This window comes from Sedimentitalea sediminis (genome assembly GCF_042687825.1).
Lineage (GTDB): Bacteria > Pseudomonadota > Alphaproteobacteria > Rhodobacterales > Rhodobacteraceae > Sedimentitalea.
The window spans coordinates 1-55,973 of sequence record NZ_JBHUQE010000006.1; the positions used below are offsets into that span (position 1 = coordinate 1).

At 64.9% G+C, this 55,973-nt stretch carries 53 protein-coding genes and 1 riboswitch (1 of these 54 running past the window's edge); of the genes, 21 read left to right on the forward strand and 32 right to left on the reverse strand.

Annotated elements, in window-relative coordinates; genetic code table 11:
* Positions 1-111: 111 nt before the first annotated feature.
* From ACFMPD_RS06720 to ACFMPD_RS06730, 3 genes are read left to right on the forward strand one after another with little or no spacing between them, the layout of a single operon-like run.
* Positions 112-894, forward strand: coding sequence for a (Fe-S)-binding protein (locus ACFMPD_RS06720; protein WP_380993026.1), 783 nt, complete (start codon positions 112-114; stop codon positions 892-894).
* Positions 891-2,300 carry a LutB/LldF family L-lactate oxidation iron-sulfur protein gene (locus ACFMPD_RS06725; RefSeq protein WP_380993027.1) on the forward strand — a complete coding sequence of 470 codons (1,410 nt, stop codon included), beginning with the start codon at positions 891-893 and terminating at the stop codon, positions 2,298-2,300. The genes ACFMPD_RS06720 and ACFMPD_RS06725 overlap by 4 nt, the downstream gene beginning before the upstream one ends.
* Positions 2,297-2,947 carry a LutC/YkgG family protein gene (locus ACFMPD_RS06730; protein WP_380993028.1) on the forward strand — a complete coding sequence of 217 codons (651 nt, stop codon included), beginning with the start codon at positions 2,297-2,299 and terminating at the stop codon, positions 2,945-2,947. The genes ACFMPD_RS06725 and ACFMPD_RS06730 overlap by 4 nt, the downstream gene beginning before the upstream one ends.
* Positions 2,948-2,985: 38 nt before the next feature.
* On the opposite strand, the gene thiD is transcribed toward ACFMPD_RS06730, so the two are convergent.
* The 8 genes from thiD to ACFMPD_RS06770 all read right to left on the reverse strand — a co-directional run bounded on the left by thiD (position 2,986) and on the right by ACFMPD_RS06770 (position 11,342).
* A complete protein-coding gene (thiD, locus tag ACFMPD_RS06735) occupies positions 2,986-3,741 on the reverse strand; it encodes a bifunctional hydroxymethylpyrimidine kinase/phosphomethylpyrimidine kinase (RefSeq protein WP_380993029.1) in 756 nt (251 codons plus the stop codon).
* Entirely contained in the window at positions 3,738-4,712 is a 975-nt protein-coding gene (locus tag ACFMPD_RS06740) for a HesA/MoeB/ThiF family protein (protein ID WP_380993030.1), read from the reverse strand. Before ACFMPD_RS06740 ends, thiD begins: the two co-directional genes overlap by 4 nt.
* Positions 4,709-5,302 carry a thiamine phosphate synthase gene (locus ACFMPD_RS06745; RefSeq protein WP_380993031.1) on the reverse strand — a complete coding sequence of 198 codons (594 nt, stop codon included), beginning with the start codon at positions 5,300-5,302 and terminating at the stop codon, positions 4,709-4,711. The genes ACFMPD_RS06740 and ACFMPD_RS06745 overlap by 4 nt, the downstream gene beginning before the upstream one ends.
* Positions 5,302-6,069 (reverse strand): thiazole synthase, encoded by a 768-nt coding sequence (locus tag ACFMPD_RS06750; RefSeq protein WP_380993032.1) that lies wholly within the window; start codon positions 6,067-6,069, stop codon positions 5,302-5,304. Before ACFMPD_RS06750 ends, ACFMPD_RS06745 begins: the two co-directional genes overlap by 1 nt.
* 1 nt (position 6,070) lies before the next feature.
* Positions 6,071-6,268, reverse strand: a complete 198-nt coding sequence (gene thiS, locus ACFMPD_RS06755) for a sulfur carrier protein ThiS (protein WP_380993033.1) — start codon at positions 6,266-6,268, stop codon at positions 6,071-6,073.
* Positions 6,237-7,205, reverse strand: a complete 969-nt coding sequence (locus ACFMPD_RS06760; RefSeq protein ID WP_380993034.1) for an FAD-dependent oxidoreductase — start codon at positions 7,203-7,205, stop codon at positions 6,237-6,239. Before ACFMPD_RS06760 ends, thiS begins: the two co-directional genes overlap by 32 nt.
* Entirely contained in the window at positions 7,202-8,998 is a 1,797-nt protein-coding gene (thiC, locus tag ACFMPD_RS06765; protein ID WP_380993035.1) for a phosphomethylpyrimidine synthase ThiC, read from the reverse strand. The genes ACFMPD_RS06760 and thiC overlap by 4 nt, the downstream gene beginning before the upstream one ends.
* Positions 8,999-9,104: 106 nt before the next feature.
* Positions 9,105-9,225, reverse strand: a riboswitch (TPP riboswitch).
* 65 nt (positions 9,226-9,290) lie between these two features.
* The gene (locus tag ACFMPD_RS06770) at positions 9,291-11,342 is read right to left on the reverse strand and encodes a di-heme-cytochrome C peroxidase (RefSeq protein ID WP_380993036.1); all 2,052 of its coding nucleotides are present in this window, start codon (positions 11,340-11,342) and stop codon (positions 9,291-9,293) included.
* Between the two features lie 338 nt (positions 11,343-11,680).
* On the opposite strand from ACFMPD_RS06770, the gene ACFMPD_RS06775 reads away from it, so the two are divergent.
* The 10 genes from ACFMPD_RS06775 (at position 11,681) to ACFMPD_RS06820 (ending at position 22,007) form a co-directional block, all read left to right on the forward strand.
* Positions 11,681-11,968 carry a DeoR family transcriptional regulator gene (locus ACFMPD_RS06775; RefSeq protein WP_380993037.1) on the forward strand — a complete coding sequence of 96 codons (288 nt, stop codon included), beginning with the start codon at positions 11,681-11,683 and terminating at the stop codon, positions 11,966-11,968.
* Complete coding sequence (glpD, locus tag ACFMPD_RS06780) at positions 11,961-13,538, forward strand: glycerol-3-phosphate dehydrogenase (protein WP_380993038.1); 1,578 nt, start codon at positions 11,961-11,963, stop codon at positions 13,536-13,538. The genes ACFMPD_RS06775 and glpD overlap by 8 nt, the downstream gene beginning before the upstream one ends.
* A gap of 74 nt (positions 13,539-13,612) precedes the next feature.
* Positions 13,613-14,320, forward strand: a complete 708-nt coding sequence (locus ACFMPD_RS06785; protein ID WP_380993039.1) for an ABC transporter ATP-binding protein — start codon at positions 13,613-13,615, stop codon at positions 14,318-14,320.
* Between the two features lie 7 nt (positions 14,321-14,327).
* Positions 14,328-16,691: an ABC transporter permease gene (locus ACFMPD_RS06790; RefSeq protein WP_380993040.1), complete on the forward strand. Its 2,364-nt coding sequence runs from the start codon at positions 14,328-14,330 to the stop codon at positions 16,689-16,691.
* Between the two features lie 4 nt (positions 16,692-16,695).
* Positions 16,696-17,931 carry an efflux RND transporter periplasmic adaptor subunit gene (locus ACFMPD_RS06795; RefSeq protein ID WP_380993041.1) on the forward strand — a complete coding sequence of 412 codons (1,236 nt, stop codon included), beginning with the start codon at positions 16,696-16,698 and terminating at the stop codon, positions 17,929-17,931.
* 85 nt (positions 17,932-18,016) lie between these two features.
* Positions 18,017-18,892 carry a TIGR01459 family HAD-type hydrolase gene (locus ACFMPD_RS06800; protein ID WP_380993042.1) on the forward strand — a complete coding sequence of 292 codons (876 nt, stop codon included), beginning with the start codon at positions 18,017-18,019 and terminating at the stop codon, positions 18,890-18,892.
* Positions 18,893-18,994: 102 nt separating this feature from the next.
* Positions 18,995-19,438 (forward strand): MaoC family dehydratase, encoded by a 444-nt coding sequence (locus ACFMPD_RS06805; RefSeq protein ID WP_380993189.1) that lies wholly within the window; start codon positions 18,995-18,997, stop codon positions 19,436-19,438.
* Positions 19,439-19,561: 123 nt separating this feature from the next.
* On the forward strand, positions 19,562-20,494 hold the full coding sequence (locus ACFMPD_RS06810; protein WP_380993043.1) for a bifunctional riboflavin kinase/FAD synthetase: 933 nt from the start codon (positions 19,562-19,564) through the stop codon (positions 20,492-20,494).
* Positions 20,494-20,964 (forward strand): YcgN family cysteine cluster protein, encoded by a 471-nt coding sequence (locus ACFMPD_RS06815; protein ID WP_380993044.1) that lies wholly within the window; start codon positions 20,494-20,496, stop codon positions 20,962-20,964. The genes ACFMPD_RS06810 and ACFMPD_RS06815 overlap by 1 nt, the downstream gene beginning before the upstream one ends.
* Positions 20,964-22,007, forward strand: a complete 1,044-nt coding sequence (locus tag ACFMPD_RS06820) for a threonine aldolase family protein (RefSeq protein WP_380993045.1) — start codon at positions 20,964-20,966, stop codon at positions 22,005-22,007. Before ACFMPD_RS06815 ends, ACFMPD_RS06820 begins: the two co-directional genes overlap by 1 nt.
* A 3-nt stretch (positions 22,008-22,010) precedes the next feature.
* On the opposite strand, the gene ACFMPD_RS06825 is transcribed toward ACFMPD_RS06820, so the two are convergent.
* The gene (locus ACFMPD_RS06825; protein WP_380993046.1) at positions 22,011-22,817 is read right to left on the reverse strand and encodes an alpha/beta fold hydrolase; all 807 of its coding nucleotides are present in this window, start codon (positions 22,815-22,817) and stop codon (positions 22,011-22,013) included.
* A gap of 5 nt (positions 22,818-22,822) precedes the next feature.
* Entirely contained in the window at positions 22,823-23,425 is a 603-nt protein-coding gene (locus tag ACFMPD_RS06830; RefSeq protein WP_380993047.1) for a 2-hydroxychromene-2-carboxylate isomerase, read from the reverse strand.
* A gap of 105 nt (positions 23,426-23,530) precedes the next feature.
* Between ACFMPD_RS06830 and ACFMPD_RS06835 the strand changes: the two genes are divergently transcribed.
* Entirely contained in the window at positions 23,531-24,550 is a 1,020-nt protein-coding gene (locus tag ACFMPD_RS06835; protein WP_380993048.1) for a ribose-phosphate pyrophosphokinase, read from the forward strand.
* Between the two features lie 104 nt (positions 24,551-24,654).
* On the opposite strand, the gene ACFMPD_RS06840 is transcribed toward ACFMPD_RS06835, so the two are convergent.
* From ACFMPD_RS06840 to ACFMPD_RS06885, 10 genes are all read right to left on the reverse strand, one after another.
* Entirely contained in the window at positions 24,655-24,921 is a 267-nt protein-coding gene (locus ACFMPD_RS06840) for an H-type lectin domain-containing protein (RefSeq protein ID WP_380993049.1), read from the reverse strand.
* An 85-nt stretch (positions 24,922-25,006) separates the two neighbouring features.
* Complete coding sequence (locus ACFMPD_RS06845; protein ID WP_380993050.1) at positions 25,007-25,291, reverse strand: helix-turn-helix transcriptional regulator; 285 nt, start codon at positions 25,289-25,291, stop codon at positions 25,007-25,009.
* Positions 25,292-25,444: 153 nt separating this feature from the next.
* Positions 25,445-26,146 carry a hypothetical protein gene (locus tag ACFMPD_RS06850; protein ID WP_380993051.1) on the reverse strand — a complete coding sequence of 234 codons (702 nt, stop codon included), beginning with the start codon at positions 26,144-26,146 and terminating at the stop codon, positions 25,445-25,447.
* A 131-nt stretch (positions 26,147-26,277) separates the two neighbouring features.
* Positions 26,278-26,901 carry a hypothetical protein gene (locus ACFMPD_RS06855; protein WP_380993052.1) on the reverse strand — a complete coding sequence of 208 codons (624 nt, stop codon included), beginning with the start codon at positions 26,899-26,901 and terminating at the stop codon, positions 26,278-26,280.
* A 163-nt stretch (positions 26,902-27,064) separates the two neighbouring features.
* Entirely contained in the window at positions 27,065-27,481 is a 417-nt protein-coding gene (locus tag ACFMPD_RS06860; protein ID WP_380993053.1) for a F0F1 ATP synthase subunit epsilon, read from the reverse strand.
* 11 nt (positions 27,482-27,492) lie between these two features.
* Positions 27,493-28,917: a F0F1 ATP synthase subunit beta gene (gene atpD, locus ACFMPD_RS06865; protein ID WP_380993054.1), complete on the reverse strand. Its 1,425-nt coding sequence runs from the start codon at positions 28,915-28,917 to the stop codon at positions 27,493-27,495.
* An 18-nt stretch (positions 28,918-28,935) separates the two neighbouring features.
* Positions 28,936-29,811 (reverse strand): F0F1 ATP synthase subunit gamma, encoded by an 876-nt coding sequence (locus ACFMPD_RS06870; RefSeq protein WP_380993055.1) that lies wholly within the window; start codon positions 29,809-29,811, stop codon positions 28,936-28,938.
* A gap of 12 nt (positions 29,812-29,823) precedes the next feature.
* A complete protein-coding gene (gene atpA, locus ACFMPD_RS06875) occupies positions 29,824-31,359 on the reverse strand; it encodes a F0F1 ATP synthase subunit alpha (RefSeq protein WP_380993056.1) in 1,536 nt (511 codons plus the stop codon).
* Complete coding sequence (locus ACFMPD_RS06880; protein ID WP_380993190.1) at positions 31,360-31,920, reverse strand: F0F1 ATP synthase subunit delta; 561 nt, start codon at positions 31,918-31,920, stop codon at positions 31,360-31,362.
* Between the two features lie 306 nt (positions 31,921-32,226).
* Complete coding sequence (locus ACFMPD_RS06885; RefSeq protein WP_380993057.1) at positions 32,227-32,991, reverse strand: class I SAM-dependent methyltransferase; 765 nt, start codon at positions 32,989-32,991, stop codon at positions 32,227-32,229.
* A 61-nt stretch (positions 32,992-33,052) separates the two neighbouring features.
* On the opposite strand from ACFMPD_RS06885, the gene gloB reads away from it, so the two are divergent.
* The 3 genes from gloB (at position 33,053) to ACFMPD_RS06900 (ending at position 37,286) form a co-directional block, all read left to right on the forward strand.
* Entirely contained in the window at positions 33,053-33,820 is a 768-nt protein-coding gene (gene gloB / locus ACFMPD_RS06890) for a hydroxyacylglutathione hydrolase (protein WP_380993058.1), read from the forward strand.
* Positions 33,821-33,993: 173 nt separating this feature from the next.
* Positions 33,994-36,315, forward strand: coding sequence for an ATP-dependent Clp protease ATP-binding subunit ClpA (gene clpA / locus ACFMPD_RS06895; protein WP_380993059.1), 2,322 nt, complete (start codon positions 33,994-33,996; stop codon positions 36,313-36,315).
* On the forward strand, positions 36,315-37,286 hold the full coding sequence (locus ACFMPD_RS06900; protein ID WP_380993060.1) for a M23 family metallopeptidase: 972 nt from the start codon (positions 36,315-36,317) through the stop codon (positions 37,284-37,286). Before clpA ends, ACFMPD_RS06900 begins: the two co-directional genes overlap by 1 nt.
* Before the next feature lie 6 nt (positions 37,287-37,292).
* Here ACFMPD_RS06900 and ACFMPD_RS06905 read toward each other — a convergent pair whose 3' ends face one another.
* The 3 genes from ACFMPD_RS06905 to ACFMPD_RS06915 all read right to left on the reverse strand — a co-directional run bounded on the left by ACFMPD_RS06905 (position 37,293) and on the right by ACFMPD_RS06915 (position 41,093).
* On the reverse strand, positions 37,293-39,272 hold the full coding sequence (locus tag ACFMPD_RS06905; protein ID WP_380993061.1) for a peptidoglycan -binding protein: 1,980 nt from the start codon (positions 39,270-39,272) through the stop codon (positions 37,293-37,295).
* A 3-nt stretch (positions 39,273-39,275) separates the two neighbouring features.
* Positions 39,276-40,493, reverse strand: coding sequence for a biopolymer transporter ExbB (locus ACFMPD_RS06910; protein ID WP_380993062.1), 1,218 nt, complete (start codon positions 40,491-40,493; stop codon positions 39,276-39,278).
* Positions 40,494-40,562: 69 nt separating this feature from the next.
* Positions 40,563-41,093, reverse strand: a complete 531-nt coding sequence (locus ACFMPD_RS06915; protein WP_380993063.1) for a gamma-glutamylcyclotransferase — start codon at positions 41,091-41,093, stop codon at positions 40,563-40,565.
* Positions 41,094-41,159: 66 nt separating this feature from the next.
* Between ACFMPD_RS06915 and ACFMPD_RS06920 the strand changes: the two genes are divergently transcribed.
* A complete protein-coding gene (locus ACFMPD_RS06920) occupies positions 41,160-42,161 on the forward strand; it encodes a DUF2125 domain-containing protein (protein WP_380993064.1) in 1,002 nt (333 codons plus the stop codon).
* On the opposite strand, the gene ACFMPD_RS06925 is transcribed toward ACFMPD_RS06920, so the two are convergent.
* From ACFMPD_RS06925 to ACFMPD_RS06940, 4 genes are all read right to left on the reverse strand, one after another.
* Complete coding sequence (locus ACFMPD_RS06925) at positions 42,158-42,823, reverse strand: extensin-like domain-containing protein (protein ID WP_380993065.1); 666 nt, start codon at positions 42,821-42,823, stop codon at positions 42,158-42,160. The genes ACFMPD_RS06920 and ACFMPD_RS06925 overlap by 4 nt on opposite strands.
* Positions 42,824-42,978: 155 nt before the next feature.
* Complete coding sequence (locus ACFMPD_RS06930) at positions 42,979-43,902, reverse strand: prephenate/arogenate dehydrogenase family protein (protein WP_380993066.1); 924 nt, start codon at positions 43,900-43,902, stop codon at positions 42,979-42,981.
* Positions 43,899-44,984, reverse strand: coding sequence for a histidinol-phosphate transaminase (hisC, locus tag ACFMPD_RS06935; RefSeq protein ID WP_380993067.1), 1,086 nt, complete (start codon positions 44,982-44,984; stop codon positions 43,899-43,901). Before hisC ends, ACFMPD_RS06930 begins: the two co-directional genes overlap by 4 nt.
* Before the next feature lie 63 nt (positions 44,985-45,047).
* A complete protein-coding gene (locus ACFMPD_RS06940) occupies positions 45,048-46,478 on the reverse strand; it encodes an aminotransferase class V-fold PLP-dependent enzyme (RefSeq protein WP_380993068.1) in 1,431 nt (476 codons plus the stop codon).
* 102 nt (positions 46,479-46,580) lie between these two features.
* Here ACFMPD_RS06940 and ACFMPD_RS06945 point away from each other — a divergent pair, with 102 nt between their 5' ends.
* A complete protein-coding gene (locus tag ACFMPD_RS06945; protein ID WP_380993069.1) occupies positions 46,581-47,042 on the forward strand; it encodes an Lrp/AsnC family transcriptional regulator in 462 nt (153 codons plus the stop codon).
* A gap of 72 nt (positions 47,043-47,114) precedes the next feature.
* Here the strand turns inward: ACFMPD_RS06945 and ACFMPD_RS06950 are convergent, their stop codons facing one another.
* Both ACFMPD_RS06950 and rpsD read right to left on the reverse strand, forming a co-directional pair.
* Positions 47,115-48,536, reverse strand: a complete 1,422-nt coding sequence (locus ACFMPD_RS06950) for a homospermidine synthase (protein ID WP_380993070.1) — start codon at positions 48,534-48,536, stop codon at positions 47,115-47,117.
* Between the two features lie 175 nt (positions 48,537-48,711).
* Positions 48,712-49,332: a 30S ribosomal protein S4 gene (gene rpsD / locus ACFMPD_RS06955; protein ID WP_380993071.1), complete on the reverse strand. Its 621-nt coding sequence runs from the start codon at positions 49,330-49,332 to the stop codon at positions 48,712-48,714.
* Between the two features lie 216 nt (positions 49,333-49,548).
* Here rpsD and ACFMPD_RS06960 point away from each other — a divergent pair, with 216 nt between their 5' ends.
* Positions 49,549-50,475 (forward strand): ribokinase, encoded by a 927-nt coding sequence (locus tag ACFMPD_RS06960; protein ID WP_380993072.1) that lies wholly within the window; start codon positions 49,549-49,551, stop codon positions 50,473-50,475.
* A 16-nt stretch (positions 50,476-50,491) separates the two neighbouring features.
* Here ACFMPD_RS06960 and ACFMPD_RS06965 read toward each other — a convergent pair whose 3' ends face one another.
* The 3 genes from ACFMPD_RS06965 to ACFMPD_RS06975 form a co-directional block, all read right to left on the reverse strand.
* Positions 50,492-52,234, reverse strand: a complete 1,743-nt coding sequence (locus ACFMPD_RS06965) for a hydantoinase B/oxoprolinase family protein (protein ID WP_380993073.1) — start codon at positions 52,232-52,234, stop codon at positions 50,492-50,494.
* Positions 52,231-54,291 (reverse strand): hydantoinase/oxoprolinase family protein, encoded by a 2,061-nt coding sequence (locus tag ACFMPD_RS06970; RefSeq protein ID WP_380993074.1) that lies wholly within the window; start codon positions 54,289-54,291, stop codon positions 52,231-52,233. The genes ACFMPD_RS06965 and ACFMPD_RS06970 overlap by 4 nt, the downstream gene beginning before the upstream one ends.
* A gap of 84 nt (positions 54,292-54,375) precedes the next feature.
* Positions 54,376-55,158 carry a copper chaperone PCu(A)C gene (locus tag ACFMPD_RS06975; RefSeq protein ID WP_380993075.1) on the reverse strand — a complete coding sequence of 261 codons (783 nt, stop codon included), beginning with the start codon at positions 55,156-55,158 and terminating at the stop codon, positions 54,376-54,378.
* Positions 55,159-55,188: 30 nt separating this feature from the next.
* Between ACFMPD_RS06975 and ACFMPD_RS06980 the strand changes: the two genes are divergently transcribed.
* A protein-coding gene (locus ACFMPD_RS06980) for a hypothetical protein (RefSeq protein ID WP_380993076.1) crosses the window boundary here: on the forward strand, positions 55,189-55,973 show its 5' portion. It continues 646 nt past the right edge of the window; 785 of the gene's 1,431 nt are visible here — the first part of the coding sequence; it begins with the start codon at positions 55,189-55,191; its stop codon lies off the right edge, out of view.

Genomic DNA, 55,973 nt, shown 5'->3' on the forward strand with positions numbered 1-55,973 from the left:
TAGACAAACTCATACCCATGATCACCTAAACCGGGTCCCATCCCCCCGGCGGCCCCGGCGGCCGGGGGGCGCCCGGCGCGGTTCCGCCGCGGGGCAACACAGGAGGAATTCATGACCGATGATCTGAAACCCAAGCCACGGGTCGGGTTCTTTGTAACCTGCATCGTCGATGCGATGCGCCCGAATATCGGCTTTGCCAGTCTGACGGTGCTGGAACGCGCCGGCTGCGAGGTCACGGTGCCGCGCGCCCAGACCTGCTGTGGCCAGCCGGCCTATAACAGCGGTGACGACGAGACCACGCGGACCCTGGCGAAACAGGTGATCGCGGCGTTCGAGCCGTTCGACTATGTCGTGGTGCCGTCGGGATCCTGTGCCAGCATGATCCGCAGCCACTATGCCGAACTCTTTGCCGATGATGATGCATGGGCGGTGCGGCAGCGGGCGCTGTCGGCCAAAACATGGGAGATCCTGAGCTTTCTGAGCGACGTCATGCATTATCGCCCCGAGGGCATCCGCTATGACGGGCTGGCCACCTATCACGACAGTTGTTCCGGTCTGCGCGATCTGGGGGTGCATGATCAGCCCCGCGCGCTGTTGGCCGATGTCGACGGGCTGCGCCTGACGCCTTTGCAGGGCAATGACGAATGCTGCGGCTTTGGCGGGACCTTTTGCGTGAAATACCCGGATGTCAGCAACGCCATCGTCGGCGACAAGGCCGACAAGATCGCTGCTACCGGGGCGGACACGCTGTTGGGCGGCGACATGGGCTGTCTGATGAACATGGCCGGCAAGCTCAGCCGCCGCGGCTCGGACGTCCGGGCCTATCACACGATCGAGGTGCTGGCCGGCATGGCCGAGGGGCCGGCCATCTGCAAGCCGGAGGACCGGGGATGAGGCAGGAATCGCATCTGTTCCGCCAGAATGCCAAGGCGGCCCTGGCCGATCCGACCCTGAAGATTGCGCTGACCCGCACCACCGGCCTGTTACAGCGCCGCCGGGCGCAGGTGATCGACGAGTTCGCGGAATACGACGCCGCGCGTACTGCGGCCGAACGGATCAAGCAGCACACGCTGGACAACCTGGCGCATTATCTCGAACAGTTTGAAACGAACGCCAAGGCGGCCGGCGCGACGGTGCATTGGGCGCGCACGCCCCGGGAAGCGACCGGGATCGTTACCCGCCTCTGCCAAGAGGCGGGCGCCAAGAGCGTTACCCGGGTCAAGTCGATGCTGGGCGAAGAGATCGGATTGCCCGATGCGCTGGCGGCAGCGGGGATCGAACGGGTCGAGACCGATCTGGCCGAACATATCATCCAACTGGCCGAGGATCCGCCCAGCCATATCGTGATGCCGGCGATGCACAAGACCCACGAACAGGTGGCCGACCTGTTTCGCGAGAAACATGCCGAACCCTCGGACAGCGACGAGGTGGCCGCGCTGGTGGAAAGCGCCCGGCGCGAGTTGCGACAAAAGTTTCTGGATGCTGATATCGGCATTTCGGGGGCGAATTTCCTGATCGCCGATACCGGCTCGGTCGTCACCGTCACCAACGAGGGCAATGCCGAATTGACGGTGACGCCACCCAGGACCCATATCGTGACGGCGGGGATCGAAAAGATCGTGCCCAGCATGCAGCATGGCGCGGTGTTCCTGCGCCTGCTGTCGCGGGCCGCCATTGGCGCCGAGATCACCCAGTACACGACGTTTTACAACGGCCCGAAACGGGCAGGCGATGCCGATGGTCCGGAAAACCTGCATATCGTGCTGGTCGACAATCACCGCACCGAAATGCTGGGCAGTTTTCTGCGCCCGATGCTGCAATGCATCCGCTGCGGTGCCTGCATGAACCACTGTCCGGTCTATGCGGCGGTGGGCGGGCATGCCTATGGCGCGGTCTATCCCGGCCCGATGGGGTCGGTGCTGACGCCGGCGATGTCGGGTCTGAAAAATACCAAGGACCTGCCCAATGCCTGCACGCTGAACGGGCGCTGCAAAGAGGTCTGCCCGGTCAATATTCCGTTGCCGGACATGCTGCGCAGCCTGCGGGCGCGGCAATTCGAAGAAGACCTGACCCCCGCCGTCACCCGCACGGCGCTGGGGGTGTGGGGCTGGCTGGCGCGGCGGCCGCGCCTCTATCACCTGGCCACGGGGGTGGCGGTGTTCGGTCTCAGGCTCTGGTCGTGGAACCGGGGCCGCATCCGGCGTTTTCCGATGGCGGGTAACTGGACCCGGGACCGCGATCTGCCGCAACCCGAACTGGGCACTTTCATGCAGCAATACAGCCGGAGGGCCAGCCGATGAGCGAAGCCAGAGACGCCATTTTCCAGGCCATTCGCGGCGCCAACGGACCGCTTGCGGCAGCCGACCGGATCGCCGCCGAGGCCAAGGCGCTGATCGGTGAACCGGCGGCGCTGCGTCCCGGTTTTACCGGCCAGAACAATCTGGACCGGTTCATCGAAAAAGCCACCTCGGAGCGCGTGACCGCCACGGTGTCGCAGGTGGCCGCGCTGGCGGATGTTCCGGCCGAGGTCGCGGCCTATCTCGACCGGGTCGCGCTGCCCGGGATGATCGCGTTGCAACCGCGCGCGGAACTGACCGGGTTGGATTGGGGCGACATCCGCTGCCACAACGAACCGGCGGCGAACGAACCGGTGGCGGTGACGATCGCCGACCTGGCGGTGGCCGAGACCGGGTCGGTGGTGTTCGGTTCGGCCAGGGATGCGCCGACGCTGATGAACTTTCTGCCGCTGCATCACGTGGTCGTGGTGCGCCAGTCGCTAATCCGCCGTCATCTCGAGGACGTGTTCGATTTTGTTGGTCCGGGCCAGCGCAACCAGCCGCGCAATCTGACCATCGTCACCGGCACCAGCGGCACGGCCGATATCGAGGCCAAGAACATTCGCGGTGCGCATGGTCCGCGTTTCATGCACCTGATCATCGTGCAATAGGCGCGGGCCGGCGGGGCGCGGTCGCGCCCGCCGAGCGATCAGCAAAGGCCGCGCGGCGGGTGCGAACGGTCCGGGCCATCGCCGGCCAGCCAGTCCTGCACATGGCGCCGCGCCAGCCGGCAGGCATGCTCCAGTGTCCGGCCCTGGGCCAGGTAACAGGCGATGGCGGTGGCCAGCGTGCAGCCAGTGCCGCGCCGCGTCTGCGGCAAGCGCGGCGCGCTGATGGCGGTTTGACCCGTGGACCGAAACAGGTGATCGGTACAGGTGGTGCCGGTTCCGTGACCGCCCTTGATCAGAACCGCGCTTGCACCGCTGGCACGCAATCGGGCGGCCTGGTGACGGATCTCGGATGTGGTATCGGCAAAAGACCGGCCGGTCAGCGTGGCGGACTCGTCCAGATTGGGGGTCAGCAGGCTGACAAGCGGGAACAGCGGCTGCAGACCCTCATCGGCCAGCAGGACGCCGCCGGAACTGGATCTCAGAACCGGGTCCAGCACCCCCGGCAACGGGTGATCGGTCAGCATGTCGGCCACCGCGTCAACGATGTCAGCAGAGGCCAACATGCCGATCTTGACGGCGTCGGGTGGCCGGTCCCGGAACGCGGCGGTGAACTGGGCCTGTACCGCCGCGACCGGAACCGGGTGGCAGTGATGCAGCGCACCGTTGCTCTGTGCGGTCACGGCGGTGACCACCGGCTTGACCTGCAGACCCAGCGTGGTCGCGGTCGCGGTGTCCCGGGTCAGTCCGGCGCCACCGCTGCTGTCGGTGCCGGCAATGATCAACAGTGTCTTCATTCGCCCGCGCGGCCCGTTGCGCAGAGCGCCAGATTGTCATGGCCTTGTGCAGCCAGGGCCGCGGCGGCGCGCCAGGCGCGCAAGCCGCTGCTGCAGCACAGGACGGTGCGCATCGCCGGATCGGGCGGCCCGATCTCGGGTGGCTTTGCCCCCGTCAGACGAATTGCATGGGCGTGGACCGGATCGGGGGCTTCGTCTGCGGTGCGCAATTCGATGATGCGGTCGTGGTGGGTCAGCTGGACCGGGGCCAGAAACGGAAAGGCGATGTCCGGTTCCGGGGCATCGAGAAAGGAAAACCCCGAGAAATGAAGGCTCTGCGCATCGACCGAGACCATCCGGCCCAAGGGGGATGGCGTGTGGCCCAGCAGAATTTGCAGGGCCATCTGTGCCTGCAGCGCGCCGATCATGCCGACCACCGGCCCCATCACCCCGGCGTTGGCGCAGGTCGCACCGCCGGTGGGCAGGTCCGGAAACACCGCCCGCAGCGACGGCGCGGTGCCGCAGAAACCGCCGACATAGCCGGACTGGCCAAGAACGCTGGCCGACACCAGTGGCGTCCCCAGTGACAGGCACAGATCCGACAGGGTATAGGACACCGCATAACTGTCGGCCGCGTCGATCACCAGATCGGCCTGCGCCGCCAGTGCCGGTGCATTTGCCGGGTCCAGCGCGGTGACATGGGCGCTGACGCGGATATCGGGGTTGGCGGCGCACAATCGGTCGCGGGCGGCCAGCGCCTTGGCCTGGCCGACATCGGACATGGCAAATAGCGGCTGACGATGCAGATTGCTTTCCTCGACCCGGTCCGGATCGACCAGCGCGATATGTCCGACGCCGGCTCCGGCCAGGTATTGCAGCACCGGGCTGCCCAGACCGCCGGCGCCGACAACCAGCACATCGGCGCTCGCCAGCCGGTCCTGCCCCGCGGCGCCGATCTCGGGCAGCGTCATTTGGCGTTCGTATCGGCTCATGGCTGACAGGCCCTTATCCATTCCAGCGTGCGGGCCGAGGGATCGGCGGCCTGCTGGATATCGGTGACGACGGCGGCGCTGTCCGCACCGGCAGCAAAGACTTCGGGCAGGCGCTCGGGGGTCAGCCCGCCGATGGCCACCAGCGGCGTTGCGCCGACCCGGCGTTTCCACTTTGCCAACCGTTCCAGCCCCTGGGGCGCCCATTTCATCTGTTTCAGCAGGGTCGGATAGACCGGTCCCAGCGCGACATAGGCCGGATCCTGCGACAGAGCGCGGTCCAGTTCGGCCCGGTCATGGGTCGACAGACCGACCCGCATCCCGGCTTTGCGCAATGCGGCGAAATCCGCGCTGTCCATGTCCTCTTGCCCCAGATGTACAAAGTCACAGCCCAGATCCAGCGCTGCCTCCCAATGGTCGTTGACCACCAGCTGCGCCCCATGCGCCGCACAGATGTCGCGGGCGCGGGCGATGTCCCGGCGCAATTGCTGAGCGGGGGCGTCTTTGATCCGCAGTTGCACCAGCCTGACCCCCAGCGGCACCAGACGCGCCAGCAGATCGACATCGCCGGCGATCAGATAGAAACGTTGCATCATATCAGTTCTGCCCGGCCCAGGATCGGGGTCGAGGGCACCGCCATGTCGCGGCGCGGCATAGGGTCGGCACCGTGGCCCAGCTGTCCGGCCTGAACCGCCAACGCCATGGCGCGGGCCATGGCCACCGGGTCGCCGGCGCGGGCGACGGCAGTGTTCATCAGAACCGCGTCCATGCCCAGCTCCATCGCCTGTGCGGCATCCGACGGGCGGCCTATACCGGCATCCACGATCAGCGGCACATCCGGAAAATGCGCCCGCATCGCGCGCAGCGCGTCGGGATTGCGCAACCCCTGGCCCGATCCGATCGGCGCCCCCCAGGGCATCAGCACCCGGCATCCCGCCTCGATCAGCTTTTCGCCGACCACCAGATCGTCGGTGGTGTAGGGAAACACCTGAAAGCTGTCGTCGGCCAGGATTCGCGCCGCCTCGACCAGCCCAAAGACATCCGGCTGCAGATTATCGGAATGCCCGATCACTTCCAGCTTTATCCAGTCTGTTTGAAACAGGTCGCGCGCCATGCGCGCCGTGGTCACCGCCTCCTGCACCGAATGACAGCCGGCGGTGTTGGGCAGGATGCGGCAGCCGGTGTCGCGCAGCAGATCCCAAAAGCCGCTGCCGCTGCCGCCGGCGGATTCGCGGCGCAGGCTGACGGTGACGACATCGGTGCCGCTGGCCGCGATGGCAGCTTTCAGGATGGCCGGCGACGGGTATTGCGCGGTGCCCAAAAACAGGGGCGAGGCGATCTCGGTATCGTAGAACTGCATCTTATCCCCCTTGCATCGGGGCCAGCACCTCGAGCCGGTCGCCATCCTGCAAGCGGGTGGTGGCACGGGCATTGCGGGCCACGAAGGCGCCGTTCAGCGCGGTCGCGATGGCCGGGCTGGTAAAGCCCAGTTCCGCAAGCGCCTCGCCGAGGCTGGCACAGGTGATCCTATGCGGTTCTGAATTCACGAGGATATTCATCAGAGGTCTCCGGGAAAAGTCGTTCGGCCACCTGTCGCGCCATCGCGGGCGCAAGCAGAAAACCATGGCGGTACAGCCCGTTCAGGAACAGGGTGCCATCCTGCTCGATGAGACGGGGCAGGTTGTCGTCAAAGGCCGGGCGCAGGCCGGCGCCGGTCTCGATCGCTGCGGCCTCGGCAAAGGCCGGATGCAGCGTATAGGCCGCGCTCAAAAGCTCGATCAGCGCCCGCACCGTGGGCGGGCGCGAACTGTCGCTTTCCACCATCGTCGCACCCAGCATGTATTGGCTGTCTCCGCGGGGCACCAGATAGATCGGCACCCGCGGATGCAACAGGCGCAACGTGCGGGTCAGCGTCACCTCGGGGCAGTGCAACAGGGCCATTTCGCCGCGTACCGCGCGCAGGCCGGGCAGGGCGGCGGCGATGCCGGTGCAATCCAGATCGACCCCGGCCGGTGCCGCGGTGCCCACCCGGATCTCGCCGCCCAATGCGGTGACCTTGGCGGCGAGATCCGTCAAGGCCCGTCGCGGGTCAAGATGCGCTTCTCGGGTGAAATGCAGCCCATTCGCGAACCGGTCCGACAGGGCCGGTTCCAGGGCTGCGATCTCGGTCTGTGACACCTGGTCATAGCCGCTGGTGCGGCGCGCAAAACGGGTCAGCTCGGCGTGGTCCCGGGCCGGCGCCACCACCAGCGTGCCCCGGCGGGTGACCGGGGTCACCGCCGACCACCAGTCCGCCGCGGCAGCGCCCAGGGTCACCACCTCGGCTTCGGCGCTTTCGCGTTCGCACCAGGGCGCCAGCATGCCGCCGGCCAGCCGCGCGACACTGTCCTGCCCGACCTGCTGGCCACGTTCATACAGGATGACCCGCGCCCCTCGCCGCAGCAATTCCAGCGCACAGGCGAGGCCGGCAAGGCCGGCCCCCGCGATACGGATCATTCGCCCGGTTCCTTGACCGGCACATACAGCTCTCCGCCTTCGCGGAACTTGGCGGCCATGGCCGCCATACCCTCCTTCTGGGCCTCGGCGCGGATGTCGTGGGAAATCCGCATCGAGCAGAATTTCGGGCCGCACATCGAGCAGAAATGCGCCACCTTGTGCGCCTCTTTAGGCAGGGTCTGGTCGTGGAATTCCCGCGCCGTGTCCGGGTCCAGAGACAGGTTGAACTGGTCTTCCCAACGGAACTCGAACCGCGCGCGGGACAGGGCATCGTCGCGCCGCTGTGCCCCCGGCAGACCCTTGGCCAGATCGGCGGCGTGGGCGGCGATCTTGTAGGTGATCACCCCGGTTTTCACGTCGTCGCGGTCCGGCAGGCCCAGATGTTCCTTGGGGGTGACGTAGCACAGCATGGCACAGCCGAACCAGCCAATCATCGCCGCCCCGATGCCGCTGGTGATGTGGTCATAGCCCGGCGCGATGTCGGTGGTCAGCGGTCCCAGCGTGTAAAAGGGCGCCTCGTGGCAGCATTCCAGCTGCTTGTCCATGTTCTCCTTGATCTTGTGCATGGCGACATGGCCCGGCCCCTCGATCATCACCTGACAATCCTTGGCCCAGGCGATCTTGGTCAGTTCGCCCAGGGTCTCCAGCTCGGCGAACTGTGCGGCGTCATTGGCATCGGCGATCGAACCCGGACGCAGCCCGTCGCCCAGGCTGAAACTGACGTCATAGGCGCGGCAGATGTCGCAGATCTCGTCGAAATGCTCGTAGAGAAAGCTCTCTTTGTGGTGGTGCAGGCACCATTTCGCCATGATCGAGCCGCCGCGGCTGACGATGCCGGTCACCCGTTCGGCGGTCATCGGCACCATGTGCAGGCGCACGCCGGCGTGGATGGTGAAATAGTCGACCCCCTGTTCGGCCTGTTCGATCAGCGTGTCGCGGAACACCTCCCAGGTCAGGTCCTCGGCAATGCCGTTGACCTTTTCCAGCGCCTGATAGATCGGCACCGTGCCGATCGGCACCGGGCTGTTGCGGATGATCCATTCGCGGGTGTTGTGGATGTTGCGCCCGGTCGACAGGTCCATCACCGTGTCAGCACCCCAGCGGATCGCCCAGACCAGCTTGTCGACCTCTTCCTCCATCGAGGAAGTGACCGCCGAGGTGCCCATGTTGGCGTTGATCTTGACCAGGAAATTGCGCCCGATGATCATCGGTTCCAGTTCCGGGTGGTTGATGTTGGCGGGAATGATCGCGCGGCCGGCGGCGACCTCGTCGCGCACGAATTCCGGGGTCACGAAATCCGGGATGTTGGCGCCGAAATCCTGCCCGTCGCGGGGGGCGACGGTCTCGCGCAGCTGGTTCTCGCGAATGGCGATGAATTCCATCTCGGGGGTGACGATGCCGGCGCGGGCATAGGCCAGCTGGGTCACGGCCCGGCCATCCGTGGCACGCAGCGGCGACGGCCGGACCGGAAATTCCGGGGTCAGCCGGTCGCCTTCGACGAAACCGTTATCGGCAGAGGTCACCCCACGCCCCGCATAGGTCTGAACATCGCCGCGCGCCAGGATCCAGTCGCGGCGCAGCGCGGGCAGACCCTGGCGGATGTCGGTCAGGATGTCGGGGTCGGTATAGGGGCCGGAACTGTCATAGACTGGCAGCGGCGGCTCACCTGCCGTCGGGTGGGTGGCGATTTCGCGCATCGGGACGCGCACATCCGGGTGCAGCGTGCCATCGACGTAAATCTTGCGCGAAGCGGGCAAAGCACCCGTTGTGATCTTGGGGTTCGGGACGTTCATATCGGTGCTCCTCAAGCTTCCACTCAAAAAGACACAGATGAGTTTGGCTGGGAGGCAGAGACCGGTTGGTCCCCTTGTCGGCTGTGACGGCCCATATTCCGGTCCGCCAAATGCGCGCCTAGCTTCCTACGCCAGTGTCAACTGGGTCAGGTTCAAAGGGTCGCGTCGCCGGGCAAATGCCCCGTCAGCCTCTCAGTCCCCTCGGTGGGACCCCCCTGCGTGATTCCCGCATACAGCGCCCTTGCCCCTGAGGGCAAGAACCAATTTCACATGACGTGGACTCTGCTGCGATTCAGAGCGTTTTCAGATATTCGATCAGGGCGCGGCGCTGATCGTCGCTGAGGGCGGGGCCGATCACCCCGGTGCGGTCGCCAGTGGCGCTTGCTCCAAAGGCATGGCCGATGTTGCGATTGCCGGGCAGCGAGGTGTCCAGAACAAAAAAACCGTCCTGATAGGGCGGATAATTGTCGCCACTCAGCGCAGACTGCGCCAGACCGACCTTGACCGGGTCGAATTCCGGGTTGCCCAGGCGCACGAAGGCCGGGCGCTGATCGGCCGGACGCAACAGATCGTCCAGCGTCGGTACTGAACCGTTATGCAGGAAAGGTGCCGTGGCCCAGACGCCGTTCAGCGGACGTGCCTTGTACCCCGCACCGGCCTGCAGGCAATTGGGGCGTTCGCCCTCGAAATAGGGGCGCAGATCCTCGGGGATGAAGTTGTTGTCAAACCAGCGGTTGTCGACCTGCTGGACGATGGCCCCCAGGGCAAGGGCGAATTTCAGCTGTGGCCCGTCAGTGACGCGCACCTGCACCAGCTGATTGTCCTGGCCGCTGGCGCGATCATAGACGCGGCTGTCCAGTTGGGTTTTCCCGGATCGTGGACCCGGCCCGGCAAAGCGCGGGCGCGGCGTGCAGACGACCGCGTCAATGCCGATGGACTCCAGACCGGTGGCCGGGTCGGCGGCGGTGTTGACGGTGCGTGTGGACAGAACCGCGGATTGCGCCGGATCGGTGCCGATTTTTTTCAGCGGCAGGATGTTGAGCGCCAGAAATGCCTCTTTGGTCTCGGTAGGGCGGCCGTTTTCCATATATCTTATGGGGCGGAAGTATCGCTCGCTCCAGATTGCATCGCTGTCCAGCGGCGGCAGGTGACAACCGGCACAGTGTTTGCCGTAGAGTTCACGGCCCTGGGCGGCCAGCGCTGCGTCGATCGGCGGCAGGGCGTCGGGCCAGGCCGGACCGTGCAGGCCCTTGAACCTTTGCGACCGGAAAGGCGGCGTGTCCCCGGCCAGATTGTCCTCGATCCATTTCAGGTTCTGCACTGGCACCGACGAGGAAAACCGCCCGCCATCCACCGGTGCAATAGTGTCCACCGATGCGTGCACGCCCATCGCCTCGCCGGCATTGCGCACCAGCGGCTGCATGATCGAGCCGTCATATTGCACCCAGTCAAACCAGCTGGCGGTCCAGATATGGGGGAAATTCACCGGCGCATTGATCGCCTGATAATTCTCTTTGCGGCCGGTGTTCTTGGAAAATACCTGATTGCCGATGCGGTTCAGCGCATCCAGCCGACCGAACCCTTCGGCAACCTCGATGACGTCGGCTGTCTTGGCCACCGCGTCGAGCACGGTTTGCAGTTCGGCGGCCAGAGCTGCCTTGCCCTTTTCGGAATAGGTCGCCCCCAGAACATTGCGGGCAAACCGGTCAAAGCGGCGGTTGGGCAGCGGCAGTTTCGAGGCCAGCAGAGTCTGGCCCAGCGCGGCGCCGATCCCTTTGGACAGCAATTGCAGATCGACCGTCGAGGGGCCGCCATTGACGATGTATTCGGTGCCTTCATAGGTGAAATGCGCAGTGTGGCAGGCCGCGCAGGTGAACCCGACCGCTGTCGTGGTCGCGGCATAGCCGGGGATGTTTTGGAACGGCGTCGTGGCGAACCCGATGGGCAGGCCATCGGGGTTGTCTGCGGACGCTTCGGCGGGAATGAAACCATAGCGCCGCAAATAGTCGGGGGCGACAAAACCCGGTTCGCTGTCCGGCCACAGCAGGCCAAAAGCGGTTTTTTCGGGTTGTTCCAGCGCCAGCAGCCAGGAATAGGGAATCGGTAGCGTCTCGGTGCCCTGCGAAATGAAATGAAAGCGTTCGGTGGTTTCCGGCGACCAGTTCTGGTCCAGCGCCACGCGGGCCTGCGGTGCCGGAATGTCGGGCAGATCGGGGGCCGCCAGCGTTTCCAGCAGCACCTGTACGGTGGTGCTGCGCCAGAACAGAAACAGCGCAAGGGCGATCAGCAGAATCAGTCCGATCCAGAAGCGTTTGCTGAGAAAAATGGAAAAGCTAAAGGTCATGTCAAATCCGTTTCACTGAAAAAGTGTCTGGGGGGGTATTGTCACAACCCTAGGTAAGCCTCGCTTTTCAGGCAATGGGAAACACCACGAAAAGCTGCATTATCCAGCCTTGACGCAATGCGGGTCGCGGGGAGGCGGTGCGTGTGCCGGGGCACAGGTCAGAGCGGGGGCAAGTCGAAACAGCGTCCGGGCTGTGGAAATGGCATCGGTTGAAAGGTAAATATTTCGAAATATTTGCGAAATTTTCGAAAGACAGATAAGCCGAAATGAATACAAAAGACCTGTGCAGGCAAAGACGGGCGCCAGCAAAGGGCCGGCGGAGCACGATGAACAGGGGTATGACGGACATCGAACGTCGGCATCAGGCAATACTGTCTCGGAGCGCGAGCGCCGGACATGTCGGGTTGCAGGCATTGGCCCGGCAATTCCGGGGCGGCCCGCAGACAGTACGCAGCGATCTGCGCGATCTGGCACAGGGTAGGCTGGTGAACAGCACGCGCGGCGGCGCCCGCCGGGTTCTGTTCTGTGATCAAACGAAATCCGACCGCGCCCCGCCGCTGCGGTTCTGCGATGCCGCCATGCGCGGGGCCACGGCGATGCTGGTGGCCGGGGCTGCCGATGTCTGAGACCGCGCCGCCCCCTCTGGATCTGTTCGTCATCGGTGGCGGCATCAACGGTTGCGGCATCGCCCGCGACGCGGCCGGGCGCGGCCTGACCGTGGCGCTGGCAGAGATGGGCGATCTCGCCTCGGCGACGTCTTCGGCCTCGACCAAGCTGATCCATGGCGGGCTGCGCTATCTGGAATATTTCGAGTTCCGGCTGGTGCGCGAGGCGCTGATCGAGCGCGAAATCCTGTTGCGCGCGATGCCGCATATCGCGTGGCCCATGCGCTTTGTGCTGCCCGTGCATCCGGACATGCGGTTTGAGACCGACACACCGGCCTCCAAACTGCTGTCCCGTGTCATGCCCTGGATGAAGGGGCGGCGTCCGGCCTGGCAGATCCGGCTGGGCCTGTTCCTCTATGATCACCTGGGGGGTCGCCGTATCCTGCCGGGCACCGCGACGCTGGATCTGACCCGCGATCCCGCGGGGGCGCCGCTGCAATCGCGGCTTCGCCGGGCTTATGAGTATTCCGATTGCTGGGTTGACGATGCCCGGCTGGTGGTGCTGAACGCCCGTGATGCCGCCGCGCGCGGCGCGCGGATCATGACCCGTACGCGGGTGATCGGGGCACAGCCGGTGGATGGTCTTTGGCGGATCGCGCTGCAGGACCAGGACACCGGCGCGCGCCGCATTCTGCACGCGCGTATGCTGGTCAATGCCGGCGGACCCTGGGTCGGCGACATTATCCGCAATACCATCCACACCCGGGCGCGCGACCGCGTGCGTCTGGTGCGCGGCAGCCACATCGTCACCCGGTCGCTGTTTGATCACGGCAAGAGTTATTTCTTTCAGGGCAGCGACGGGCGCATCGTCTTCGCCATCCCCTATGAGCAGGATTTCACCCTGATCGGCACCACCGATGTCGAACATGACGACCCCTCCGAACGTCCGGTCTGCAGTGCCGCCGAACGGCGCTATCTGCTGGACTGTGTCGCGCAGTATCTGGACCGGCCCATGACCGAGGCGGATGTGGTCTGGAGCTATGCCGGGGTGCGCCCGCTTTATGACGATGGCGCCGCCTCGGCGACGGCGGCGACGCGGGATTACGTGTTGCGGCTGACCCGCGAGGACGGCGCGGCGCTGCTGAATGTCTTTGGCGGCAAGATCACCACCTATCGCAAGTTGGCCGAGGCGGCGCTGGCACAGGTGCGGACGGTCCTGCCGCAGACCGGAGGCGACTGGACCGCGCGCGCAACGTTGCCGGGGGGGGATTTTCCGGTCGATGGAATTGACGATCTTGTCGCCGGGTTGCGGGCGCGCCACGGCTTTCTGTCGCCGGGCTGGGCCCGGCGGCTGGCGCGTACCTATGGCACCGAGGCCCATGTCCTGCTGAAGGGCGCGCAGGACGCCGCCGACCTGGGACAGGAGTTCGGCGCCACGATCACCGCGCGCGAGCTGGACTGGGGCATCGCCCATGAATGGGTGCGCAGCGCCGAGGATTTCCTGTGGCGGCGCAGCAAGCTGGGGTTGCGGCTGGACACCGACGAGGCCGCCGAGATCGACGCCTATATCCGGTCGCACCGCCCCCAGTGAAGCGATGGACCGGCATGGCGGGTTGAAACGCGCCGGGTTTTGCCGTTTGCTCGCTGGGCGAAAGCGGGGCAGGAATGCGTCTGAACACCTTTACCACCCGGGGTCTGAAAAAGATCTATGGCGAGGGGGCGGCCGCCGTGCATGCCCTGCGCGGGGTCGATCTGGAGATACCCGAGGGCGAGTTCGTCGTGCTGCTGGGGCCTTCGGGCAGCGGCAAGTCGACCTTGCTGAACATCATCGGCGGGCTGGATCGCGCCACCGAGGGCGAGGTGATGTTCCGGGACCGCAGCCTGAGCGACATGAACGATACCGAACTGACTCGCTATCGCCGCGATCACGTCGGTTTCGTGTTTCAGTTCTACAACCTGATGCCCAGCCTGACGGCGCGCGAGAATGTCGAACTGGTGACCGAGATCGCCGCCGATCCGATGGACCCGGATGCGGCGCTGGCGCTGGTCGGGCTGGACCGACGCTCGGATCATTTCCCGGCGCAGTTGTCAGGGGGCGAACAGCAGCGGGTGGCGATCGCCCGCGCGGTGGCGAAACAGCCCGACGTGCTGTTCTGCGACGAGCCCACCGGGGCCTTGGACAGCACCACCGGGCGGGCGGTGCTGAACGTGCTGAAGGATGTCAACGAACAGCTGGGCGCCACGGTGCTGATCGTGACTCATGCCGCCTCGCAGGCGGCCATGGCCGACCGGGTGATCCGGTTCGGCGACGGCGATGTGACCGAAGTGACGATCAATGAGACCAAGCTGACACCGGAACAGATCGAATGGTAGGCTGCACGTGTCCCCGTTGAACCGCAAACTGCTGCGCGATCTCTGGCGCATAAAGGGTCAGGCCGTCGCCATCGCCTCGGTGATCGCAGTGGGCGTGCTGTTGCAGGTGATGATGACCGGGCTGGTCGCCTCGCTGGACGAGACCCGCCGGGCCTATTACGAACGCTATCGGCTGGCCGATGTCTTTGCCCCGGTGGCGCGCGCGCCAGAGCGGCTGGCGGCAGATCTGCGGCGCATACCGGGTGTGACGGCGGTCGAGCTCCGGGTGGTCGGCAGCGCCCTGATCGACCTGGGCGGACGCACGCTGCCGATCCGTGCCCAGACGGTGTCGCTGCCCGATTACCGCAGCCCGGATTTGAATGACATCTACCTGACCGACGGGCGCCGGGTCGAACCCGACCGTGAGGGTGAAGTCGTGGTGCTGAAAAGCTTTGCGGTGGCGCACGGGCTGGCGCCGGGCGACCGCCTTTGGGCGACGATAAACGGTTTTCGCCGCGATTTCATCATTGTCGGTTTCGCCCATGCGCCCGAATTTCTCTATACCGCCGCGCCCGGCGAACTGGTGGTCGATGACAAACGTTTTGCGGTCCTGTGGATGACGCGCAGGACCCTGGAGGCGGCGTTTGACATGAAGGGCGCCTTTAACGAGGCGATCCTGTCCCTGTCGCGCGGCACTCAGCCAGCTGCGGTGATCGACCGGGTCGATCATTTGCTGGACCAGTATGGCGGTCTGGGGGCCTATGGCCTGGCGGACATGCCGTCGAACAAGTTTGTGTCCGAAGAAATCAACGGCATGCGCACCACTTCGGGCAGCGTGCCGCCGGTGTTTCTGGCGGTTGCGGCCTTTCTGCTGTACATCGTGATCTCGCGCATGGTCCAGGCCGAGCGCGAGGAGATCGGGCTGATGAAGGCCTTTGGCTATACCAATGCCGAGGTCGGGGGCCATTATTTCCTGCTGATCCTGACGATCGCGACCGGCGGCGCGCTGGCCGGTTGTCTGCTGGGCATCGCCGCGGGGCGGGCGATGGTCGATTTCTACCTGATCTATTTCAAGTTCCCGTTTCTGGTGTTCCGGCTGGATCCCTCGGCCTTCGTCACGGGCTTTCTGGTCAGCATCCTGTCGGCTTCGGCCGGCGGGTTGCTGGTGCTGCGCCGGGTGTTCACCCTGACTCCGGCAGATGCGATGCGCCCGGCTGCGCCGCCGGATTACAGCCGCACCGGGCGCATCGGTGCCCGCCTGAACCGCTATCTGGATCAGCCCAGCCGCATGGTTCTGCGCCGCCTGACCCGCCAGCCGCTGCGGATGGCCGGCGCCGTGGCCGGCGTGGCCGCCGGCGTGGCCCTGTCGGCGGCGATGGCCGCGCTGCTGGCCAGTTTTGACACCATGATGGAGCTGTCCTTTGGCGTGATCGACCGCAGCGATGTCAGCGTCACCTTCATCCATCCGCTGCAGGCGCGTGCCGCCTATGATCTGGAAAGCCTGCCAGGGGTGATCGAGGTCGAACCGGTGCGGATCGTTCCGGCGATCCTGACATATGGCACCCGGTCCTATCGCGGCGCGATCAACGGGTTGCTTGCGCAGCCCCGGCTGAACCGGGCGGTGGATGCCGGACAACGGGGCATCTATCTGCGGGGCGACGGGGTTATCCTGTCCACCGGATTGGCCCGGTCGCTGAACATGGCACCGGGCCAGGTGATGCGCGTGAACGTACGAGAGGGGCGCCAGCCGCAGGCAGACATCCCGGTGATCGCGGTGGCCGAGAGTCAGCTGGGCGCGCCCGCCTATATGGAACTGGAGGCGCTGAACCGGGTGCTGGGCGAACCGCTGCGGGTGTCGGGTGCCTATCTGCGCATCGACGGCGCCCAGGCCGACAAGGTCTATCGCGCGCTCAAGGATATGCCGATGGTGGCCGGGGTCAGTCTCAAGGCTGACACGCGCGCGGCATTCCAGCGGATGATGGATCAGGGTGCCGGGGGCACGCGCTATGTCATGGCCCTGATCGCCGTGGTGATCACGTTCGGCGTCATCTACAATGCCGCCCGGGTGGCACAAGCGGAACGGGCGCGGGATCTGGCCGGCCTCAGGGTGCTGGGCTTTACCCGCGCCGAAGTGGCCTTTGTTATGCTGGGCGAACTTGCGGTCGTGACCCTGCTGGCGCTGCCCATCGGGGTGGCCGGGGGATATGCGCTGACCTTTGCCATCTCGGCCGGTTTCAGCACCGACATTTATCAGTTGCCGACGACGGTGAACCCGGCCAGCTATGGTACCGCCATCATCGTCGTGGTTCTGGCGGCGCTGGTTTCCGGCTGGCTGGTCAAGCGTGATATCGACAACAGCGATCTGGTCGCCGCGCTGAAGACGAGGGAGTAAACGCATGGCGAAGAAACGCAGATGGTCGCGCCAGGCGATGACGCTGGCGGCGTCGCTGATGCTGGCGGCCGGGCTTGCGGTGGCGTTCTGGCCGCGTGCGATGCTGGTTGACATGGCGCCGGTGCGGATCGGCGCAATGACCGTCACGATCAACGAAGAGGGCCGCACCCAGGTGCGCGAACCCTATGTCGTGTCCAGCCCGGTGGCCGGCGAATTGCAGCGCGTGTCGGTCCTGCCGGGGGAAAAGGTGGTGCGCAACGAGACCATCGTGGCCCGGATGCGCCCAGCCAACCCTTCGGCGCTGGACGTGCGCACCCGCGAACAGGCACATGCCGCCGTCAGCGCCGCCGAGGCCGGCCTGCGCGTGGCCCAGGCAGATCTCGAGGCGGCAAAGGCCACTCACGAGTTCGCCCAGGGCGAACTGGAGCGGATCCGCCAGTTGGTGAGCCGCGAGATCGTCAGCAAGGTGTCGCTGGAACGCGCCCGGCAGGCAGCGCGGGTGGCGGATGCCAATGTCGACACGATGCACGCCGCCATTGCCATGCGCGAGGCCGAACTGACCAATGCCCGCGCGTATCTGATCGGGTTCGAGGATCAGGGCCTGGCGGCCGCGATATCTCAGGGCAACCATCTGTCGCCCAGCATTCCGCTGCGCGCCCCGATCGACGGCACCATCCTCAAGGTCCTGCACAAAAGCGAAACCACGCTGCCCGCCGGCGAACCGATCCTTGAGATCGGCGATATCGAGGGCGATCTCGAGGTGACGGCCGAATTGCTGTCTTCGGATGCGGTGCAGGTGGAGGTTGGCAACCGCGTGATCATCACCAACTGGGGCGGGGTCGGCGATCTGGTCGGGGCGGTCCGCCGCATAGACCCCTATGGCTATACCAAGTTCTCCGCGCTGGGCGTCGAGGAACAGCGGGTCGAGACCACGATCTCGTTTGAGGGCGACAAGCCTGCAGGGTTGGGCCACGGATACCGCGTCGAAGTGCGCATCGTGGTTTGGCAGGGTGACGCGGTGCAGATCGTGCCGTCCAGCGCACTGTTCCGGCAGGGCGGTGACTGGGCGGTGTTCCGGGTCGAGGACGGGCGCGCCCGCCTGCGTTCGGTTCGGATCGGACAGAATAACGGTATCGACGCCCAGGTCCTGGATGGTTTGCAACCGGGCGACATGGTGATTTTGTTTCCCTCGGCCAGCATCGCCGAGGGGCAGCGTGTCGCTCAGCGGCAGGCGGGATAGCGGCGCGGGTTGTCGCGTTTCCCGGGTAGGGGCTTGCGATCTGCGCACGCTGCGCCCACGGTGCGGGTGACAATACGAGGACATCATGACCCAGATCATTTCCGCGCTCACCGAGGTTTCCGACCGCTATCAGGCTCTGTTCGTCGACCTGTGGGGGTGTGTGCATGACGGCGTGCAGGCGTTCCCCGAGGCGGTGGCCGCGCTGCAGGGGTTTCGTCAGACCGGCGGCACCGTGGTGCTGTTGACCAACTCGCCGAAACCCCGCGCCGGGGTGCGCGAGCAACTCAAGCTGCTGGGTGTGCCCGAGGATTGCTGGGACACAATTGCCACCTCCGGTGACAGCGCGCGCTCTGCAATGTTTCTCGGCGCGGTCGGAGAAAAGGTCTGGTTCATGGGAGAAGAGGCGCGCGACGCGGCGTTTTTCGAACCCCTGGCTGTGGTCGAGGACCCGGTCACCATCACCCGCGTGCCGCTGGAACAGGCAGAGGGCATCGTCTGTTGCGGCCCGTTCGATCCGCAGGCCGATCCGGCGGTGAACCGGCCGCAATTCCTGTATGCGAAACAAAAAGGGCTGAAGCTGCTCTGCGCCAATCCGGACATCGTGGTGGACCGCGGCGAAACCCGGGAATGGTGCGCCGGGGCCCTGGCGCGGCTCTATACCGAGATGGGCGGAGAAAGCCTGTATTTCGGAAAACCGCATCCGCCGATCTATGATCTGGCCCGCCGCCGCCTGGCGGCGCTGGAGCGGATGGTGCCGGATTCGGCGATTCTGGCCATCGGCGATGGCATTCATACCGATATTCAGGGCGCGATGGGCGAGGATATCGATTCTCTATTCATCACCGGCGGACTGGCGGCCTTGGAAACCAAAACGTCGCAACAGCCTGATCCGGATGCGCTATCCGCCTATCTGGACAAGGAAAAAACCAATCCGCGCTATGCGATAGGTAAGTTGCGGTGACAAAAATAAAGCTTGATTTTCTGCGCGTGCAAAGTAATAAAGTTGCCAAGCTTGGCGAAAATACAAACTAATATTACCGTGCCGATGACGAAAGAGGACATCATGTTGGACAACCTGCCCCGCGGAACCATCTGCATCGAAGACATCGAGATGGGCATGTCGCGCCATCTGCGCAAAACCGTGACCGACGAGGATATCGAGATGTTCGCCGCGGTCTCGACCGACCGGAACCCGGTGCATCTGGACGATGACTATGCGCGGGACACGATCTTTCAGGGCCGCATTGCCCATGGCATGTTGACTGCCGGGCTGATCTCGGCCGTGATCGGCGAGCAGCTGCCCGGGCATGGCACCGTCTATATGGGCCAGTCGCTGAAATTCCTGGCCCCCGTGCGTCCCGGCGATACGGTCTATGCCGAAGTCACGGTGATCGATATCGACATGTCCAAGCGGCGGGTCAAGCTGGACTGCATCTGTTCGGTGGATGGCAAGAAGGTTCTGATGGGCGAGGCCGTGGTGCTGGCTCCCAGCCGCAAATTCGACTGATCCGGCGGCGCAATCGCCCCTGACGGGAGAACCCATGTGCCGATGCGCCTGCTGGCGGTACGGTTGGCAGGACCAGATAATCCCGCCCTTGCGCGCAGCCACGGACAAAGCTACGCAACCGACATGCGGATCGTGCGGGACTATCAGTTTGTCGAAGCTCAGGATCGCGGCGCCAGCGTCGCGATCGGCAATTTCGACGGTGTTCATCTGGGACATCAATCGGTGATCGAGCTGGCGCGGCGGGCGGCCCCGGACGCACCGCTGGGGGTGCTGACCTTCGAGCCGCACCCGCGCGAATTCTTCGCCCCCAACGCTCCGCCCTTTCGCCTGATGGGGCGCGAGGCCCGCACCCACCGTCTGGAAAAGCTGGGGGTTCAGCGGCTCTATGAACTGGCCTTTAACGCCGGGCTGGCCGGACTCAGTCCGCGCGCCTTTGCGCAGAACGTGATCACCGACGGCCTCGGTCTGGCACACGTAGTCGTGGGCGGCGATTTCTGCTTTGGCAAGGGTCGCGCCGGCAATGCCGAGGACCTGGTACGGTTCGGCGCGGAAATGGGATTTGGCGTCACCATCGCACCGCTGCTGGAAAGCCGGGACAACACCGTATCTTCGACCGCCATTCGCCGGGCGCTCAGCGATGGGCAGCCGAGAAAAGCCGCCGAGATGCTGGGGCACTGGCACCGGATCGAAGGCCAGGTGATCAGCGGCGAACAACGGGGCCGCGATCTGGGCTTTCCCACGGCCAACATGTCGATCGAGGGGCTGCATCCGCCCGCCTTTGGCGTCTATGCGGTGCTGGTCGACGTTCTGGACGGCCCGCATGCCGGCAGCTATCAGGGTGCCGCCTCGCTGGGGGTGCGGCCGATGTTCGGCGAGAACCGGCCAAATCTGGAAACCTATCTGTTCGATTTTGTCGGTGATCTTTATGGCGCCACCCTGTCGGTGGCCCTGATAGAACATCTGCGCCCAGAGCAGACCTTTGGTGACCTGCCGGCCCTGGTGGCGCAGATGACGGATGACTGTGCCAAGGCCCGGACAATTCTGGACGCTTTGTGATGGCCGATCCGATCGACCGCCAGGGACTGGCCCACCGGTACTGGGAACGCAAATCCCTGAACCGACTGACCCAGCAGGAATGGGAGGCACTGTGCGACGGTTGCGGAAAATGCTGCCTGAACAAGCTCGAGGATGAGGACAGCGGCGAGGTGGCGTTGACCCGCGTTGCCTGCCGGCTGCTGGACGACACGACCTGCCGTTGTGCGCAATACGATATCCGCCATCAATTCGTTCCCGAGTGCATCGTTTTGCGCCCAGACAATCTGGATCAGCACGCCTATTGGATGCCCGCAACCTGCGCCTATCGCCTGTTGTGGGAGGGCCGGCCGCTTTTTGACTGGCATCCGTTGATTTCCGGAACGCCACATTCGGTGCATCGCGCCGGCGTGTCCGTGCAGGGCTGGACTGTGCCGGAGTTCGAAACCCCGGAAGAAGAATGGGAAGATCACATCATAGAGGAACCGATCTGATGCATTTCGCCTCGGACAATTCCGGCCCAGTGCATCCGCAGGTGATGCAGGCGCTGTCGGCAGCCAATGACGGGCATGCCATGGCCTATGGTGCGGATGCGCTGATGGACGAGGTGCGCCGGGGTATCCGCGCCCTTTTTCAGGCACCAGATGCGGCGGTCTATCTGGTGGCCACCGGCACCGCCGCCAACGCGCTGGCGCTGGCGACCCTCACCCGGCCCTGGCAGACCGTGTTCTGCAGCCCGGTCGCCCATATCCACGAGGATGAGTGCAACGCGCCGGAATTCTTCTGCGGCGGCGCCAAGCTGACGTTGGTGCCCGGCGGCGACAAGATGACACCGCAGTGCCTGGCCGACACCATCGCCCGCGAGAACACCCGCGGCGTGCATGGTCCCCAACGGGGGCCGGTGTCGATCACCCAGGCCACCGAACGCGGCTCGGTTTACGGATTGGCCGAATTGCGGGCTCTGACCGCCATCGCCCGGGCGCATGAGCTGCCGGTGCACATGGACGGCGCCCGCATGGCGAACGCGCTGGCGCGGCTGGATTGTTCGGTCGCCGATATGACCTGGCGTGCCGGTGTGGATGCGGTCTGTTTCGGCGGCACAAAGAACGGGCTGATGGGCGCCGAGGCGGTGGTGATCTTTGATCCCGCGCTGGCCTGGGAGTTCGAGCTGCGCCGCAAGCGCGGTGGTCACCTGTTCTCAAAGCATCGGTATCTGTCGGCACAGATGGCGGCCTATCTGCGCGACGATCTTTGGCTGGACATGGCGCGCGCGGCGAACGCCAATTGCGACCGTCTGGCAGCCGGGTTGCGCGCGGCCGGGGCGCGGTTCGTGCACCCGCCGGATGCCAACATGATTTTTGCCGCCTTTCCCCGCGTCGTGCATCAGCGCCTGCACGACGCCGGCGCTGTCTATCACCTGTGGGATGGCACGCTGCAGGGGGATGATCCACAAGAACCGTTGACCGCGCGGCTGGTCTGTGACTGGTCGACCGGTGCCGACCAGATCGACCGGTTCCTGTCGCTGTTCCCGCAATGAGGTCTAAGCTGCGGCAGCGGTAAAGAACGCCCGCAGATGGTCTGCGGCTGCGTCTGGATGGGTGATCGGCAGCATGTGCCCGGCGCCGGGAACAACGCGGCATTGGGCCTGTGGCAGGCGATGCGCCAGACCATCATGGATCACCTTGACGATCGGATCGCTTTCGCTGCCGCGCAGCAGCAGCACCGGCATCCGCACGCGGTCCAGTGCGCCGGGCCGCAGCAAACCGGAATGGTCGCCTAAAAGGGCCGCATTGCTGGATGGCACCACGTGGATGCCCCGGATCATTGCGGCCCGTGCCGGCTCGGACAGGTCGGGCCAACGCGGCGCGCCGCCGCCCCACCTCCGGTTGAACAGGCGCGCGGCCAAGGCGTCATCGCCGGTTTCAAAGGCGGCTGTCACGGGCGCCATGGTGCGGGTGTGCCGCGCCATCGCCGTGGGATCGTCCCGGGCGGCGACGGCAAAGAACACCGGCTCGATCATTGTAAGGCTGCGTACGCGATCCGGCATCTCTGCGGCCAGCCGCAATGCGACGACGGCCCCAAAGGAATGGCCGACCAGGTCCATCGGTTGCGTCAACAGGGGCGCGACCGCCTGCACCATCCGGTCCAGAAAGTCCCCCTGTCCATCCCAGTCCGGGCTGCGCCCGTGGCTCAGCATGTCCGGCGTCACAAGGGTCGTCTGGTCCTGCATCAACCCGGCCAGGCCGCGCCAGGCGCCGGAATGGGCGATGGTACAGTGCAGGCCCAGGATCTGCCGGGGACCCGATCCGAAACGGCGCGAAAACAGCGACTGGGGCGGCGCATCCATCCGGCTCAGGCCCCGGCTTCGCTCAGATGCAGGTCCAGGTCCGCAAGCCGGTCCTGTCCCCAGAACCGGTGGCCATCCGATGTCAGATAGAACGGCACGCCAAATACTCCGCGTTCGACGGCCTCGTCGAGGTTTCTTGCATAGGTCTCGGCCCCTTGCAGCAGGCCGCTGTCGGCCAGGGCGGGATCGAACCCGGCGGCCTGCAGGCAGTCGCGGATCACCGCGTCATCGGCGATGTCTTTTTCTTCGGCCCAGCAGCCGCGCAGAAAGGACTGGACCAAGCCGCCCAGATCGCCGCCGCCAGCGGATTGGGCGGCAATCACCGCATAGGCGGATGGCGCCATGTTGGTCGGCCAATGCGCCGGCTTCAGGTTGAACGGCATGTTCAGCTTCTTGGCCTGCCGTTTCAGTTCGATGGCGCGATATTCCAGACGTGACGGGTGCCGGTCGGGCAGGGCAATCCCGCCGGTGCGGGAAAACAGCGCCAGCAGATCCAGCGGCTTGTAGGCAATGGTCGCGCCATGTTTGGCGGCGATCCGTTCCAGCCGGTCGCCCGCCAGATAGGCATAGGGTGACAGAGTCGCAAAAAAGTAGTCGATGTCCGCCATTTGCCGAAATCCCCCGCCAATTTCTTTGCGTGACGGTAAGGGCATGCTAAGCGGTGTCAACATCTCGAATCTGTCAAAATCCCTAGCTGACCCGGAACCCTCGCCATGCCGACACTGACCGAACCCAAGCTGATCGCCGGGAACGCCAACCTGCCTCTGGCCAAAGGGATTGCCAAGCGCATGACTATGCATCGCGGCGTGCATACCGGTCTGGTGGATGCCCGGGTCGAGCGGTTCAATGATGGCGAAATCTTTGTCGAAGTGTTCGAGAATGTCCGCGGCGAGGACATGTTCATCATCCAGCCGACTTCGAACCCGGCCAATGACAATCTGATGGAACTGCTGATCATGGCCGACGCGCTGCGCCGGTCCTCGGCGGCGCGGGTCACCGCCGTTCTGCCCTATTTCGGCTATGCCCGTCAGGACCGCCGCACCAAAGCGCGCACACCGATTTCCGCCAAGCTGGTGGCCAACATGCTGGTCGGCACCGGGATCGAACGGGTTCTGACGATGGATCTGCACGCGGCGCAGATTCAGGGTTTTTTCGACATTCCGGTCGACAACCTCTACGCCAGCCCGGTCTTTGCGCTGGACATCAAGACCCATTTCAAGGGGCAGATGGACGACCTGATGGTGGTCTCGCCCGATGTCGGCGGCGTCGCCCGGGCGCGCGAACTGGCCAAGCGCATCAATTCGCCTCTGGCCATCGTCGACAAGCGCCGCGAAAAGGCGGGCGAAGTGGCCGAGATGACGGTGATCGGTGATGTACAGGACAAGATCTGCCTGATCGTGGATGACATGTGCGATACCGCCGGAACCCTGTGCAAGGCCGCCGAGGTGCTGCTGGAGCAGGGCGCGCGCGAGGTGCATTCCTATATCACCCACGGCGTGATGAGCGGCCCGGCGGTCGAGCGCGTGACCGGCTCGGTGATGAAATCCCTGGTCATCACCGATACGATCCAGCCGACGGCGGCGGTGCAGGGTGCGGCCAATATCCGCATCGTGCCGACTGCGCCGGTCTTCGCCCAGGCGATCCTGAACATCTGGAACGGCACCTCGGTCTCGTCGCTGTTTGACGATGCGACGCTGACGCCGATTTACGAGTCGCTTTACACGGCGGCCTGATCAGATCTCTCGTGTCGCCATAATCACAATTGCCAGTCATCCTTGTGGGCCAGCGCGCCCATCGCCGTCCATGCCACCCGGATACGGGCCACGCGGGTGTCTGATCAGGTGCGGAACACAATCTCGACCCCCTCGGGTGTCACGTTCTGCGCCGCCAGTTCGGCCCGAATGGGGGCCGATGTGTCTACGTCCCACAGCGAGACCGCCAGTTGCACCGCAGGAGCAGCGAGAAAGGCCTCGCTGAACCGCACCGTCTGGCTGCGCTCGCGCCGGCCCTCGCCGGTCCACATGGCCCCCCCGTCCTGAAACTCGGAAAACAGGGCGACCTCGCCCTGTTCGATACCGATCAGGTGTGTCTCGATGCGTTTCATGTATGGGCTCACGTCCTCGGAGAAGTCCGAAAGATTCCTATCGCTGTACAGGCGTCCAAAATCTTATAGGCCGAAACGCCGCGGATCAGAATGCCAGTCGGTTTACCAGCGCTGCAAGTTGCGCCTGGCCGTTCAATCCGGTGTTTGCGTAGACCGACTTTAGTTGATTGCGCAGGGTGTGCCGGCTGACACCGGAGGATTCGGCAATCTCTGAAACGGTTTGACCATCGGCAATCGCAATCGCCTGTTCCGCGTCGGTCAGGCCGTGCAAATTCCGCAGATGTCTGCACACCGATTGACGGTCGAGATCCGTATCCATCAGGACAAGCATCGCAACCGGGGCCCCCGGTGGCGGCATCATGGCGGCCACGGGGGGCAAGTCCGGGTCGTGAATAACGGGTATTGCGTTGCCGCTACAGGCTGGTCGACACCGGCGAGGACGACAAAACCGGTATTGCCAGGATCATGGGTCAGACGATTGATGCCGACCATGCCGGCCTGCAGGTTTTTCCGCGCATTGGCATCAACTGAATTCCAGCGCGCCACAGCGGTCCTGCCACAGCCCGGCGTGCCGCTTGAGCGCCGATGCGCCCGCGGTATTGCAAAAGGTCTCGCGACCGCGCGGATCCAGCAGGAAGATCGAGTTGCGCATTCGGTTCAATGCCTCGGCATATGACACGTTCTCGAAGGCCTGCCCCAGCAGCGACCGCTGCACTTCGAATGCGCGCCGGATATGCGGCGCCAGCAATCGCAAGGTTCCGATCAGACGAGGTGTCGTTTTGTCTTCGCCCTTAAGTCGCACGGGGCCGCTGATGACAAGTATCCTGCCGTCATCGTTGAACAGTACACCGCCGCCGCCACTGCCGATGGGTTCCGGCCGCGAAAGAAAGTCGTTGTAAAACTCGCAGGACAGAAACTCGTTGCGACGTATCCAGTATTGAGAATTGTGAATACCCATCACGGGCGTGTTGAGAAGAAGGGCGGGATAGGGGTTCACGGCCGCGAAATAGTTGGCGTATCCGACCATCAGATCGTCTGGGTATCGCGTGGTTATTTCGCCCAGAGACAGTTTGGCCTGTGTGTCGTAGCCGTAGATACTCAGATACGCGCCATCGACATGGGCATCCAGCGCCGCCAGAAATTCGGGCCAACGCGCGGGGTCATGACCCGCCTGGTAGGCCAAACCGACCAGGTGGCCGGATGTTTCCAACGTTAGACCGTGCATGGTCAATTTCTCGTCTGCCTCCTCCGGCAGTCTCTCTATGTGATCGCTACTTTAGCCACTTGCGTCAAAGTTGCAAAATTGACCCGGCCACTCCTGCGAATGACCGGGCCGACCTAAACCAAATTTACTGGTCATGAAATTTCGAACTTGCGGCGGCGCAAACCCAGCAAGGCCACAAGCGCGCCGCCCAGCAGCACCGCCGTGGCCGGCAAGGGAACAGGAGTGGGTTGCGGGTCGGGCGGCACCAGTTGCCAGTTCTCGACATCCGCAACAAACAATAAACCAGTTGCCAATGGGGCGCCGGAATTAAGTTCAACGGTGACGTCAGCGCTGCCTGCAACTTGCAGCCAGTCCAATTCGATAGGCCCGCCTGTTACCGTGACCTGGACCCGGCCGCTGGTCACAACCCCCGCATAGGATGGGCCGAAACCGATGTTCCCGTATTTTGAGGAAAGGCTGTTGTTGACGACATCGGATGCCATTTCGGGCCCGGGCGGACCCGCGATTGCGTCTTCCAACAGCGTTGTGTGCAGCGTTGTGCCTGGACCCTGCCCGCTGGTGCCAAAGAAACCATAATATTGTTGCATGTAAAACGGGCTGTCGATGGACAGGATCGGAAGGTGGTTGGAACTGGACGGGCCGGCCGTCGAAAACGAATAGGTGCCTTCGTAGACATTACCGGGCAGGAAGGTCACCGCGCCGGCGGAACCGGTTGCAATAAACAAAGACGTCAAAAAAATTAATAGTTTGCGCATACTAAATTCTCCTGTGAGCGGCGGCCCCCCCATGGCTCCTCTGGTTTCATCCCATTGATCCGATTGTAAAAAATGAGGCACGGCGGGGCATGACCCATCTGGGTTATGCGCACAAAAAAAGGCCCCGGAAACCGGGGCCTGAATTCTTGCTGATGTGGCGCGATCAGACTTTGATGTGATCGCCCAGGGCAACCATGTCCGCCAGCAGTTTGGCGGCATCGTCGACCATGCCCGGCTCATTCTTGAACTGTTCCTTGGCCGCCTCGTGCGCGGCCTGGGCATCCTCGATCAACTCGTCGATATGCGCCCGCGTCACATCGTTCAGCGGAATCGCTTTCTCGGCCAGAACCGACAGGCTGGTGGCATTGATCTCGGCAAAGCCACCGGACACGACGTATTCTGCCGTGCTGTTGGGGCTTTCCACCCGCAGCACACCGGGGCGCAGCGTGGTGATGATGGGGGCATGGTCGGGCATTGCCGTCATGTCGCCATCCGCACCGGGGATCTGGACCGCGCTGACCTGCAGCGAAGCCAGGCTTCGCTCTGGGCTGACTAGGTCGAATTGCATTGTATCTGCCATCAGGCTGCTCCTCAGGCTGCGTCGGCGGCCATTTTCTCGGCTTTGGCGATCACTTCGTCGATGCCGCCAACCATGTAGAAGGCGCCCTCGGGCAGGTGATCGTATTCGCCGGCGACAACGGCCTTGAAAGAGGCGATTGTGTCTTCCAGCGGCACCTGCACACCGGGCGAACCGGTGAACACCTGAGCCACGTCAAACGGCTGGGACAGGAAACGCTGGATTTTCCGGGCGCGGGCCACGGTCAGCTTGTCCTCTTCGCTCAGTTCGTCCATGCCGAGAATGGCAATGATGTCCTGCAGCGACTTGTAGCGCTGAAGGATCTGCTGAACGTCGCTGGCGACCTTGTAGTGCTCTTCGCCCACAACCGCCGGGTCCATCAGACGCGAGGTCGAGTCCAGCGGGTCCACCGCCGGATAGATGCCCAGTTCCGAAATCGCCCGCGACAGAACGGTCGTGGCGTCCAGGTGTGCAAACGAGGTTGCCGGCGCGGGGTCGGTCAGGTCGTCCGCAGGCACGTAGATGGCCTGCACCGAGGTGATCGACCCGGCCTTGGTCGAGGTGATGCGTTCCTGCAGGGCGCCCATGTCGGTGGCCAGGGTCGGCTGATAGCCCACAGCCGAGGGGATACGGCCCAGCAGGGCGGACACTTCGGAACCGGCCTGGGTAAAGCGGAAGATGTTATCGACAAAGAACAGAACGTCGGTCCCGGACTGGTCGCGGAACTGCTCGGCCAGGGTCAGGCCGGTCAGGGCGACGCGGGCACGGGCTCCCGGAGGCTCGTTCATCTGACCGTAGACCAGGGCCACCTGGGATTCTTCCAGGTTGTCCGGCTTGATGACGTTGGATTCGATCATCTCGTGGTAGAGGTCGTTGCCCTCGCGGGTCCGTTCCCCGACGCCTGCAAAGACCGAAAAGCCCGAGTGCACTTTGGCGATGTTGTTGATCAGTTCCATGATCAGAACCGTCTTGCCCACGCCGGCACCACCAAACAGGCCGATTTTACCACCCTTGGAATAGGGGGCCAGCAGGTCGACCACCTTGATGCCGGTGACCAGAATCTCGGATTCGGTGGACTGTTCCGAAAACGCCGGTGCATCCTGGTGGATGGCACGTGTATCGGTCGCGTTGACCGGGCCGCCTTCGTCCACGGGCTCGCCGACGACGTTCAGGATGCGGCCCAGGGTGGCGTTGCCCACCGGAACCATGATCGGGCCGCCGGTATCGGTCACTTCGGCGCCGCGCACCAGACCTTCGGTGGCGTCCATCGCGATGCAGCGTACCGAGTTCTCGCCCAGGTGCTGGGATACTTCCAGAACCAGGTTCTTGCCGTTGTTCTCGGTGTTCAATGCGTTCAGAATTTCGGGCAGATGGTCGTCGAACTGCACGTCGACAACAGCGCCGATGACCTGGGTCACTTTGCCTTTTGCGTTTGCCATATATTTGTCTCCGGTTCTTTAGAGCGCTTCAGCGCCCGAAATAATTTCGATAAGCTCGTTGGTGATCACGGCCTGACGCGAGCGGTTGAACTCGATGGTCAGCTTGTCGATCATCTCGCCGGCATTGCGCGTCGCGTTGTCCATCGCGGACATGCGCGCGCCCTGTTCGCTGGCGCCGTTTTCCAGAAGCGCGGCAAAGATCTGCGTTGTGACCCCCCGCGGCAACAGGTCGGCCAGAATGGCGTTCTCGTCCGGTTCATAGTCGTAAACCGTGCTGGCACCGGCATTCTCGGGCGCCTCGAAAGCCGCCGGAATGATTTTTTGCTCGGTGGGTTCCTGGGTGACCACGTTGACGAACTTGGAGTAAAAGATCGTGGCAACGTCGAACTCGCCGGCATCAAAGCGCGACAGAACGTCCTTGGCAACACCCTGGGCGTCGGCATAAGACACGCGCTTGATCTCGGTCAGGTCCACGTGGCCGACAAAGTTGTCCGCGAAATCCCGCTTGAGCTGATCCCGCCCTTTTTTGCCGACCGTCAGTATCTTGACCGTCTTGCCGGCGCGCACCAGCGTTTCGGCCCGGATACGGGCCAGCTTGGCGATATTGGTGTTGAAACCGCCGCACAGACCGCGTTCGGCGGTCATGACGATCAGCAGATGCACCTGATCGCTGCCCGTACCGCTGAGCAGTTTGGGCGCGGAATCAGAGCCTTCGACCGAGGCCGCGATCTGCCCCAGAACGGCGTTGAACCGTTCTGTATAAGGGCGCGACTGTTCGGCACTTTCCTGCGCGCGGCGAAGTTTCGCCGCGGCAACCATTTGCATGGCTTTGGTGATCTTACGAGTGTTCTTGACACTCTCGATCCTGTTTTTCAGGTCCTTGAGGCTTGGCATGTGTCAGGCCCCTTACGCGAAATCAGCGGCGTATTCGTCGAGAGCTGCTTTGATTTTGTCCTCGGCCTCACCCTTGATCTTGGGATCTTCGTCGGTGATGAACTTGAGCAGATCGGCATGTTTGCTGCGCAGATGCGCCAGCAGACCGGCCTCGAAACGACCGACGTCACCAACCGGCAGCTTGTCCAGATAGCCCTTGGTGCCGGCATAGATCACGCAGACGATTTCAGCGTTGGTCAGGGGCGAATACTGCGCCTGTTTCATCAGCTCGGTCAGACGGGCACCCCGGTTCAGCAGCTGCTGGGTGGCGGCGTCCAGATCGGAACCGAACTGGGCAAAGGCGGCCATCTCACGATACTGCGCCAGTTCCAGCTTGACCGGGCCGGCGACCGACTTCATCGCGTTGGTCTGGGCCGAAGAGCCCACGCGAGACACCGACAGACCGGTGTTCACGGCCGGGCGGATGCCCTGGAAGAACAGTTCGGTTTCCAGGAAGATCTGGCCGTCGGTGATCGAGATCACGTTGGTCGGAATAAACGCCGACACGTCGCCGCCCTGGGTTTCGATGATCGGCAGCGCGGTCAGCGATCCGGCACCGTTGTCCTCGTTCAGCTTGGCCGAACGTTCCAGCAGGCGCGAGTGCAGATAGAAAACGTCACCCGGATAGGCTTCACGTCCCGGCGGACGACGCAGCAGCAGCGACATCTGGCGATAGGCGACGGCCTGTTTGGAGAGGTCATCATAGATGATCAGTGCGTGGCGGCCATTGTCGCGGAAATGCTCGGCCATCGCGGTTGCGGCATAGGGCGCCAGGAACTGCAGCGGGGCCGGGTCGGACGCGGTTGCGGCCACGACGATCGAATAGTCCAGCGCGCCGTTCTCTTCCAGCTTTTTCACCAGCTGGGCAACGGTCGAACGCTTTTGGCCAACGGCGACATAGACACAGTACAGCTTTTTGGACTCGTCCGGGGCGGCGTCGTTATAGGATTTCTGGTTCAGGATGGTGTCCAGCGCCACGGCTGTCTTGCCGGTCTGACGGTCACCGATGATCAGTTCCCGCTGGCCGCGGCCGATCGGGATCATGGCGTCGACGGATTTCAGACCGGTTGCCATCGGCTCGTGCACCGACTTACGCGGAATGATGCCCGGTGCCTTGACGTCGGCCACGCCGCGCTTGGCGGCCTTGATCGGACCCTTGCCGTCCAGCGGGTTGCCCAGACCGTCGACAACGCGCCCCAACAGTTCGTCGCCAATCGGCACGTCCACGATCGAGTTGGTGCGCTTGACGGTGTCGCCTTCCTTGATGTCCCGGTCGCTGCCGAAGATCACGACGCCGACATTGTCGGATTCCAGGTTCAGCGCCATGCCCTGAATGCCACCGGGGAATTCAACCATTTCGCCGGCCTGAACGTTGTCAAGGCCGTAAACCCTGGCGATACCGTCGCCGACGCTCAGGACGCGGCCAACTTCGGCCACTTCGGCTTCCTGACCAAAGTTCTTGATCTGGTCCTTCAGGATCGCAGAAATCTCTGCAGCTTGGATTCCCATTTATCCGACCTCTTTCATTGCATTCTGGAGGGAGTTGAGCCGCGAGCGGATCGACGTATCGATCATCTTCGAACCCACTTTGACGACAAGACCGCCGATGAGGCTTTCATCGACGGTCGCATTTATGGTGACGGTCTTGCCCACGCGCGCCTTTAGCGTGCTGGCCAGTTTCTCGGACTGCGCCTTGGTCAGCGCCTTGGCACTGATCACGTCGGCGGTCACTTCGCCGCGCTGCTCGGCCAGCTGCGTGCGCAGGGCGCTTATCAACTGCGGCAAGACGAACAGACGGCGCTTTTGCGCCATCAGTCCCAGCGACTGGGTCAGCACCGGGGCCAGGTCCATCTTTTTGGCTACGGCCGAAATCGCCTTTTCCTGCGCGCTGCGGGAAATTACCGGTGAATGTATCAGACTGCGCAGATCTTCGCTGTCGGCCAGCGCGGTTGCCAGATCGTTGATACTGGTTTCCAGGCCGTCGAGGTTCTTGTTCTCTTGCGCGATCTCAAAAATCGCCTTGGCATAGCGCGCAGCTATGCCCGCGGAAATCGAAGCTGGTTCGGACACGTCCACCCTTCCGATATTTGGCCCCGGTTTGCCGCATTCAGCGCGGTCTCCGGAGGCGTGAGTTAGCCCTGCGTTGGCACAAGGCGTCAAAATCAGCGTGGATCTAGCAGAGCCCACCTTCGCCCGCAACATACTATAGCGCAAACGGACCTTTGGTTTTTGCGATGTAATTCAAAGGCTTGGTAAAAGTGCGACCCTTTGCGCGTCTGCCGATCGGGCAAAAATGCACAGATTTTGCGTGTTTGTCCGATTCCTGCGGCCCCCGGGGCGGGAATTGCGACAAAAAACGCCGTCCCCGTGCAGCGTCTAGGGGCGCGGGTCAGATCGCACCGGGGCGCCCACCGGTTCGGCCAGCCCCTTCAGCGCCTTGATTGGGCGTTTCGCGATCTCCTTGACGATGGTGCCGGCGGGCGGCTGCACCCGTTTGCTGGCCTCGACCATGACGACGCCGCCGGGCAGGATACGCGGCAGCCGATTGCCAAACTTTTCGATCAAGGGGCCAGATTTCAGCCAGAAATGCCGCGTAGATGGTGGCAGGTACAGGGCTGCGGCGTGGCGTTCCGGCAGGAAAAGCTGCTGTTTCAGCTGCGCTTCGAGCTGGCCCAGCGAATAGGGCCTGCCAAAGCCGAACGGCGTGCGGTCGTTGCGCGACCACAATCCGGCCCTGTTGGGCACGATGAACAGCGCCTTGCCGCCCGGACCCAGCACCCGCCAGCATTCCTCGAGCAGGCGCGACGGGCGTTCGGACGCCTCGAGCCCGTGCATGACCACCAGGCGGTCGACATGGCCGGTTTCGATCGGCCACAGAGTTTCCTCGGACAGGACGGACACATTCGGCTGGCCGGCAGGCCAGGGCATCACCCCCTGCGGCGCCGGCATCAGGGCGATGATCCGGCGCGCGTCTTCCAGATACGGGCGCAGCAGCGGCACCGCAAAGCCAAACCCGGCCACGGTCTGGCCCTTGGCCTCGGGCCACATCTGCAGCATCCGCTTGCGTACCGAGGTCTGCGCCGCACGCCCCAGCGTGCTGCGATAATAGAAATTGCGTAGGTCCTGCACGTCAAGATGCATTGCGGGTGCCCGTATGTTCAGACAAGCTATATTTAGTACAACAACGAAAGGGTGAAAGGCCATGCCTCTTGAAATCGTCACCATTCCCTGTCTCGCCGACAATTATGCCTTTCTTGCCCATGATCCGGCCAGTGGCGAGACCCTGCTGGTGGACGTGCCCGACGCGGCGCCGATCCTGGCGGCACTGCGGGAGCGCGACTGGCGGCTGACCCAGGTGTTTCTGACGCATCATCATGCGGATCACGTTCAGGGTCTGGCCGCGGTGCTGCAACAGCATGACGCCCGGGTGATCGGAGCGGCGGCGGACGCCCATCGCCTGCCGTCCCTGGACGTCGCCGTGGCCGAGGGCGACACGGTGTCGGTCGGTGCCGAAACCGGCCGGGTGATCGACGTGTCGGGGCACACGCTCGGTCATCTGGCGCTGCATTTTCCGGACAGCCGCGTGGTGTTCACCGCGGACAGCCTGATGGCGCTGGGCTGCGGGCGCCTATTCGAGGGCACGGCGCCACAGATGTGGGCCTCGTTGTCGAAACTGGCTGCCCTTCCGGCCGATACCACCGTCTGTTCAGGGCATGAATACACGCAGGCCAACGGAGCCTTTGCCCTGACCATCGAGCCGGACAATCCGGACCTGGCTGGCCGGGTGCGCGACATCGCTGCCCGGCGCGCGGCAGGGCAGCCGACGGTGCCGTCGCAGCTGGCGCTGGAACTGGCCACCAACCCGTTTCTGCGCGCGGCCGATCCCGGTGTTCAGGCCCAGATCGGCATGAGCGGGGCGAATCCGGCGGATGTCTTTGCCGAGATTCGCGCCAGAAAGGACCGCTTTTGATGCCGGCTTTGGCGGCGTCAAGCCCCGGCTCACGGCTTTTGTGACCGAAAAATGAAAGAAAAGCCTTGAAGCCCGGGTATGATCAACCAAACTCTAATAATATGGGGACATGGTTGGAATAGGGGCGCAGCAGATAATGCATCCCGCCCGACCCAGACAAGAGGAGCACGCCGGTGCCTTCATTCTCGAGCACATTGGAACAGGCCATTCACGCCGCGCTTGCGCTGGCGAATGAGCGGCGACACGAATTCGCAACGCTGGAACACCTGTTGCTGGCGCTGCTGGACGAACCGGACGCAACCCGGGTGATGAAAGCATGCAGCGTCGATCTGAACGAATTGCGCAGCACCCTGGTGGAATTCATCGACGAAGACCTGTCCAACCTGGTCACCGATATCGACGGTTCCGAGGCGGTGCCGACCGCCGCGTTCCAGCGGGTGATCCAGCGCGCCGCGATCCACGTGCAATCCTCGGGCCGCACCGAGGTTACGGGCGCCAACGTGCTGGTGGCGATCTTTGCCGAGCGTGAAAGCAACGCCGCCTATTTCCTGCAGGAGCAGGAGATGACCCGCTATGATGCGGTGAACTTCATCGCCCATGGTGTCGCCAAGGACCCGGCCTTTGGCGAGTCTCGTCCGGTGTCCGGTGCCCCGGAACAGGAAGAAGAGCCCCAGAACGTTACCGAGGGCGAAAAGAAAGAGAGCGCGCTGGCGAAATACTGCGTCGACCTGAATGCCAAGTCGCGGGAGGGCGATATCGATCCCTTGATCGGGCGCAACGAAGAGGTCGAGCGCTGCATCCAGGTGCTGTGCCGCCGGCGCAAGAACAATCCGCTGCTGGTTGGAGATCCGGGCGTCGGCAAGACCGCCATCGCCGAAGGGCTGGCCCGTCAGATCGTGGCCGGCGAAACCCCCGAGATCCTCTCCAAGACCACGATTTATTCGCTGGATATGGGGGCGCTGCTGGCCGGCACCCGCTATCGCGGCGATTTCGAAGAGCGGCTCAAGGCCGTGGTCGCCGAACTCGAGGATCATCCGGATGCCGTGCTGTTCATCGACGAGATTCATACCGTGATCGGGGCCGGCGCCACGTCCGGCGGCGCGATGGATGCCAGCAACCTGCTGAAACCCGCCCTGCAGGGCGGCAAGCTGCGCACCATGGGGTCGACCACCTACAAGGAATTCCGCCAGCATTTCGAGAAGGATCGGGCGCTGTCACGGCGGTTCCAAAAGATCGACGTCAACGAACCATCGGTCGAAGACACCGTCAAGATCCTGAAAGGGCTGAAGCCGTATTTCGAGGAGCATCACAGCGTCAAGTACACAGCCGATGCGATCAAGACCTCGGTGGAACTGGCGGCGCGCTATATCAACGACCGCAAACTGCCGGACAGCGCCATCGACGTGATCGACGAGGCCGGCGCGGCGCAGCATCTGGTAATCGCGGCCAAGCGGCGCAAGACCATCGGTACGAAAGAGGTCGAGGCTGTCGTGGCCAAGATTGCCCGGATCCCGCCCAAGAATGTCAGCAAGGACGACGCCGAGGTCCTGAAGGATCTGGAAAGTGCGCTGAAACGTGTGGTGTTCGGCCAGGACCCGGCCATCACGGCGCTGGCCAGCGCCATCAAACTGTCGCGTGCCGGCCTGCGCGAGCCAGAAAAACCCATCGGCAATTATCTTTTCGCCGGGCCGACCGGCGTCGGCAAGACCGAGGTGGCCAAGCAGCTGGCTGATACGCTGGGAGTCGAACTGCTGCGGTTCGATATGTCCGAATACATGGAGAAACATGCCGTCAGCCGCCTGATCGGTGCACCGCCGGGATATGTCGGTTTCGATCAGGGCGGCATGCTGACCGATGGTGTCGATCAGCATCCGCACTGCGTGTTGCTGCTGGACGAGATCGAAAAGGCGCATCCGGATGTCTACAACATCCTCTTGCAGGTCATGGACCATGGCGAACTGACCGACCATAACGGCCGCACCGTCAGCTTCCGCAACGTGGTTCTGATCATGACCAGCAATGCCGGTGCCGCCGAACAGGCGCAATCCGCTATCGGATTTGGCCGGGACCGGCGCGAGGGCGAGGATACGGCAGCGATCGAACGCACCTTCACGCCGGAATTCCGCAACCGCCTGGACGCGGTAATCTCCTTTGCTCCGCTGCCCAAGTCGGTGATCCTGCAGGTTGTCGAGAAATTCGTGCTGCAGCTCGAGGCGCAGTTGATGGACCGTAATGTCACGATCGAACTGACCCGACCGGCGGCGGAATGGCTGGCCGACAAGGGCTATGACGACAAGATGGGCGCGCGCCCCCTGGGTCGCATCATCCAGGAGCACATCAAGAAACCGCTGGCAGAGGAATTGCTGTTCGGCAAACTCGCCAAGGGCGGCGTGGTCAAGGTCGGCCTGAAGGAAGGCAAGCTGGACTTGCGGATCGAGGGGCCGGACAAGCCACGCCTGTCGGGAAACAAGCCGCCGCTGCTGACCGCCGACTGATGCGCGCGGCCCTGGTGGCCTCTGCGCTTTCGCTCGCCGCTCCGATTGCGGCGGGCGAGTTGACGCTGACGATTCCGATCGACTGTATCCCGGGAGAAACCTGTTACATCCAGAATTTCGTGGATCGGGACCCGACCGAGCAGGTCCGGGATTTCCAGTGTGGAAGCCTGAGCTATGACGGCCACAAGGGCACCGATTTTGCGTTGCCGGCGCTGAGCGACATGCAACGGGGCGTAAACGTTCTGGCCTCCGCCCCCGGTACGGTTACCGCCGTACGGGACGGCATGCCGGATATCCTGTTTGATCCGGCAAGTGCCGAAGGCATACGCGGAAAGGAATGCGGCAACGGCGTTTTGCTGCGCCATCCGGACGGCTGGGAAACCCAGTATTGTCACATGAAGTCGGGCTCGGTTCGGGTCCGTTCCGGCGACCAGGTCGAGGCGGGAACGGTCTTGGGGCAGGTCGGCCTCAGTGGCAAGACCACGTTTCCGCATGTACATCTTTCGGTGCGCCGCGATGGGCGGCGGGTCGATCCCTTTGATCCCGACGGCGACGCCGATCTTGCCACCTGTACCCCGCCGGAGCGGACCTTGTGGCGCGAAGCGCCGGACTATGTGCCCGGCGGGCTGATCTCGGCGGGTTTCGCTCAGGATATGCCCGGCTATGATGCCATTAAGGCCGGAACCGCAGCGCGCGACCGGCTGCCGCGAACGGCGCCGGCGCTGGTGCTTTTCGGCTTTGCCTATGGCGGTCGGACGGGCGACGAGATCGATCTGCAGATCACCGGTCCGGACGGGCCTGTTCTGACCCAGCGGGTCGAACTGAACCGGAACCAGGGCCAGTTCTTTCGCGCCGCCGGTAAACGTCTTCGGTCCGGACGCTGGGCCAGCGGCGCCTATCACGGCACCGTCCGGATCCTGCGCGATGGTCAGGAACTGAGCCGCAGGATGGTCCAGGTCACGTTGGAATAGCAGGCGCTATTTTTCCGTCAGTTTCAGTTCGATCCGGCGATTCTGGGCGCGTGCCTGGGGGGTGTTGGCCGGGTTGACCGGCTGATACTGGCCAAAGCCGTTCGCCGCCAGACGCTGCGGCGGGATGTCCAGCGCCTCGACCATATAGCGGACCACCGACAGCGCCCGGCCCTGACTGAGTTCCCAATTGTCGCGATAGCGGCGCGAGCCGATCATCGGCGTGTCGTCGGTATGTCCGTCGACGCGGATGACCCAATCCAGTTCAGGCGGAATGTCGGCCGCGACATCGCGCAGGATGGCAGCGACCTTGGCAATCTCGGCCCGACCCGCTGCGGACAGTTCGGCCCGGCCCGGGGGAAACAGCACTTCCGAGGAAAAAACGAACCTGTCGCCCTCGATCCGCACGCCCTCGCGGTTGCCCAGCACCGCGCGCAGCCTGCCAAAAAACTCTGACCGATACCGTTGCAGATCCTGGGCCTGGGCCTGCAATTCGCGCGCCGTGGCCGCCAGTTTGCGGGCTTCCTCGGCCAGGCGCTTGCGTTCGGTTTCTTCAAGCAGCCGACGCTTGCGCTCTTCCGAGGCGGCCCGGGCCAGCGCGGCGTTCAGATCGGCACCCAGCGCCTCCAGCTGAACCTGGGCGGCTGCGTCGCGCTGTTTGTAGTCATCCAGCAGCGCCTGCAGGCCACCCAACTGTGCGCGCAGCGCGGCAATCTGTTGGTTCAGCAGAGCCGTCTGGCGTCGGGTTTCGGTGGAGATCTCCTTTTCCTCGGCCAGCGCAGCCTTGGCCTGGGCCAGCAAGGCGGCGCGTTGCTCGGCCAGTGTCAGGCGCTGGCTGGCCGCGGATTCTGCCTGTTGCCGGGCGGTCAGTGCTGCCGTCAGCCGGGCCTGCAGAAGATCGCGGTCGCTGGCAGCCACCTGTGCCCGTTCCAGCGCCTCGAGAGCTTGCAGCAACCGGTCTTCGGCGGTGGCGCGTTCATCCGACGAAACCCGGGCGTTCTGCTGCAGGGTCTTCAGGTCGGCGCGCGCCGACTCCAGTTGGGCCTGCAGATTGGTGCGATCCGACCGGGCTTGGGCAAGTTCGGCGCGCAATTCGGTTTCCGTGGCGGCGCTGTTCGCGCGGGCCTCTTGCAGCGCGCGGTCCAGATCGGTTTGATCGCGCCGCATTTGATCCAGCGTGCGCGTCAACTGATCCACCAGCGCATCGCGGGTACCGGTTTCGGCCTGCGCAGCGTCGAGCCGGGTCAGCGCATCGGCAAGTTCATCATCCAGCCGGTCGCGCGCGACTTCGGCGGCGGCCAGCAGGGTCAGGGTGTCTTCGGCGGCCTTGCGCTGGGCCTCCAGCGCCAGGGTCATCGCGGTCAGTTCCGCATCTGCGTCGCGCAGCCGCGCGCGCAAGGCTTCGGCTGCCGCGGCTTCGGTCAGGCGGGCGGCCTCCCGGTCGTTCAGGGCCTGTTGAGCCTGGTTCAAACGGGCGGTATTGTCCTTGTCCCGCTGTCGCAATTCGGCCAGCAAGGTCTGCAGTGCCTCGCGCTCGGTGCCCGAGGCTGCCAGCTCGCGCAGCGCTTGATCGCGCTCGGCCAACAGGCCGGCCACCTGCGCTTCGAACGCGGTGATCTGGGTCTGCGCGGCCTGCAGCGCCTGCGCCTGGCGATCCCGCTGGGCGGTCAGGGTGTTGATCGCCGTGGTCTGCTCGGCCAGATCGTCCCGAGCCTGGTTCAGGGTGCTGTTCAACTCGCCCATGCGGGTTTCCAACTGCCGGCGCTGGCGTTCTTCCAGCCCCAGCGCCCGGGCCAGCGCATCGACCTCGGCGGACAGGGTGTCCAGTTCGCTTTCCTGTCCCGAGATGGTTTCACGCAGCACGAACTGCACCACCATGAATATCGTCAGCAGGAACATCAGAACCAGCAACAGCCCGGTCATCGCATCGACGAAACCGGGCCAGATCGAGGCCTGAAACCGGGTTCCGCTGCGCCGAGTCAGGGCCATGGCTCAGTCCGTCCCGCCGATATCCGTCCCGCCGGTGCCTGCCCGGGACGGGGCGGAGGCCACTTGGCTGGGGTCGCGCGGGCGGGTCAGCGACGTGACCAACAGCTCGACCGTCTTGCGGAACTCGGCCAGGCTTTCCTGGCGACCGGCCGAGATCTCTTCGAGGATGCGCAGCAGCTGCACGTCGATCGAGCGCAACCGCATCCGGCTTTCGGCATCCATTCCTTCGGCCGCAGCCTGGGCACGCAACGTGTCGACCAGGTCGTTCTGGTTGTGGGCAAAACGGTCCAGCGACGCGGCGACCTCGTCTGACGAGGCATCGCGGTCGTTGCGTTCGGTCAATACGGCGACCAGATCGCCCAAACGGGCATCCGTCACGGCGCGAGCGGCCTCGGCGCGGGCGAACAGCCGCTGCAGGGCGTCCACCTGTTCGGCCAGGTGATCGACCATCCCCGCAGCACCGCCGGTCTCGGCCGCGCCGTCCTCGCCAGAGGAAAAACCGACGCGAGTGATCGAGGACAGCCATTCCTCGAGTTCGCGATAAAACCGGTTTTGACCATGCCCGGCGAACAATTCCAGCAGGCCGACGATCAGCGATCCGGCCAGTCCCAGCAGCGAACTGGCAAAGGCCACGCCCATGCCGCCCAACTGTTTTTCCAGCCCGCTCATCAGGCGGTTGAACACCGCCAGCCCCTCTTCGCCTTCTTGCGGCGCCAGGCTGCGGATGGTGTCGACCACGGCAGGCACGGTCGTGGCCAGCCCGTAAAACGTACCCAGCAGCCCGAGAAAGATCAGCAGGTTGACGATATAGCGCGTGATGTCGCGTTCTTCGTCGATGCGGGTGGCAACCGAATCCAGGATCGACCGGGTCGAGGATGCGCTAAGTTGCATGCGCGCCCCGCGCGACCGCAGCAGCGACGCCAGCGGCGCCAACAATTGCGGCGGCCGGGCGGCGCTGTCGGCCTCGCCGCTGGCAAAGCGTTCGATCCAGCGCACCGAGCCGATCAGTTGCGTGACCTGGTAAAACGTGGCCAGCACACCGATGACAAAGACGAACAGGATGAACCCGTTGAGATAGGGGTTGGCTTCGAACACCGGCAACACCCGGGGCAGAGCGACGAATATGCCGAACCCGGACAGGCCGAGCGCCGTCAGCATCATGAGGATCTGACGCACCGGTTGACTGAACTGCGGTCTGGGTTCGCGATCTGGCTGCGCCATGCGCCCTTTTCCTGACACGTGTCTGCTCTGCGCCAAGCCTACAGATTTATTCTGCGCCGTGCCAAGGGTTTATCCGGTCAGCGCCCGGACGCGGTTGGCCAGCCAGTCGAGGTCGGGGTCATGCAGGCCGATTTCGAACAGATGATCGGTGGTGTTGAACAGATATTCGGTGTTCGGGCCGCGCCCGCCGATCGCGCGGGCGATGATCCGGGCCTGTTCCTCTAGTTCCAGACCGCCGCAATACTGCACGTGGTCCGGGTCGATCACATAGGTGATGGCGGTCACGGTCTCGCCGTTCTGCAGGGTCACCGGCAGGGTCTTTTCCAGATAGGCCGACGAGATCAGTTCGCGTTCCCGCAGATAGTCCAGGGTTGGCGCCTCGCGCCCCGCGGCCACCGCCAGGGCCATGCCTTCGCAGACGGCGCCGGGCAATTCGTCCAGGGCCAGCACCAGACCGGGTTCGGCCTCGGTGCCGCGGTGATGGATCGAACGCATGCAGAACGAGCGGGAGTAGCCCGCCAGGGTCGCCACCGAGCGCTGCGCGACCTCGAAACCGGGATTCCACAGCAACGAGCCGTATCCGAACACCCACATTGTCATCTTGCTGGTCCTTGTTGATTGCGCCCTATAAACAGCAAAGCATTGTGCTGGAAAAGAGGCCAATTGATGATCCGTCTGCTGAAACTGGGCGTTGTGGTGGGCCTGCTCTGGTCGCTGTACTGGTATGGTGCGGCCTATAGTCTGCGGCAGGGTATTTCCGGCTGGTTTGCGGCCCAGGCGGCGCGCGGCTGGCAGGCGGATTTCGCCGACATTTCGACCTCTGGATACCCCTTGCGCCATATCACCACCCTGACCAGCCCGGCGCTGGCCGATCCGGTCACTGGCACTGCCTGGCAGGCCGACTGGTTGCATCTGGACAACCCGGCGATCTGGCCCGGCCGGCAAAGCCTGATCTTTCCGGCCGGCCCGCAGCGCCTGTCGTATTTCGATCAGACGGTCGTGTTGTCGGCCGACGGCATGGTCGCCGATCTGCATCTGGCGCCCGGGACCGATCTTGCCCTGCAGCGCATGGCGCTGACGTCGGGGTCGTGGCAGATCAGCGGGCGCCGAGGCCCCGTGGCCGGTGCGCAGGGCGCGACCGTGGCTATGGTGCAGACCGGGAACCCCGAGACCTATCAGTTCGATGTCGCCGCACCCGGGTTTACGCCGGGCGATTTCGTGCGCCGCGCCGCCGGCGCGGATTTGGCCCTGCCGGCCAGTTTCGAAACGCTGGAACTGGACATGCAGGTGCAGTTCGATCGGCCCTGGGACCGCCGGGCATTGGAAGACCGGCGGCCGCAGCCGGTGGCGATCGACCTCAGGCTGGCCAGCGCCAAATGGGGGGCGTTGTCGGTCTATGCGGCCGGGCAGGTGACGGTGGACGGCGACGGGGTGCCCACCGGCAATCTGGCGCTCAAGGCTGAGAACTGGCGCGATATGCTGCTGCTTCTGCAACGGTCGGGGGCGTTGCCCGAAATCGCTCTGGAAGCGACCGCCAGGCTGTTGAACATGCTGTCCGGCATTAGCGGCAACCCCGACGCGCTGGACGTTGATCTGACCTTGCAGGGCGGGCTGATCACGCTGGGTCCGTTCCCGCTGGGTCCGGCGCCGCGTCTGTTTCTGCGTTAGCGGCAGTACGGGCCGCTGCGATAGCTGGCCGTGTCGAAATGAAAGTGATCTCGGTGATAGCGGTCCGAATCCGGCCCCAGCGTGGTGCCGAAGGGTCCGCAGGCGCGGCGATAGGCCTTGCGCAGCGGACGCAGCGTCGTGCCCTGGCCCCAGCCCCGCAGGACCGTGATGACCTCGCCGTCCATCATGGTAAACGCCGACAGGTCGATGGCATTGCCCTTGCCGTGTTCGGAAATCCGCGCGCCCTTGCGGTTGTTGCGGGTGCGACAGGCGTAATGGGCGGCGACCTTCATCTCGACCACCGGGCCGCGTTGGCGAAAGGCCGGTTTCAACCCCTTGTCGGTCCAACTGCGCAGGGCGATTGCGGTCTTGCAGTTCATCAGGGCCGGCGGGTTCAGCCGCACGCCCGACACGGCGGTGACGCGCACCGCGTCCTGAATGCCGCAGACCTTGAGCCGCCCCGGGACATGCCCGACATTTTCGCCCTGAATGTCGATGTCGCCACAGACCGCGCCCTTGCGGCGCAGGCGGCGCTTGGCCATGGCCTGCTGTACGATATCGTCGGGCCGCAACCAGGGCCGGGCGGACAGGTCCGGCGACAGAAAGGCCAGACGCCCCGGGCGGGCGGCGGCCGCCAAAACCTGTTCCGAAACGGGGCGCATCTGCGGCCGCACCTGGCCGGTCTGCCTAACGATCAGGTCCGCCGGGGGCGCGGCTTGGGGGCGGGCCTGCGGGTGCAACGAGGTCGCCGGGGCGTGGGCAAGGCCAGGCAGGGCCCAAAGGGACAGCAGCACGGCAAGGACCACCGGCGCCCGGTTCACGGCGACGTCTTCTTGCGGCCGAAATCCGGAGCGTCGGTGTCCTGTCCCGCCTCGATGATACCGCGCCGGATCGCCCGGGTGCGGGTGAAATAGGCGTGAAGGTGATCGCCATCCCCAGTGCGGATGGCGCGCTGCAGGGCAAAAAGCTCTTCGGTGAACCGGCCGAGAATCTCCAGCGTCGCGTCCTTGTTGTTCAGGAACACGTCGCGCCACATGGTCGGGTCGCTGGCGGCGATGCGGGTGAAATCGCGAAAGCCTGCGGCGGAATACTTGATGACTTCGCTGTCGGTGACCCGGCGCAGATCGTCGGCCACGCCAACCATCGTATAGGCGATCAGGTGCGGTGCGTGGCTGGTGACGGCCAGCACCAGGTCGTGATGGTCGGCATCCATCACGTCGACATGCGACCCCAGTCCGTTCCACAGTGCCCGCAGGCGCGCAATCGGTGCCTCGGACGTGCCCGCGACCGGCACCAGCAGGCACCAGCGGTCGTCAAACAGCTCGGCAAAGCCGCTTTCCGGGCCGGAATGCTCGGTTCCGGCCAGCGGGTGGGCGGGAACAAAATGCACGTTGTCGGGCAGATGCGGGCCGACCGCCTGGATCACGGCGCGTTTGACCGAACCCACATCGCTGACCGTGGCGCCGGGCTTCAGCCGCGGGGCGATGTCGCGCGCCACCTGCTCCATCGCGCCGACCGGCACGCAGAGCACCACCAGGTCGGCGTCCTCGACCGCCTCGGCCGCACTGTCGCAGACCCGGTCGCACAGCCCGATGCGCCGCGCGGTGTCGCGGGTGGCCTGGCTGCGGGCATAGCCGGTGACCTCGCGCGCCAGCCCGCCGCGGCGGATTCCCCAGAACATCGACGAGGCGATCAGACCCAGGCCGATCAGGGCCACGCGGTCATAGACCGGGCCGCTCATGCTGCACCGCCCTTGAACGCGGCCACGGCGGCGGCGACCCGGCGGCAACCGGTCTCGTCGCCGACGGTGATGCGCAACGCGGCGGGCAGGTTATAGCCGGCGACCCGGCGCACGATCAATCCGCGGCTCTGCAAATAGGCGTCGCAGGCCGTGGCCTCGTCGGGGCTGGCAAAGCGGGCCAGGATGAAATTGCTGCACGACGCATCCGAGGGCACGCCGGCTGCGGCCAGTTCCGCCGACAGCCAGGCCCGCCAGTGTGCGTTTTCGCGGCGGCAATGGGCGACGAAACCCTGATCACGCACCGCCGCCTCGGCCGCCGCCAGCGCGGTTGCCGACAGGTTGAACGGTTGCCTGATGCGGTTCAGCACGTCGATGATGTCGCGCGGGGCATAGCCCCAGCCGACCCGCAACCCGCCCAGCCCGTAGATCTTGGAAAAGGTCCGGGTCATGATGACGTTGCCGCGCGCCGCGACCAGACCGGCGCCGCCGTCAAAACCGTCGACGAATTCGGCATAGGCCCCGTCCAGCACCAGCAGCGCCCCCGCCGGCAACCCGTCGGCCAGCCGTGCCACTTCGTCATCCGGCAGCATGGTCGATGTGGGATTGCCGGGATTGGCGATGAACACCACCCGGGTCCGGTCATTGCAGGCCGCCAGGATCGTGTCCACATCGACCCGGCGTTCGGTCTCGGCCACCTGAACCGGGGTTGCCCCCACCATGCGCGCCAGGATCGGGTACATGGCAAAGCCGTGCTCGGTATAGATGACCTCGTCGCCCGGCCCGGCATAGGCATGCACCACGAATTGCAGCACTTCGTCCGACCCGACGCCGCAGATGATCCGGTCGGGGTCCAGCCCGTGCACCGCGCCAATCGCCGCGCGCAGCGCGGCGTGATCGGTCGACGGATAGCGGTGCAGCGTCGCGGCGCTGTCGCGGACCGCCTGCATCGCCGCGGGGCTGGGGCCCAGCGGATTTTCGTTGCTGGACAGCTTGATGACATCGGTCATGCCGGCGACATGCGCGGCCCCGCCCTGATACAGGGCGATGTCCATGATACCGGGCTGCGGCGTGATCAGGCTCATGTCGGGGCTCCTCGAATGTGCCCTCTCATAACGTCCCGCCGGGGCGGTGAAAAGCCGCAAACCTCAGGCGGCCCGGGCGCCCGCCTTGTACCGCGCCGTGGCCGGATCGACGCGATAACGCGGCGCGTGCCGGGCGGTGGTGCGGCTCAGGTCGTTGACGCTGTCGATGATATAGCGCACCGTGTCCTCGGTCATCAAATAGCTGAAATTCAGCCGGACCCAACCGGGTTTGCGCAATTCCTTGCCGGCCAGGATATCGGCATGCAGCGCCTCAGAGGCGGCGCGGTCGATGCCCAGCAGCCGATGCGCATAGGGACCGGCGCAGGCACAGCCGCCACGGGCCTGAATGCCATAGATATCGCTGAGCATCCGGGTGAACAGCTGCTGATGCACTGGCGTGCCGTCCCCATCGCGCACCAGAAAGGAAAAGATCGGCAACCGGTGCGGCCGGTCGATCCCCAGCAAAGTCAGGTGCGGGTTGTCCCGCCAGCCCTGCAGCGCCATGCGGTTATAGCGCGCCTCGCGCTCGGCAACGACCTCGGTGCCCACGGCATCCTTGACCATGAAGGCCAGCGCCGCGCGAATGTCGCCGATCACGTTCGGCGTGCCGGCTTCTTCGCGCGCGGCCAGATCGCCGGAATAGTCGTGCCGCCAGGGCGACACAAAGCTGACCGTGCCGCCGCCGGGCCAACTGGGTGCTGCGCTGCGCACGGCGGTCTGGTTCAGAACCAGCACGCCCGAGGCCCCGGGGCCGCCGGGAAACTTGTGCGGCGAGATCACGACGGCATCCTTGCGCGCCTCTGGCCCGTCGGCCATGTCGATGGGCAGATAGGGGCCGGCTCCGGCATAATCCCAGATCGCCAGCGCGCCATGCGCCTTGAGCAACCGGGTCACCGGACCGGTCTCGGTGATCACGCCGGTGACGTTCGAAGCCGCCGAAAAGCTGCCGACCAGAAGGTCGCTGTCGGCATGCGCTTGCAGGGCCCGGGCCAGCGCGTCCAGGTCCGGGCCGCCGTCGCGCGCCTCGGGGATTTCGACGATCCGGGCCCGGCTTTCGCGCCAGGGCAGAATGTTTGAGTGATGCTCGTAGGGGCCGATGAACACCACCGGGTTCTGCGCCCGGTTGACCCCCAACAGGTTGACCAGCCGGTTCAGACCGGCGGTGGCCCCGGCACCGGCAAAGATCACCGCGTCGTCGGACCCGGCGCCGACCTGACGGGCGATTTCGGCCCGGGCCTGACGCCGCAGATTGGTCATGTACGTCCCGCAATAGGAGGCCTCGGTATGGCTGTTGGCGTAAAACGGCAGGACATGGGCGGTGACAAAATCCTCGACCTGCCGCAGGGCCCGACCCGAGGCGACATAATCCGCATAGACCAGCGGCACCGCGCCGTTCAGGCCCGGGATCAGCATGCCATCGCCGATCACTCCCGCGCCAAGGGTGTTTTCCTGTATGGCGGCGGTCAGCGTTTCGCGAAAAAGGGTCAGGGTCATCTGCCAGGCTCCATGTTGCCTGAGCAATATGATGGCCGATCCGCGATAAAACCCTGCTTATTTTTGTGGAAAAATCCGATAAATCGGGTCATATGATAGGCTGTGGCTAAAAAACTCGATCAGATAGACCTGCGATTGTTGCGCGCGCTGCAATTGGATGCCGGCCTTTCGCAACGCGATCTGGCGGACCGGATCGGCCTCTCGCAGAACGCCTGTTGGCGGCGTTTGCGGGCGCTGACCGATGCGGGCATTCTCAACGGATCGACCGCGCGCATCGACCGGCGCAAGCTGGGGCTGGATCTGGTGGTCTTTGTGATGCTGCGCACCCGGCACCATTCGACCGAATGGCTGCGCGGTTTTCGCCGCCATGTGCTGACCATTCCCGAAGTGGTCGATTTCCACCGGATCGGCGGCGATTACGACTATCAACTCAAGGTGGTGACTCAGGACATGGCCAGTTTTGACCAAGTCTATCAGCGCCTGATCGAAAAGGTCGAACTGGACAGTGTCACCTCGTATTTCGCCATGGAGGCGATTGCCGAGGGCCGCCCGCTGCCACTGTAGAACGCGGCGCGGTCATCGCCCTGCGCCCGGTCGGACGGCAGGGCCATGGAACGCGACCGCCTGATATTCGCCTCAGGTCGCCAGCACGTTGCGGAACTGCCAGGGGTCGCTTTCGTCGATATCCTCGGGGAAATGTTCCCAGCGGTCCTGCAGTGGCGTCCAGTCGGTGTAATGCGCCTCGACCGGGCCCAGATAGGGGCGCTGGACCTCAAGGCACAGATCGTGGTCCATCTCGTCGGTCTCGACGATGCCCGCCTCGGGGTTCCGCAATGCCCAGACCATGCCGGCCAGCACCGCGCTGGTGACCTGCAGGCCGGTGGCGTTCTGAAAGGGCGCCAGCGCGCGGGTTTCGGCATTCGACAGGCGCGAGCCGAACCACAGCGCGTTCTTTTCGTGGCCATAGAGCAGCACGCCCAGTTCGTCGATCCCCTCGACAATCTCGTCCACATCCAGAATTTGATGCTCGGTCTGCTGCCGGCCCGAGCCGAACATCTCGTGCAGCGACAGCACCGCGTCGTCGCAGGGGTGATAGGCATAGTGGCAGGTCGGGCGGAAATCCGGCGCGGCGGCGTCGCCCACGGTATAGTAATCGGCGATCGAGATCGCCTCGTTATGGGTCACCAGAAAGCCGAATTGCGGCCCCGGGGTCGGGCACCAGGTATGCACCCGGGTGATCGCACCGGGCCGATCCAGCCAGATGCCCGCCATGCAGCCCGTGTCCGGACGATGGCCGTTTTCCGGAAACCACGTCTCGTGCGTGCCCCAGCCCAGTTCGGCGGGCTGGAACCCCTCGGCGATGAAACCCTCGACCGACCAGGTGTTGACAAAGACGTTGCGCGGGCGCGGCTGGCGGCGGGCCTGGGTGTCGCGCTCGGCGATATGCACGCCCTTGACACCCAGCGACTGCATCAGTGCGGCCCAGCCGGCGCGATTGTCCGGGGCTTCGACCTCGCGACCGGTGTCGCGCGCCAGCGTCAGCAGCGCCTCTTTCACGAACCAGCTGACCATGCCGGGATTGGCGCCGCAGCAGCTGACCGCCGTGGTGCCGCCCGGATTGGCGGCCTTTTCGTCGCGTACCTTTTGGCGCAAGGCGTAATTGGTGCGCTCTGCATTGTCCTCGGTGTCGAAATAGTAGCCCGCCCAGGGCTCGACCACGGTGTCTATATACAGCACGCCGATCTCGCGGCAGAATTTCATCAGGTCCAGCGACGAGGTGTCGACGCTGAGATTGACGCAGAACCCCTTGCCCTCGGCAAACAGCTCGCCCAGCACCTGGCGGTAATTGTCGGGCGTGATGGCCACCTGTTCGTGCCGGATGCCGTGCTGGGACAGGAACAGATGGGTATCCGGATTGGGGTCGATCACCACCAGCTTGTCCGCGTCATAGTCGAAATGGCGCTGGATCAGCGGCAGCGTGCCCTTGCCGATAGAGCCAAAGCCGATGATGACGATGGGGCCATCTATGCGTCCGTATTCGGGGTGGGATTTGGGCATGGGGCGCTCCTGATCTGTATTGCGGGCGGGGCCGTGGCCGGGCCGTTGAGCGCCTGATTAGAGGAACCCGCCGAAAAATCAAAATGGAAACTCACCGGGTCGGACGGCGCAGTGGCAAAACGCAAGAGGCCGCGCCAGTTGGCGCGGCCCCGGACCGGTCAAACCCCAGCGGGTTCTAGTTCTTGGCGTAGAATTCGACGACCAGGTTCGGTTCCATCATCACCGGATAGGGTACGTCGCCCAGACCCGGGGTGCGCACGAAGGTCGCGGTCATCTTGGAATGGTCGGCGTCGATGTAATCCGGCACATCGCGCTCGGACAACTGGGTGGCTTCCAGCAGCACCGTCAGTTGCTTGGACTTGTCGCGCACTTCGATCACGTCGCCTTCCTTGACGCGGTACGACGGGATGTTCACGCGTTTACCGTTCACCTTGACATGGCCGTGGTTCACGAACTGGCGGGCGGCAAAGACCGTCGCCACGAACTTTGCGCGGTAAACGACGGCGTCCAGGCGACGCTCCAGCAGGCCGATCAGGTTTTCACCGGTGTCGCCCTTGACCCGCTCGGCCTCGGCATAGATGCGGCGGAACTGTTTCTCGGTCAGATCGCCGTAATAGCCCTTGAGCTTTTGCTTGGCGCGCAGCTGGATGCCGAAATCGCTGATCTTGCCCTTGCGGCGCTGGCCGTGCTGGCCGGGGCCGTATTCGCGGCGGTTGACCGGGGATTTCGGGCGGCCCCAGATGTTTTCGCCCATGCGGCGGTCGAGTTTGTACTTGGCAGACGTGCGTTTGGTCACGGCTGATCTCCTTCTGCAGGCGCGGCCCGCGGGCCGCTATGAAGGGCGTTGTCCTCTGGATTGCTCCTGACAGGCATTCCCTTGCGGGGGCCACCAACACCAACGATGCCGCGCTTACAGGGCCGGGTGGGGCAGAGTCAACCGCTATTGCGCCGGCTTGACAGGCGTGGATCGGCGCGACCAACTGCAACGGGTCGGGACAGCGGGGCGCAGGGCATGGGCAAGGTGGTCATTCTGGGGATTTTCATGGCCGATACCGCCTATCGGGCGGACCGGCTGCCGCGCATCGGCGAGACCCTGCCGGGGCGCGGATTCATGCTGGGGCCGGGGGGCAAGGGGTCGAACCAGGCGGTGGCCTGTGCCCGAATTGGTGCCGAGACACATATCGTCACCCGGCTGGGCCAGGACGATTTCGCGGGCATGGCCCAGGCGACCTGGGCGGCGGCGGGCGTGACCGGCCATGTCCGGCAGGTGGCGGACAGCCATACCGGGGCTGCCTTTATCTTTGTCGACGACGCCACCGGGGACAACGCGATCATCATCGCGCCCGGTGCGGCGGCCGGTATCGGCCCTGCCGATGTCCAGGCGCAGGCCGGGCTGATCGGCACGGCGGATGTATTCGTGACCCAGCTGGAACAGCCGGTCGAGGCGGCGGCGCGCGGGCTGGAGATCGCGCGGCAGGCCGGAGTAACCACCATTCTGAACCCGGCCCCGGCGGCGGCTCTGCCCCCCGGAATGCTGGCGCTGTGCGACTACGCCACGCCGAACGAAACCGAGGCCGAGGCGCTGACCGGCATGGCGGTCGACAGCGATGCGACGGCCGGTCGCGCTGCCGAACGGCTGCGCGAGATGGGAGTCGGCTGCCCGATCATTACCCTGGGCGCGCGCGGCGTCTGGATGCACGGTCACGGCCTGGTGCCCGCCATCACAGCCGGCGCGGTGGTGGACACCACCGGCGCGGGCGACGCGTTCAACGGCGGCTTTGCGGCGGCGCTGTCGCAGGGCTTGGACCCCGAACAGGCGGTCCGGGTCGGTTGTGCCACGGCCGGGCTGGCGGTGACGCGGCCCGGAACCGCCGCCTCGATGCCGACCGGGGCCGAGGTTCGGGCGCTGATGGCGGACCCGTCGCTCGGGGCGGTCTGATGCCGGTCGAGGTGCGTCAGCGCGCGGCGCGCAGGACCGCGGTGGCGGCCGTGTCCACGCTCAGCGGCGCGCCACACAGTACCACGCCAAACAAGTCGCGGGCCTGGGCCGCGCTGTAACGGCCCAGCCGCACGTCCTGCAGCACCGCCTCGGGTGGCCGCGCGAACGGGTCGCCATAGCCGCCGCCGCCGGGGGTGCGGACATGCACACGGTCGCCGGGGGCCAGCGGAATGTCCTGCTCCTTGGACAGGTGATCGGGCGTATGTGCCTGTCCGTCGCGCCAGACGGTCACCCGATTGACGCCGCCATCGCCGCCGCCGCGCACGCCCTGCGGGCCGAACCGACCATGATCCATGACGAAACTGGCAGTGGCGGTGCCGCGGCGCAGTTCGACCATGTAATCCAGCCCGAACCCGCCGCGATGGGTGCCGGCGCCGCCCGACCCCTCGTGCAGCCGGTAATGGTGATAGAGCACCGGAAAGGCCTGCTCCATGATCTCGACCGGCGGCGCCTTGGAAATACCGATGGTGGAACAGCCGTTGGACAGCCCGTCATGATCGGCATTGCCGCCATAGCCGCCGCCGGAAATCTGGTACATCACATAGTCGCGCCCGCGCGCCGGATCATGGCCGCCCAGGGCGAAATTGCCGCTGGTACCGGCGGGGGCGGCGGTGACCCGGTCGGGCAGGACCTGGACCAGTGCGGCGAACACCGCCTCGGCGATGCGCTGGCTGACTTCGGCGGCGCAGCCCGAGACCGGGCGCGGATAGCGGGCATCCAGGAACGTGCCCGCCACCCCGCTGACCCGCAGCGGCTCAAAGGCGCCGGCGCTCATCGGCACCTCGGGAAAGACGTGGCGCATCGCCAGATAGACCGAGCTGAGCGTCGTCGCCAGCACCGAGTTCATCGGCCCCTTGCAGGGCGGGCTGGACCCCGTGAAATCAAAGCTCAGGTCATCGCCTCGCCGGGACACTGCCAGCCGGATTTCCAGCGGTTCGTTGACCACCCCGTCACTGTCGATCCAGGCGCTGGCGCGATAGGTGCCGGGCGGGATTTCGGCAATAAAGGCGCGCATCTGTATCGCCGCCCGCCGGCGCAGTTCGGCAATCGCCTCGGTCACGGTCGCATTGCCATAGCGGTCCAGCAGCGCGTTCAGCCGGTCCTCGCCCACCAGCAGCGCGGCGGCCTGCGCCTTGACATCGCCGATGCGCTGGTCGGCAACGCGGATGTTGGAGGAAATGATCGCCATGATCTCGGGATCCAGCACGCCCTGTTTGAACAGCCGTACCGGCGGCAGGCGCAGCCCCTCCTGTTCGACCGCCGTGGCGCTGGCCGAGAATCCGCCGGGCACCACCCCGCCGGTATCGGGCCAGTGTCCGGTATTGGACAGCCAGCAATAGATTTCGCCATTGCGATAAAACGGCCGGGCAAAGCGCACATCCATCAGGTGGGTGCCGCCCAGATAGGGATCGTTGACGATATAGATATCGTCCGGCTGCGGCGTTGCCGCCTTGCCGGACGCGATCATCGCGATCAGCGTGCGGGTGGAATATTGCATGGTGCCGACAAAAACCGGCAGCCCCCCCGCGCCCTGCGCGATCAGGGCGCCGTCCACGGCGTCATAAATGCCGTCGCTGCGGTCGTTGGCCTCGGCGATCACCGGCGAAAAGGCGGCGCGCGAAAACGACAGGTCCATTTCGTCGCAAACCTGCTGCAGCCCGGCCTGGATGACCGACAGGGTGATCGGATCGAGGCTCATGTGGTGCCCCCGATCGCGATGAGGATGTTGCCATCCGCATCCCCTGTCGCCGTGTCGTCCGGTTCGATCAGCAGCGTCGTGTCCATCTGCTGCACGATGGCCGGGCCGGGCAGGGTGAAATCTGCGGGCAGGTGGTCGCGCCAATAGACCGGCGTGACCTGCCAGGCGCCCTGCACATACACCGGACGCTCGCCGGTCCTTGCCGCCTGCAGATCCGCCTTGCGCCCGGCGGGGTCGATCAGCGCGCTCAGGTCCAGTTCGGCCCGGGCGCCGATCACCGAGCAATTGGCATTGACCAGGCTGGCGCGGATATCGTCCAACTGGACCCGGAAGCGTCGGAAATAGGCGGCCTCGAACAGCGCCTGCAGAGCGTCCATCGACAGGTCGGGTGCGGGCAGGGGCACGCGCAGCAGATGGGTCTGGCCGATGAACTGCATGTCGACGCTGTACTGGGGACGAATACCGCGAATCTCGATATTTTCCGCGGTGATCAGGGCCGTGCCCTCGGCGGTCTGGGCGGCGAAAATCTGTGCCAGACGGCCTGGTTCCAGCCGGTCCAGCGGCGTGTTGATCGTGTTGACGAAATCGTGGCGCAGATCGGCGACGACGCATCCGATGGCATTGGTGATGCCCGGACGACTGGGCACGATCACCCGCGGGATCGACAATTCGCGGGCCAGCGCCGTGGCATGCAGGGGGCCGGCGCCGCCAAAGGAAAACAGGGCAAAATCGCGCGGATCGGCCCCCAGCGAGATCGACACCATGCGGATCGCGCCGGCCATCTTCATGTTGGCGATCTCGATCACCGCAGCGGCGGCCTGCACCGCGTCCAGCCCCAGCGGCACGCCCAGTTTTTCGGCAAAGACGCGGTGCAGGTGATCCGGCGACACGCCGCCCCTGACCGCGTTCAGCCCGGCCGGATCCAGCCGGCCCAGAATCAGATTGGCGTCCGAAATCGTCGGTTCGCTGCCGCCCCGGCCATAGCAGATCGGCCCCGGATCGGCGCCGGCGCTGTCCGGGCCGATTTCCAGCAGCCCGGCCGGGTTGACCCGCGCGATCGAGCCGCCACCGGCGCCGACGGTGCGCACATCGACCATCGGCACATGTATCGGCATCGCGTATTCGATCTCGATCTCGTTGCTGACCGAGGGTTCGGCATCGCGGACCAGCGCGACATCGGTCGAGGTGCCGCCCATGTCATAGGTTATCAGGTTCTCGATGCCCGCCTTGCGCCCTGTATAGGCGGCGGCCATCACGCCCGAGGCCGGACCCGACATCACCGTCTTGGCGGCTTCGTTTGCCACGCGCTCCGAGCCGACCATGCCGCCATTGCCGTTCATCACCAGCACCTGGCCGCGATAGCCGCCCTTGTCGAGTTCGGCCACCAGGCGCCGCAGATACCGGTCAAGCAGCGGCTGCACCGCGGCATTGGCCGCCGCCGTCACCCCGCGTTCAAACTCGCGGCTTTCCGACAGCAACGCATGGCCCATGGTGATGTGATTATTGGGCCAGAGCTCTGACAGGATCCGGGCGGCGCGCAATTCGTGAGTCGGATTGGCATAAGCGTGCAGGAAATGCACCACCACCGACTCGCATCCCGCCGCCAGCAGAGTCTGCCCGGCGATCGCGACCGCCGCGTCGTCCAGAACCCGCAGGACCTGGCCGGTGGCGTCCATGCGTTCGGGCACCTCCAGCCGCAGGTCACGCGGGATCAGCGGAGTGAATTCACCGGTCATGCCATAGGGTTGCGGGCGGGTGCGGCGGCCCAGTTCCAGCACGTCGCGAAAGCCCTGGGTGGTGATCAGCCCGGTGCGCGCCAGCTTGCGTTCCAGCACCGCATTGGTGGTGGTCGTGGTGCCGTGCACGATCAGGTCCAGCGCCGCCAGGTCGCACCCGGCCTGATCCAGCGCATCCAGCACGCCAAAGGCCTGGTTGTCCGGCGTGCTGGGCACCTTGGACAGCCGCACCCGACCGGTCGCCTGATCCAGTTCGACCAGATCGGTAAAGGTTCCGCCGACATCGACGCCCACAACCGCTCCGTGGGAGTTTGCTGCCATCGTGTCTTCGCCCCCTGTTTGCCCCTCTTGATCCGGTCGCTGCAAGACCGCGCGCGTGACGGCGCCGCTGCGACCGGCGTTGCCTCAGTGCACGATGATTTCCGCGGTGGCCGTGACCGGCTGGCCGTCGACCAGATAGACACGGTGGTCGTTGGTGTGCAGCGTCACGCGGATTTCGTGCCGACCCGGCGGTAGGGCGCCGATGCGGGCACCGGGTTGGTGCAGGCGCTGCAGCCTGAGCCCGCCGAGATAGAGAATGCCATATCCGGTGCCGGGCACATGTTCGGTCATCTCGTCTTCTTCGGAAAAGGTGAACCCCGCCGTCGTGACCTGGACGATCCAGCCGACGCCATCGGGCTGAACCTGCAAGGTGATGTCGGGCGTGGGCGGGCCTTCAGTTTGTGCAAGGGGGGCGCCAAGCCCGGCCTGACCGGCAGCCGCCCGCGAAATTGGCTCGCCCAATGGGGCCTGGATGCGCAGCTCGTCCGCGTGCTGGAACCGCAGGGTGATCGGAATCATCCGCCCCGGAACCAGCGCGCCGCCGACCCCCTCGAGCACGATATGCGCACCGTCCGGGGCCAGTTCCGTCCGGCTGGGACCGGGCATTGCCAGACCGGCATCCGCCACCGATCCGTCCAACCGTGCCCGCCGGGCGACGATCGAGCGGACCGCCACCAGCCGGTCGGCATCGCCGCTGTTGTGCAGCGTCAGGAACACACCGACGCTGCCCTTTGCGTCGCGCAGGGGGGCGGCGTTGATTTTGCTGACCCGAACGTCGCCCTGTTGCGTGCGCAACACCAGCAGGAAAATCGCAACAGCGATCAACACCAGAATGCCGAGGGCTGCGGTCGGTTTTACGGCTTTCATCCGCGGTTCCTCCCGGTAACATCGCGTGTCATGAGCATCATGCAGTATCGGCGCAGGATCAAGGGCCAGACAATTTCGAGGACCGCGGGCGTCATCGCGGGCACGATCGTTGCGGGCAGCGCATCGGCCCATGCGTCCGAGCAGGGGCTGGTTCTGCTGCTGCCCACCGGCATCTATGCCACCGCCGGTGTCGCCTGTGTCGTGCTGACGGTGCTGCTGATGATGCGGCTGCCGCAGACCGTGCTGGAGCGGGTTTTTCGCCCGTGGCTGCTGTGGCCGGTGCCGCGTCGGCGGTCCCGGTGGGCGCTGGTCACCAGCGGCCTGTCGGCGCTGGGTCTGATGCTGTTGGTCTGGGCCGGACTGACCGGGTCGCGCGACCCGTTGACCAATCCGTTGCCCCTGACGATCTGGACCGTGTTCTGGGTCGCCTGCGTTTCGGTACAGGGCCTGCTGGGCGATCTCTGGCGCTGGATCAACCCGTGGACCGGGCCGGTGGCATTGACGCGCCGGATGTTGCGCCTGCGCCCATTCCTGCCTCTGCCCGCGCGGCTGGGCCATGGTGCCGCCTTGCTGACCTTTCTGGGGTTTGCCGGCCTGCTGCTGGCCGATCCGGCGCCGTCGGATCCGGCGCGTCTGGCGGCCTATTGCCTGGGCTACTGGCTGTTCACCTATCTTGCGCTGCTGGCGTTCGGGCCGCGCTGGGCCTGGCGCGGCGAGGGGTTCACCATGCTGATGCGCAACTATGCCTTGCTGAGCCTGTTCGGGCGCCGCCGCGGGCGGCGTGCCATCGGGCCCGTGGGCTGGCAGGCGCTGCG

What these genes read in the sequence shown, in the direction of transcription:
- ACFMPD_RS06820 (WP_380993045.1), top strand. Translation starts at nt 20,964, where the DNA reads ATGCATTTCGCCTCGGACAATTCCGGCCCAGTGCATCCGCAGGTGATG.
- ACFMPD_RS06795 (WP_380993041.1), top strand. Translation starts at nt 16,696, where the DNA reads ATGGCGAAGAAACGCAGATGGTCGCGCCAGGCGATGACGCTGGCGGCG.
- ACFMPD_RS06885 (WP_380993057.1), bottom strand. Translation starts at nt 32,991, where the DNA reads ATGCATCTTGACGTGCAGGACCTACGCAATTTCTATTATCGCAGCACG.
- ACFMPD_RS06775 (WP_380993037.1), top strand. Translation starts at nt 11,681, where the DNA reads ATGACGGACATCGAACGTCGGCATCAGGCAATACTGTCTCGGAGCGCG.
- ACFMPD_RS06835 (WP_380993048.1), top strand. Translation starts at nt 23,531, where the DNA reads ATGCCGACACTGACCGAACCCAAGCTGATCGCCGGGAACGCCAACCTG.
- ACFMPD_RS06770 (WP_380993036.1), bottom strand. Translation starts at nt 11,342, where the DNA reads ATGACCTTTAGCTTTTCCATTTTTCTCAGCAAACGCTTCTGGATCGGA.
- ACFMPD_RS06870 (WP_380993055.1), bottom strand. Translation starts at nt 29,811, where the DNA reads ATGCCAAGCCTCAAGGACCTGAAAAACAGGATCGAGAGTGTCAAGAAC.
- ACFMPD_RS06905 (WP_380993061.1), bottom strand. Translation starts at nt 39,272, where the DNA reads ATGGCCCTGACTCGGCGCAGCGGAACCCGGTTTCAGGCCTCGATCTGG.
- ACFMPD_RS06900 (WP_380993060.1), top strand. Translation starts at nt 36,315, where the DNA reads ATGCGCGCGGCCCTGGTGGCCTCTGCGCTTTCGCTCGCCGCTCCGATT.
- ACFMPD_RS06975 (WP_380993075.1), bottom strand. Translation starts at nt 55,158, where the DNA reads ATGAAAGCCGTAAAACCGACCGCAGCCCTCGGCATTCTGGTGTTGATC.
- ACFMPD_RS06830 (WP_380993047.1), bottom strand. Translation starts at nt 23,425, where the DNA reads ATGGCGGACATCGACTACTTTTTTGCGACTCTGTCACCCTATGCCTAT.
- ACFMPD_RS06910 (WP_380993062.1), bottom strand. Translation starts at nt 40,493, where the DNA reads ATGGCGCAGCCAGATCGCGAACCCAGACCGCAGTTCAGTCAACCGGTG.
- atpD (WP_380993054.1), bottom strand. Translation starts at nt 28,917, where the DNA reads ATGGCAAACGCAAAAGGCAAAGTGACCCAGGTCATCGGCGCTGTTGTC.
- ACFMPD_RS06920 (WP_380993064.1), top strand. Translation starts at nt 41,160, where the DNA reads ATGATCCGTCTGCTGAAACTGGGCGTTGTGGTGGGCCTGCTCTGGTCG.
- ACFMPD_RS06915 (WP_380993063.1), bottom strand. Translation starts at nt 41,093, where the DNA reads ATGACAATGTGGGTGTTCGGATACGGCTCGTTGCTGTGGAATCCCGGT.
- hisC (WP_380993067.1), bottom strand. Translation starts at nt 44,984, where the DNA reads ATGAGCCTGATCACGCCGCAGCCCGGTATCATGGACATCGCCCTGTAT.
- ACFMPD_RS06760 (WP_380993034.1), bottom strand. Translation starts at nt 7,205, where the DNA reads ATGATCCGTATCGCGGGGGCCGGCCTTGCCGGCCTCGCCTGTGCGCTG.
- ACFMPD_RS06930 (WP_380993066.1), bottom strand. Translation starts at nt 43,902, where the DNA reads ATGAGCGGCCCGGTCTATGACCGCGTGGCCCTGATCGGCCTGGGTCTG.
- ACFMPD_RS06950 (WP_380993070.1), bottom strand. Translation starts at nt 48,536, where the DNA reads ATGCCCAAATCCCACCCCGAATACGGACGCATAGATGGCCCCATCGTC.
- ACFMPD_RS06925 (WP_380993065.1), bottom strand. Translation starts at nt 42,823, where the DNA reads ATGCGCCCCGTTTCGGAACAGGTTTTGGCGGCCGCCGCCCGCCCGGGG.
- ACFMPD_RS06965 (WP_380993073.1), bottom strand. Translation starts at nt 52,234, where the DNA reads ATGAGCCTCGATCCGATCACCCTGTCGGTCATCCAGGCCGGGCTGCAG.
- ACFMPD_RS06730 (WP_380993028.1), top strand. Translation starts at nt 2,297, where the DNA reads ATGAGCGAAGCCAGAGACGCCATTTTCCAGGCCATTCGCGGCGCCAAC.
- ACFMPD_RS06740 (WP_380993030.1), bottom strand. Translation starts at nt 4,712, where the DNA reads ATGAGCCGATACGAACGCCAAATGACGCTGCCCGAGATCGGCGCCGCG.
- ACFMPD_RS06850 (WP_380993051.1), bottom strand. Translation starts at nt 26,146, where the DNA reads ATGCACGGTCTAACGTTGGAAACATCCGGCCACCTGGTCGGTTTGGCC.
- thiD (WP_380993029.1), bottom strand. Translation starts at nt 3,741, where the DNA reads ATGAAGACACTGTTGATCATTGCCGGCACCGACAGCAGCGGTGGCGCC.
- ACFMPD_RS06725 (WP_380993027.1), top strand. Translation starts at nt 891, where the DNA reads ATGAGGCAGGAATCGCATCTGTTCCGCCAGAATGCCAAGGCGGCCCTG.
- ACFMPD_RS06840 (WP_380993049.1), bottom strand. Translation starts at nt 24,921, where the DNA reads ATGAAACGCATCGAGACACACCTGATCGGTATCGAACAGGGCGAGGTC.
- ACFMPD_RS06970 (WP_380993074.1), bottom strand. Translation starts at nt 54,291, where the DNA reads ATGGCAGCAAACTCCCACGGAGCGGTTGTGGGCGTCGATGTCGGCGGA.
- ACFMPD_RS06785 (WP_380993039.1), top strand. Translation starts at nt 13,613, where the DNA reads ATGCGTCTGAACACCTTTACCACCCGGGGTCTGAAAAAGATCTATGGC.
- ACFMPD_RS06825 (WP_380993046.1), bottom strand. Translation starts at nt 22,817, where the DNA reads ATGGATGCGCCGCCCCAGTCGCTGTTTTCGCGCCGTTTCGGATCGGGT.
- glpD (WP_380993038.1), top strand. Translation starts at nt 11,961, where the DNA reads ATGTCTGAGACCGCGCCGCCCCCTCTGGATCTGTTCGTCATCGGTGGC.
- atpA (WP_380993056.1), bottom strand. Translation starts at nt 31,359, where the DNA reads ATGGGAATCCAAGCTGCAGAGATTTCTGCGATCCTGAAGGACCAGATC.
- ACFMPD_RS06810 (WP_380993043.1), top strand. Translation starts at nt 19,562, where the DNA reads ATGCGGATCGTGCGGGACTATCAGTTTGTCGAAGCTCAGGATCGCGGC.
- ACFMPD_RS06860 (WP_380993053.1), bottom strand. Translation starts at nt 27,481, where the DNA reads ATGGCAGATACAATGCAATTCGACCTAGTCAGCCCAGAGCGAAGCCTG.
- thiS (WP_380993033.1), bottom strand. Translation starts at nt 6,268, where the DNA reads ATGAATATCCTCGTGAATTCAGAACCGCATAGGATCACCTGTGCCAGC.
- ACFMPD_RS06745 (WP_380993031.1), bottom strand. Translation starts at nt 5,302, where the DNA reads ATGCAACGTTTCTATCTGATCGCCGGCGATGTCGATCTGCTGGCGCGT.
- ACFMPD_RS06960 (WP_380993072.1), top strand. Translation starts at nt 49,549, where the DNA reads ATGGGCAAGGTGGTCATTCTGGGGATTTTCATGGCCGATACCGCCTAT.
- ACFMPD_RS06800 (WP_380993042.1), top strand. Translation starts at nt 18,017, where the DNA reads ATGACCCAGATCATTTCCGCGCTCACCGAGGTTTCCGACCGCTATCAG.
- gloB (WP_380993058.1), top strand. Translation starts at nt 33,053, where the DNA reads ATGCCTCTTGAAATCGTCACCATTCCCTGTCTCGCCGACAATTATGCC.
- ACFMPD_RS06805 (WP_380993189.1), top strand. Translation starts at nt 18,995, where the DNA reads ATGTTGGACAACCTGCCCCGCGGAACCATCTGCATCGAAGACATCGAG.
- ACFMPD_RS06750 (WP_380993032.1), bottom strand. Translation starts at nt 6,069, where the DNA reads ATGCAGTTCTACGATACCGAGATCGCCTCGCCCCTGTTTTTGGGCACC.
- ACFMPD_RS06815 (WP_380993044.1), top strand. Translation starts at nt 20,494, where the DNA reads ATGGCCGATCCGATCGACCGCCAGGGACTGGCCCACCGGTACTGGGAA.
- thiC (WP_380993035.1), bottom strand. Translation starts at nt 8,998, where the DNA reads ATGAACGTCCCGAACCCCAAGATCACAACGGGTGCTTTGCCCGCTTCG.
- ACFMPD_RS06855 (WP_380993052.1), bottom strand. Translation starts at nt 26,901, where the DNA reads ATGCGCAAACTATTAATTTTTTTGACGTCTTTGTTTATTGCAACCGGT.
- ACFMPD_RS06940 (WP_380993068.1), bottom strand. Translation starts at nt 46,478, where the DNA reads ATGACCCTGACCCTTTTTCGCGAAACGCTGACCGCCGCCATACAGGAA.
- ACFMPD_RS06720 (WP_380993026.1), top strand. Translation starts at nt 112, where the DNA reads ATGACCGATGATCTGAAACCCAAGCCACGGGTCGGGTTCTTTGTAACC.